Origin of the sequence: Burkholderia aenigmatica, assembly GCF_902499175.1 — a bacterium.
Taxonomy (GTDB): Bacteria; Pseudomonadota; Gammaproteobacteria; order Burkholderiales; family Burkholderiaceae; genus Burkholderia; species Burkholderia aenigmatica.
In genome coordinates this window covers 55,737-112,532 of the sequence record NZ_CABVQC010000007.1, presented here as the reverse complement: position 1 = coordinate 112,532, position 56,796 = coordinate 55,737, and the positions used below count along the sequence as shown (strand labels likewise).

Here is a 56,796-nt window from a genome sequence, read left to right as displayed (position 1 = left end):
GCGTTCTCGGTCGGCGAGGAAGAGCTGCGCGGGATCGACACGAAGCCGCTCGTCGGCCACCTCGCCGCGTGGAATTACTTCATGTCGGTGAAGAACCCGACCAACACGAAGTTCAAGGACCAGTTCGCCGCGTGGGTGAAGGCGAACAACCTGCCGGGCGGCGCGAAGCGCGTGACCAACGATCCGATGGAAGCGACCTACGTCGGCATCCACATGTGGAAGCAGGCCGTCGAAAAGGCGAAGAGCACCGACGTCGACAAGGTGCGCGTCGCGATGATCGGCCAGACCGTCGCCGCGCCGTCGGGCTTCACGCTCGCGATGGACGGCAATCATCACCTGCACAAGCCGGTGATGATCGGCGAGATCCGTGGCGACGGGCAGTTCAACGTCGTGTGGAAGACCAAGACCGCGGTGCGCGCGCAACCGTGGAGCCCGTTCATCGCGGGCAACCAGGGCAAGCCGGACATCGTCACGTCGATCCCGGCCTTCCTGCGCCGGCAGCGCGCGGCGCTTGCCTGATGCAGGGTGGCGCGTCGCGCTTCATGCGCGACGTGCCGCTCGCACACCGACGCCGATATCGATGCGCCGGCCACGCTTGCCTTCATGAACAGCAAGCGACCGCGCGTCGCCGCCCGCATTCGCTTCCCCACGCCCGACAGGATTTCCCGATGCCTACACGCTTTCGCCGAGCCGCCGTCGCGATCGTCGCGTGCGCCGCCCTCGCGGGCGGGCTGCCGCGCGCCGCGTTCGCGCTGACGGCTACCGATACCGCCGCGCTCGCCGGCGACGACTTCGACGCGAAGACGGCCGCGATCGAACGGCTCGCCGCCGATCCCGATCCGCGCGCCGTCGCGCTGCTCAACGCGCTGTCGACCGGCGACGCGCTCGCGACCGGTGACGGCCGCCTGCTGATCCAGACCGGCGACACCGCGCACGACGCGCTCACGCAGGCCGCGACGCCGGCCGGCGACGCGCAGCCCGTGATGCTGAACAACCTGCTGCGCACGAAGATCGCGGGCGCGCTGTCGGGGCTCGCGCTCGCATCGCCCGACGTCACCGCGCGCCGCGACGCGATCGATGCGTTGCTGAAAGCGCCCGACCCGGCACTCAAGCCGATGATCGACCGCGCGCGTGCGAAGGAAACCGATCCCGCATTGAAGCGCCGCCTCGACGCGTTGTGGGCGATCGCCGCGCTGCACGACGCCGATCCGGCAAAGCGCCTCGAAGCCGTGCAGGTGGTGGCCGCGCGCCGCGATCTCGACATGATCGAGCAGTTGCGCCCGCTCGTCGCGAAGAACGCCGACGGCAGCTACGCGGAGCCGGACGCGCGCGTGCGCGACGCCGCGCAGCAGGGGCTCGAAGCGCTGCACGCGTTGCAGCGCCGCGGCGAGATCGTCGGCACGCTGTTCGCCGGCCTGTCGCTCGGCAGCGTGCTGCTGCTCGCCGCGCTCGGCCTCGCGATCACGTACGGGCTGATCGGTGTGATCAACATGGCGCACGGCGAATTCCTGATGATCGGTGCGTACGCAACCTATGTGGTGCAGACGCTGATCCAGCGCTATGCACCCGGCGCGTTCGACTGGTATCCGCTCGTCGCAGTGCCGGTGTCGTTCGTGACGGCCGCGCTCGTCGGCATCGTGCTCGAACGGCTCGTGCTGCGGCACCTGTACGGCCGCCCGCTCGAGACGCTGCTGGCGACGTTCGGCGTGAGCCTGATCCTGATCCAGGCGACGCGGATGCTGTTCGGCGCGCAGAACGTGCAGGTCGTGAATCCGTCGTGGATGAGCGGCGGCGTGACCGTGATGCAGAACCTGATCCTGCCGTACAACCGGCTCGCGATCCTCGCATTCGCGCTGGCGGTGGTGTTCGTCGCGTGGGCCGTGCTGACGAAGACGCGGCTCGGCCTGTTCGTGCGCGCCGTCACGCAGAACCGCCGGATGGCCGCGTGCGTCGGCGTGAAGACCGCGCGCGTCGACGCGTATGCGTTCGCGTTCGGCGCGGGCATCGCGGGCCTCGGCGGCTGCGCGCTGTCGCAGATCGGCAACGTGGGGCCCGACCTCGGCCAGAACTACATCATCGATTCATTCATGGCCGTCGTGCTCGGCGGGGTCGGGCAGATCGCCGGCACCGTGCTCGGCGGCTTCGGGCTCGGCCTCGCGAGCAAGGCGATCGAGCCGTTCTGGGGCGCCGTGCTCGCGAAGATCGCGGTGCTCGTGATGATCGTGCTGTTCATCCAGAAACGTCCGCAGGGCATGTTTGCCCCGAAGGGCCGCAGTGCGGAGGCTTGACGTGACTTCATTCACCCACTCGTTGTCCAATCCGGCCGCCGATTCGCCGAAGCCGACTGCCGCCGCCCGCGCGGAAGAACGCTTCGCGCTCGGCCTGCCGCCCCGCCCCGCGCTGCTGTCGCGGCGCGCGTGGCTCGCGCTGATCGCGCTGTGCATCGCGATCGGCATCGGCGTGCCGCTCGCCGCGCTCGTCGCGCCCGAGTCGAGCGTGTTCCATCTGTCCGCGTACGCGATGACGCTCACCGGCAAGCTGATGTGCTACGCGATCGCCGCGCTCGCACTCGATCTCGTGTGGGGCTACTGCGGGATCCTGAGCCTCGGCCACGGGCTGTTCTTCGCGCTCGGCGGCTATGCGATCGGCATGTATCTGATGCGCGAGATCGGCCGAGACGGCAAGTACGGCAGCGACCTGCCCGACTTCATGGTGTTCCTCGACTGGCACCAGCTGCCGTGGTACTGGAGCGGCACGCAGCATCTCGCATGGGCGCTCGCGCTCGTCGTGCTCGTGCCGGCCGTGCTCGCGTGGGTGTTCGGCTTCTTCACGTTCCGCTCGCGGGTGAAAGGCGTGTACCTGTCGATCATCACGCAGGCCATGACGTTCGCCGCGATGCTGCTGTTCTATCGCAACGAGACCGGCTTCGGCGGCAACAACGGCTTCACCGACTTCAAGCGCATCGCGGGCTTCGCGGTCACGTCGCCCGGCACGCGCACGGTGCTGTTGCTGCTGACGTTCGCGACGCTGGTGCTCGCGTTCATCGCGGCGCGCGCGATCGTCACGAGCAAGCTCGGGCGCGTCGTCACCGCGGTGCGCGACGGCGAGACGCGGCTGATGTTCCTCGGCTACAGCCCGCTCGCGTACAAGCTGTTCGTGTGGACCGAGTCGGCCGTGCTGTGCGGCATCGCGGGCGCGCTGTACGTGCCGCAGGTCGGCATCATCAACCCCGGCGAGATGTCGCCCGGCAACTCGATCGAGATGGCGATCTGGGTCGCGGTGGGCGGGCGCGGCACGCTGATCGGGCCGATCGTCGGCGCGTTCGCGGTGAACGGCGCGAAGAGCCTGTTTACCGCGTACTTCGCCGAATACTGGCTGTTCTTCCTCGGCCTGATCTTCGTGCTCGTGCCGCTGCTGCTGCCGCGCGGGATCATGGGCCTCGTCGAAACCGTGCTCGCGAAGGGGAAACGCGCATGAACGGAACGGCCCTCTACCAATTCACGCCGCCGCCCGAGGACGAACTGCTGGCCGTCAGCGGCACCGCATCGATGGGGCGCGTGGTGCAGCCCGGCATCGATACGTCGCATGGCACGATCCTCTACCTCGAGGATATCGAGGTGAGCTTCGACGGCTTCCGCGCGCTCAAGAAGCTGTCGCTCGCGATCGACGCGGGCGAGCTGCGCTGCGTGATCGGCCCGAACGGCGCCGGCAAGACGACGATGATGGACGTGATCACCGGCAAGACGCGCCCCGACGCAGGCAAGGTGTTTCTCGGCCAGACGCTCGATCTCGCGCGGATGAACGAGCCCGAGATCGCACGCGCGGGCATCGGCCGCAAGTTCCAGAAGCCAACCGTGTTCGAACAGCACCCGGTGTGGGAGAACCTCGAGCTCGCGATGCAGACTGACAAGGGCTGGCTCGCGTCGCTACGTGCCCGGCTCGACCGTGCCGCGCAGGCGAAGATCGAGGAGACGCTCGCGCTGATCGGCCTGGAAAGCCACGCATTCCGCGCGGCCGGCGAGCTGTCGCACGGGCAGAAGCAGCGGCTCGAGATCGGCATGCTGCTGATGCAGCGCCCCGCCCTGTTGCTGCTCGACGAGCCGGCGGCCGGGATGACCGATCACGAGACGATGGAACTCGCCGAGCTGCTGAACACGCTGCGCGGCACCTGCTCGATGATGGTCGTCGAGCACGACATGGAATTCGTCGCGGCACTCGCGGGCGACACGGGCCGCGTGACGGTGATGGCCGAAGGCGCCGTGCTCGCGCAGGGCACGCTCGACCAGGTCAAGCGCGACGACGCGGTGATCGAGTCTTACCTTGGACGATGATGCGATGCTGAAGATCGATGCACTGAACCAGTACTACGGCGGCAGCCACATCCTGCGCAACGTGAGCCTCGCCGCCGACGACGGCAAGCTCACCGTGCTGCTCGGCCGCAACGGCGTCGGCAAGAGCACGCTGCTGCGCTGCCTGATGGGCGTCGTCGCCGCGAAGAGCGGCAGCGTATCGTGGCGCGGCACGGCGCTCGGCGCGATGCCGCCGTACGCGCGCGTCGCGGCCGGGCTCGCGTACGTGCCGCAGGGACGCGACATTTTTCCGCGGCTGACCGTCGAGGAAAACCTGCTCGTCGGCGCGGCGAGCCGCAAGACGCCGTCGAAAGTGCCCGACCGCATCTACGACCTGTTCCCGGTGCTGAAGGACATGCGCGCGCGACGCGGCGGCGACCTGTCGGGTGGCCAGCAGCAGCAACTCGCGATCGGCCGCGCGCTGATGAGCGAGCCGCAGTTGCTGATCCTCGACGAGCCGACCGAAGGCATCCAGCCGTCGATCATCCAGGACATCGGCCGCACGCTGCGCCAGCTGGTCGACGAATCGAAGATGACCGTGCTGCTCGTCGAGCAATACTACGACTTCGCCCAGTCGATCGCCGACCGCTACTGGGTCATGAGCCGTGGCGAGATCGTCGCGGGCGGCGACGCGCGCGACATGGAGACGAACGGCGTGCGGGAACTGATCGCGGTATAGCGGGAAAGGCGACCCGGGGCGGCGTTGCGTCCGACGATCGGCCCGCAACACCGATCCGGTGCCTCGCCGAGCGGCGCCTGTCGGGCACGCGCCGGCGAAGCAGTACGGCCCGGGAACGGCGTTGCCACGCCCCGCAACGCGGGTACCTCAGCGTATATTGTTGCGGTAGCATCCTCGTTCACCGCGCCCGCCCCCCTGCTTCCCGCCGATGTCCGCCCCCGATTCCCATGCCCCGCTGTCCCGCCCCGCCGTCGCCAAGTCGTGGCACGGCCGCCTCGAACTCGGCTTCGGACGGCACGGCGCGCGCACGACGCTCGCGCACCGGCTGCACGAAGGCCCGCTGCGCGTGCAGCGGCCGCTGTACCCGGAAGGCGACGCGATCTGCCACGCGGTGATCGTCCACCCGCCCGGCGGCGTCGCGGGCGGCGACCGGCTCGACATCGACATCGCGCTCGGCAACGGCACGCACGCGGTGCTGACGACACCCGGCGCGACCAAGTGGTACAAGTCGAACGGGCTGGACGCGACGCAGCGCATCGGCATCGCGGTCGGCGAGCACGCGAAACTCGACTGGCTGCCGCAGAACAACCTGTTCTTCGACGCGGCGCACGCGTCGCTCGATTTCACGGTCAAGCTCGGCGCGGGCGCCAGTGCAATCGGCTGGGACGCGTCGCAGCTCGGCCGACAAGCGGCCGGCGAAACCTGGTCGGCGGGCCGCATCGCGTCGACGTCGGCGCTCGTCGATGCCGACGGCCGGCCACTATGGACCGAACGCGCGCTGCTCGATGCGCACGACCCGCTGCGCGGTGCTTTGCAGGGTCTCGCCGGCTTTCCCGCGTACGGCACGCTGTGGGCGGCCGGCGCCGCGTGCGACGCCGCGCTCGCCGAATCGCTCGCCGCGCGGATGCCGTTCGATGCCACGCTGCGCGCGGGCGCGACCTGCGTGACACCGGGCGTCGTGCTGGTCCGCGCGCTGTCGACGTCGATGGAAGCGCTGCAACGCCACTTCACCGACTGCTGGCTGCATCTGCGGCCGATCGTGCACGGCGTCGACGCACGGCCGCTGCGCCTCTGGCAGACCTGAGCGCGATCGCACCACGCACCGTTTCGGCGCAGCGTCGCGAGCGGCGCTGCACGTTGCGCATGCATCGCGCACCACGAGCGCGCATCGCGCTGCGTACAACGCACATGGCACACGCCTTGCTCCTTACATAACCGATACGCGACGCACGCAAAACAGCGCGGTGCTACGATGACCCGCGCGTTCGCCCCGTTGCGCACGCACCGATAAAAATTACGTTTTCCTGAACGTTTGCCTTCATGAAACTGACTCCCCGAGAGAAAGACAAGCTGCTGATCTTCACGGCGGCGCTGCTGGCCGAGCGCCGTCGCGCACGCGGCCTGAAGCTCAACTATCCGGAGGCGGTCGCCTTCATCACCGCCGCGCTGATGGAAGCCGCGCGCGACGGCAAGACGGTCGCCGAGGTCATGCATTACGGCACGACGCTGCTCACGCGCGACGACGTGATGGACGGCGTGCCGGAGATGATTCCCGACATCCAGGTCGAGGCGACCTTCCCCGACGGCACGAAGCTCGTGACCGTCCATCACCCGATTCCGTGAGGTCCCGCATGATCCCCGGCGAAATCCTCACCGACGACGGCGAACACGAACTGAATGCAGGCCGCGCCACGCTGACGCTCGTCGTCGCGAACACCGGCGACCGCCCGGTGCAGGTCGGCTCGCACTACCACTTCTTCGAAGTCAACGACGCACTGTCGTTCGATCGCGCGGCCGCGCGCGGCTTTCGCCTGAACATCGCGGCCGGCACCGCCGTGCGCTTCGAGCCGGGCCAGACGCGCACCGTCGAACTCGTCGCACTCGCGGGCGAGCGCGCCGTCTACGGTTTTCAGGGCAAGGTGATGGGGCCGCTGTAAGCCGCGCCCCGCTCTTCAGGAACAGCAACATGACACTACGCTTGAGCCGCCGCGCGTACGCGGAAATGTTCGGGCCGACGACGGGCGACCGCGTCCGGCTCGCCGATACCGAACTGCTGATCGAGATCGAACGCGACTTCACGACCTACGGCGAGGAAGTGAAATTCGGCGGCGGGAAAGTGATCCGCGACGGGATGGGCCAGTCGCAGCGCGTCGCGGCCGAGGTGCCCGACACGATCATCACGAACGCGGTGATCCTCGATCACTGGGGCATCGTGAAGGCCGACATCGCGATCAAGCACGGCCGCATCGCCGCGATCGGCAAGGCCGGCAACCCCGACATCCAGCCGGGCGTGACGATTCCGATCGGCGCGGCGACCGAAGTGATCGCCGGTGAAGGGCTGATCGTGACGGCGGGCGGCATCGACACGCACATCCACTTCATCAGCCCGCAGCAGATCGACGAGGCGCTCGCATCGGGCGTCACAACGATGCTCGGCGGCGGCACGGGGCCGGCCACCGGCACCAACGCAACGACCTGCACGCCGGGCCCGTGGCACATGGAGCGGATGCTGCAGGCCGCCGACGGCTGGCCGATCAACCTCGGCTTCCTCGGCAAGGGCAATGCGAGCCTGCCGCAGCCGCTCGTCGAGCAGATCGCGGCCGGCGCGATCGGGCTAAAGCTGCATGAAGACTGGGGCACGACGCCCGCCGCGATCGACAACTGCCTGTCGGTCGCCGACGACACCGACACGCAGGTCGCGATCCACACCGACACGCTGAACGAAGGCGGCTTCGTCGAATCGACGGTCGCCGCGTTCAAGGGCCGCACGATCCACACCTACCACACCGAAGGCGCCGGCGGCGGCCATGCGCCCGACATCCTGAAGGTGTGCGGCGAGTCGAACGTGCTGCCGTCGTCGACCAACCCGACGCGCCCGTACACGATCAACACGCTCGACGAGCATCTCGACATGCTGATGGTGTGCCATCACCTCGATCCGTCGATCGCCGAGGATCTCGCGTTCGCCGAATCGCGGATCCGCCGCGAGACGATCGCGGCCGAGGACATCCTGCACGATCTCGGCGCGCTGTCGATGCTGTCGTCCGATTCGCAGGCAATGGGCCGCGTCGGCGAAGTGATCATCCGCACGTGGCAGACCGCGCACAAGATGAAGGTGCAGCGCGGCGCGCTGCCCGAGGACGGTGCGCGCAACGACAACTTCCGCGCGAAGCGCTACGTCGCGAAGTACACGATCAACCCGGCGCTCACGCACGGGATCGCGCACGAAGTCGGCTCGATCGAGCCCGGCAAGTGGGCCGACCTCGTGCTGTGGGAACCGGCGTTCTTCGGGATCAAGCCGACCATGATCCTGAAGGGCGGGATGATCGCGATGGCGCAGATGGGCGACCCGAACGCGTCGATCCCGACGCCGCAGCCGGTCCACTATCGCGAGATGTTTGCCACCCGCGGCGGCGCACTCGCGCGCACGTCGCTGACCTTCGTGTCGCAGATGGCCGCCGATGCGGGCATCGCGGAACGCTACGGCCTCGCGAAGCGGATCGTGCCCGTGCGCAACTGCCGCAACGTGACGAAGGCCGACATGATCCACAACGCGTGGCGCCCGTCGATCAGCGTCGACCCCGAAACCTACGACGTGATCGCCGACGGCCAGTTGCTCACCTGCGAGCCGGCCACGGTGCTGCCAATGGCGCAGCGTTATTTCCTGTTCTGACCTGATTGCCGGTTTTCGATTCATGCGCACCCTCGACAAACGCATTGCCCCGAACGTGAAACTCGCCGCGTCGCTCGTCGCGCGCGCGCCGACGCTCACGCTCGCCTACTACGCCCGCTGCAAGAGCCGCCTCGCGGCGACGCTCGACACCGGCGAAGACGTCGCGGTCCTGCTGCCGCGCGGCACGATCCTGCGCGACGGCGACGTGCTGGTTGCCGACGACGGTGCACTCGTGCGCATTGCCGCCGCGCCCGAAACCGTGCTGCTCGTGCGCGCCGCCGATCCGCTCACGCTGATGCGCGCCGCATACCATCTCGGCAACCGCCACACGCCGGTCGAGATCGGCGACGGCTACCTGAAGCTCGAAGCCGACCCGGTGCTCGCGGACATGCTGCGCCGGCTCGGCACGCAGGTAGAGGAAGCGAGCGCGCCGTTCCAGCCGGAAGCCGGTGCATACGGCGGCGGCCACAAGCACGGGCACGACGCGACGTTCGCCGAGGACTACGCGCTCGCGCAGCAAGTGTTCGGCGAGCATCACGGCCACTCGCACGATCACGATCACGATCACGATCACCAGCATGGTCCGGGTTGTTCTCACGGCCACGGCCATGACCACCACTGAACTCGTCGCGCTGCTGCATCTCGCGTCACCCGCACTGCCGATCGGCGCGTTCAGCTATTCGCAGGGTCTCGAAGCGGCGCTCGACGCGAACCTGATCCGCGACGCCGACACCGCGCGCGACTGGATCGCGAGCGGCCTGACCGACGTGCTCGCGCACGGCGAGCTGCCGTTCCTCGCGCACCAGCTCGCGCGCTGGCACGCGCACGACGCATCGGCACTCGCCACCGAAAACGCGTGGTTCATCGCGAGCCGCGAATCGGCGGAACTGCGCCGCGAGACCGAACAGATGGGCTGGTCGCTTGCGCAGCTGTGCGCATCGCTCGAATGGGGCGACGCCGCGCGCCGCGCGACGCTCGCGTCGATTTCGCCGGTCGCGCTGCCCACCGCATTCGCCTATGCCACCGCCGCGCACGACGCGAGCGCCGACGCCGTGCTCGCCGCGTATGCATTCGGCTGGGTCGAGAACCAGACGTCCGCCGCGCTGAAGGCGGTACCGCTCGGCCAGCTCGCCGGGCAACGCATCATCGTCGCGCTGCGCGGCGCGATCGACGCGGCCGTGCGCCGCGCGCTCGCGACGCCGCCCGACGCCGTCAACACGTTCGCGCCACAGCTCGGCATCCTGTCCGCGCGGCACGAAACCCAGTATTCGCGGTTGTTCCGCTCCTGAACCCGACACTATCCGCCATGAACGCACCTGCCCCTTCCTCCGCCCGCCGCACGAAGAAACTGCCGCCGCTGCGCGTCGGCATCGGCGGCCCCGTCGGCTCCGGCAAGACCACGCTGCTCGAGATGCTGTGCAAGGCGATGCGCGACCAGTACGACCTCATCGCGATCACCAACGACATCTATACGAAGGAAGACCAGCGGCTGCTGACGGTCGCGGGCGCGCTGCCCGAGGAGCGCATCATGGGCGTCGAGACGGGCGGCTGCCCGCACACGGCGATCCGCGAGGATGCGTCGATCAACCTCGAAGCGGTCGACCGGATGCTGTCGCGCTTCCCCGACGCCGACATCGTGTTCATCGAATCGGGCGGCGACAATCTCGCGGCGACGTTCAGCCCCGAACTGTCGGACCTGACGATCTACGTGATCGACGTCGCGGGCGGCGAGAAGATTCCGCGCAAGGGCGGCCCCGGCATCACGAAGTCCGACCTGCTCGTGATCAACAAGACGGATCTCGCGCCGCTGGTCGGTGCGAACCTCGACGTGATGGCGTCCGACACGAAGAAGATGCGCGGCGAGCGGCCTTACGTGATGACGAACCTGAAGGCGCTCGACGGCGTCGCGGACGTGATCGCGTTCATCGAGAAGAAGGGTTTGCTGACGGTCTGAGCGGCGCGGCGGTGCCACACGGTGCCGCCACGCATGCTCCCGGCGGCATTGCGCCGCCTTCGTCTAGTCGTCGGACGTATCCTGCTCGTCCTGCAGCGCGCGCCCGCCGCGTTCGGCGGGCGGCAGCAGTGCCGCGAGCACGTCGACCGTGCGCGCGGTCGCGCCGCGGTGACGCGACGCGAATGCGGCACCAGCCGAACCCATCGCGATGCGCCGCGCCTTGTCGGCGAACAGCGCGTCGAGCACGTGCGCGAGATCGAGCGGATCCTCGACCTGCAGCGCCGCGCCGGCCGCGACCGCGTCGGCGGTCGCCTGCGTGAAGTTGAATACGTGCTTCCCGATCAGCACCGGCACGCCGACCGCGCACGCTTCGATCAGGTTCTGGCCGCCGAGCGGCAACAGGCTGCCGCCGATGAACGCTACGTCGGCCGCCGCGTAATACGCGCCGAGCTCACCCATCGAATCGCCAAGCAGCACCGACACGTCGTCCGGCAGCGGCTCGGCAGCCGGCCGGCCGGCCGCGAGCGCGGCCTTGTCGGCCGCCCACACCGAGCGTCGCACGCACTTGAGCCCGCTGCGCTCGACGAGCGCCTCGACCTCGGCGAAACGCTGCGGATGACGCGGCACGAGCACCAGCAGCGCGCCGGGCGTGCGCATCGACGCGAATGCCTGCAACACCAGCGCCTCCTCGTTCTCGCGCGTGCTCGCGGCCACCCACACGGGCCGCGCGCCGATCGCGTCGCGCCACGCATGGCCGCGCGCCGCGAGTTCCGGCGGCGTCGTCATGTCGAACTTCAGGTTGCCGAGTACGGTCACGTTGCGCGCGCCGAGCGACGTCAGCCGCTCCGCGTCGGCCGGGCTCTGCGCGAGCACGCGCGAGAAGCCGCCGAACACGTCGTGCGTCGCCGCGCCGAACTTCGAGGCACGCCGGAACGAACGCGCGGACATGCGCGCATTGGTCAGCACCAGCGGCACGTCCGCACGGCGGCACTCGTCGATCAGCGTGGGCCACACCTCGGTTTCCATCACGAGGCCGAGCGTCGGCCGCCACGCGCGCAGGAAGCGCCGCACCGCGCCGGGCATGTCGTACGGCAGGTAGCAGCGCAGCACGCGATCGCCGAAGATCTGTTCGCCGGTCGCACGGCCGCTCGGCGTCATGTGCGTGAGCAGGATGCGTGCATCGGGGCGCGCATGCATCAGCGCGTCGATCAGCGGCTGCGCCGCGCGCGTCTCGCCGACCGATACCGCATGCACCCAGATCAGCGGCGCACGGTCGTCACGCGAGCGGCCCGCCACGTGGCCGAAGCGTTCGCCGATATGCTCGCGATAGCCGCGCTCCTTGCGCGAGCGCACGACAAGCCGGATGACGGCGATCGGTGCGACGAGCCACCACAGCGCGCGATAGATCACCCTCAGCATGCCGCGTCCCTTGTCTTGCTTCGAAGAAAATGCGCGCTCAAACCAGCGCCCTGCCCTTCAGGCGTTCGAGAATGCCGAGCGGCGCGCATTCGCGGCGGACCATCGCGTCGACCGGCAGGAAGAAGGTCTGCTCGAGCATGAACTGGCCGGACATCACAGCGTGCGAAGTCTGATCCGAGAAACATATCCACACGCAGCCCGGCGGAAACGGCATCGTCTCCTGCGGGCTCGTCTTCTGGTAGTCGAGATCGGCCTTCATGCTGTCGTGCAGGTTCAGCATCAGGTGGTCGTACGCGCTGCGCGGCGACTTCGTCACGTGCAGCAGGTTCAGCAGCCACGCGGCGCCCGGCAACTGCGGCTTGATGTGCGGCAGGAAGCGCTTCGCGACGTCCTCGAACGGCTCGCCGACGCGCCACACGCGCGGCACGCCGGCCGGGTTCACGTTCGTGAACACGCGCAGGATGCGCTCGCCGTAGTTGGGCCGCGACGGGAACGCGTCGACGTGCAGCCGGCTGTCGTCCTTGCGCCACGACGTCTGGCGCGTCTCGACCTGCATCAGCCGCAGGCTGGTCGGCGCGACGCGCAGCTTGCCGCGGTATTCGGGAAAGAGGCCGTCGACGAGCGTGCCGGCCTGCTGCTGGAAGCGTGCGACGAGCGCGCGCACCGCCGACTGCGTGACGCTGTCGCCGAGCACGCCGGCAAGCGCGCCGCCGTTCGGCGCGAGGCTGATGTTCTTGCGTTTCGGGTCGGCAAGCGCCGGATCGAGCAGTGCTTCCTCGCCGCCTTCGATCGCGAAGCGCAGGTGCGGGAAATACAGCACCTTGCCTTCCTCGACGGCGGCCAGCAGCTGCTCGCGCGGCGCCGACAGGTTGTGTCCGCTCCAGTCGGCGGACGAGACTTCGATGATCTGGGATTCGCTCATGTTCGGTTCGCGTGGGTTCGCGCGTGTGACAGCGTTACAGGAGACCGAAGCCCGCGAGCGCCGACTTCACCTGCGCGATCGACGGGGGTTGCCCCGCCGTGCCGAGATTGACGACGTTCGGCGACCAGTAGCCGCCGGTCCGCCAGGCCGTCGCGAAATTGTACAGTTCGACCGTCGGACGCTTCAGCGCGGCCGCGATGTGAACCAGACCTGTATCAACCCCGACGGTGGCGGCCGCGCCGTCGATCAGCCCGACCACGGCCGGCAGCGACAGCCGCGGCGGCACGATCGCCGCCGCGCCGAATTCCTTCGCGAGCCGCTCGCTGGTCGCGCGCTCCGCGTCGTTGCCCCACGGCAGCACGAGCGACGCGCCGCGCCGCACGAGCGCCTGGCCGAGCTCGACCCACGCGGCGTCCGGCCATTGCTTGTCGGCACGCGACGTCGCATGGACGAACACCACGTACGGCACCGGCAGGTTCAGGCCGAGCGCCGCCACGGCGAGCGCCGCCGCACGCGTATCGAGGCCGAAGTCGACCGGATCAGCCGGCGTCGGCGCCGGGTCGCCCAGCGCGGCCGCGACGAGTTGCCGCGAGCGCTCGACGACGTGCGTGCGCGGCGCGATCGGCACGCGCTTGCGATAGAAGAAGCGCACCGGCCACTCGTAGCCGGCGCCATCGGTGCGGTTGCCGAGCCCGACGAGCGGGCCGCGCGCCCAGCTCGCGACCCAGGCCGTCTTGATGAGGCCCTGGCAGTCGATCACGAGGTCGTACTGCTCGGCCGCGAGGCGCTGGCGGAAGGCCCGGATCTCGCGCCACGTGGCGCCCGAGAACGGCTTCTTGCGCCAACGGCGCAGCGAGAACGGCAGCACGTTGCGCACGCCGTCGACGAGCTTGACCAGGTCGACGAAGCTTTCCTCGACGAGCCAGTCGATCTGCGCATCGGGGTGGCGGCGCCGGATATCGGCGATCACCGGCATGTTGTGCACGACGTCGCCCAGCGACGACACGCGCACGATCAGGATCTTTTGCACGCTGAAAAAACGCCGGCTGGCAGCCGGCGACAAGCAGAAAGGAGCGATTTTATCGCGCCCGGGGAGCCTAGGGCCTGTTCCCGCTAATAACGGGCTTGCGAACGTGCCTTGCCGGCTGCAGTGCAAGAAGCAAGAAGCGCCGTTTGGCTCGTACCAAACAAGCGACGCGCGACGCCGCAATGCGGCCGGCAAGGCGCGTTCCCGTGATTAAAAATTCCTTTGTGGGGCTGGCCGCCAGAAGGGCCGATCGCGGCGTCATGCTCCTCGCGAATACGTCGAGTATTCGCTTCGTCGCATTCCTTGTGCTCGGCCCTTCTGGCGGCCAGCGCAAGCCCGTTATTAGCGGGAACAGGCCCTAGAGACAAAAAGCGGCCGCACGCGTGTCGCGTGCGCCGCTTTTCGGGGGAGGCGCGACGATCGGACTCACCATCGCGCCGTTGGCGGCTCATAGGCCGCCGAGGCTCAGAACGGCAGCTTGACGTCCGGCTTCGCGGCCGTCAGCACGCGGCGGAAGTCCTCCTGGATGCGCTTGAGCCCTTCCTGCGTCTCGGACTCGAAACGCATCACGACGACCGGCGTCGTGTTCGACGAACGCGCCAGGCCGAAGCCGTCCGCGTACTCGACACGCAGGCCGTCGATCGTCACGACTTCCTCGGCGCCGTCGAACTTCGCCTCTTTCTGCAGCTTGTCGATCAGGCGGAAGTTCTCGCCTTCGTCAAGCCACAGCTGCAGTTCAGGCGTGCTCATCGCGTCCGGCAGCCCGTTCAGCAGCGCGCTCGGATCGGCCGTCTTCGTGAGGATCTCGAGCAGGCGCGCGCCCGTGTAGAGACCGTCGTCGAAGCCGTACCAGCGATCCTTGAAGAACACGTGGCCGCTCATTTCGCCGGCGAGCGGCGCACCCGTCTCGCGCAGCTTCGCCTTCACGAGCGAGTGGCCCGTCTTCCACATCAGCGGCTCGCCGCCCTTCGACTTCACCCATTGCGCGAGGTGGCGCGTGCACTTCACGTCATAGATGATCTGCGCGCCCGGGTTGCGCGACAGCACTTCTTCCGCGAACAGCATCAGCTGGCGGTCCGGATAGATGATCTGGCCGTCCTTCGTGACGACGCCGAGGCGGTCGCCGTCGCCGTCGAACGCGAAGCCGATCTCGGCGTCGGTGTCCTTCAGCGCCTGGATCACGTCCTGCAGGTTTTCCGGGTGCGCGGGATCGGGGTGGTGGTTCGGGAACGTGCCGTCGATGTCGGTGAAGCGCTCGACGAGCTCGCAGCCGAGCGCCTTGAACAGGCGCGTCGCGAGCGGGCCGGCCACGCCGTTGCCGGCGTCGACGACGAGCTTCATCGGGCGGGCCGGCTTGATGTCGCCGACGATGCGCGCGATGTATTGATCGGCCACGTCGAACTGCTCGTACGAGCCGCTGCCCGTCTCGAAGCGCTCGTCGACGATGCGGCGGTACAGCGCCTGGATCTGCTCGCCGTAGATCGCCGCGCCGCGCAGCACCATCTTGAAGCCGTTGTAGTCGGGCGGGTTGTGGCTGCCCGTGACGACGATGCACGAATCGACGCGGCGCTCGCCGTCCTTCAGCGCGAGCGGGACGTTCGCCGCAAAATAGCCGACCGGCGTGGGCACCATGCCGACGTCGACGACGTCGACGCCCGCGGCACGCAGGCCGTCGGCCAGCGCGCCGACGAGGTCCGGCCCGGACAGGCGGCCGTCGCGCGCGACGACGACTGCATCGCCGCCCTGCGCGCGCACTTCGCTGCCGAATGCCCGGCCGATCCCGCGCGCCGTGTCGGTGTCGAGCGTCTTGCCGACCACGCCACGAATGTCATATGCCTTGAAGATGGATTGGGAGATCATCGATTCTCTTCTCTCAGTTGCGTGCATGGAAATTTGTCTGGCTCGCCTGGCCGCCGCTCGCCGGTGCCGCGCATGATACATGCTGGCCCGGCATCGAGCGAAACCGCTGGCGCGGAACGGCGGGAGCGCCCCCGATCCCACTTATAATCGCGGGTTTTGATGACGCGCATACCGCCCATTTTAATGCCTAGCCGTCCCGCCGCCGCCAATCTGCTGCCCCCGGGCGCCCTGCCGGCCGCCCTGCGCGCACGCCGCCGCCGCGCATGCTGAAGCGCTTCGGCAACCCGGATGTCGCGAAGGCCGTCGCGAACCTCGTCTGGCTGGGGCTCGAACGGCTCACGCAGATCGGCGTCGCGATCGCGATCAGCGGCCTGCTGGCCCGTTATTTCGGGCCAGATGTGTTCGGCAAATGGCAGTATGCGAATACGCTTCTCCTGGTACTGGCGCCGCTCACCTGGGTGTGCGGCGCGGAAATCCTCGTCCCGACCATCGTCCAGCGCCCGCCCGCCCAGCTCGGCGCGGTGCTCGGCAGCGCGTTCGTGCTGCGTATCGCCGTGTCGGTCGCCGCGCTCGCCGCGACCTGGATCGCGATCGCCGCGGGCGCCTTCGACCCGCTGGTCGGCGCGATGCTCGCGGGCCTCGCGGTCACGATGGTGTTCCGCGAGCCGTTCGTCGGCGTCGTCAACGCGTGGCTGCAGAGCATGACCTACAGCAAGCCACAGCTCGTCACCAGCATGGTCACCGCGCTGGCGAAGGCGCTGCTCGTCTGGCTGCTGGTCCGCGCGGCCGCGGGCCCCGCCCGCTTCGCGTGGCTGTGGGCGCTCGAAGCCGCCGCCATCGGCTTCGCGCTGCTGCTGTACTACCGGCATCGCAACGGCGGCGCGCTCGGCTGGACCTTCGACAAGCCGTTGTTCCGGCACTTTGCGACCGCCGGCACGGTGTTCTGGCTCGGCCTCATCTGCATGTACCTGTTCCTGAAGCTCGACCGCCTGATGCTCGAGCGTCATGTCTCGTTCGCCGATCTCGGCCGTTACTCGGCCGCGCAGCAGCTCAACGAGAACTGGATCACGCTCGCGCTGATGCTTGCGCAGACGATCGCGCCCGCCTTCGTCTACCGCGTGCAGGACGTCGCACGGCTGCGCCGCAACATCGTCCGGCTGATCGCGATGACGGCCGGCCTGATGACAGCCGGCGCGCTCGTACTCGACGCCGCTGCCCCGCTGATCGTCGGCAAGGTGTTCGGCCACGGCTACGAGGCGTCGGTCGACATCTTCCGCTGGGCGGTCTGGCTGTCGGTGCCGGCCGGCATCGAGGCGATAGGCAATCTTATCGTTCTCAAATATCAAGCAAAATTCGTGTTGCTGTCGAAATGGCTGCTCGCGCTCGCGATCGCCGCGCTCGTCAACCTGTTCGCGATCCCGCGGCTCGGCCTGTACGGCGCGCTCGTCGGGCTGGCAGCCGGCTACCTGGCCGCCGCCGCCGTCAATTTTTATTACATCCGTTTCAAGCTGCGACCATGACGTCCCCTGATTGCCCGCCCTCGCTCGACGATGTGGCCGTGCTGATGCCGGCCTACAACGGGCACGACGACGTCGTCCGGACCCTCGCGTCGTTTCGCGAGGACACGCCCGTGCACGTGCTGATCGTCGACGACGGCAGCACGCCGCCGATCGTCGTGCCCGACCTGCCCGGCCTCGCGATCGAGGTGCTGCGCATGCCGCAGAACGGCGGCATCGAGCGCGCGCTCGCGGCCGGCATCGACGCGCTGGCCGCCCGCGGCTTCCGCTATGCGGCACGCATCGACGCGGGCGATCTCGCCGCACCGCAGCGCCTCGCGAAGGAGCGCGCGTATCTCGGCGCCCACCCGCGGGTGGCCTGCGTCGGCATGTGGACGCAGGTCGTGTCGCGCGCCGGCGAGCCGCGCTTCATGCTGACGCCGGCCACCGACCCGCGCACACTGCGCCGCACGCGCTTCCTGCGCTCGCCGCTCGTGCACCCGTCGGTCATGCTGCGCATCGACGCCGTGCGCGAAGTGGGCAACTATCGCGTGAAATACCACGCAGCCGAGGATCTCGATCTTTTTTTACGGTTAATGCAACGCTACGATTGCGCGAACCTGCCCGAGCTCGGCCTCTATTACGAGCTCAACGAGGGCGGGATCAGCGCGACCAAGCGCCGGCGCCAGCTGGTGTCGACGCTCACGCTGCTGCTGATCCACTTCAACGCGCTGAACCCGTACGACTGGGCCGGCCTCGCCAAGAACCTGCTGCATTTCGTGACGCCGTACCGCACGCTGCAGCGGATCAAGCAGACGCTGTTCGCCGCGCGGCCGTCCGCGTGACGCGGATCCGGCGCTTTCGGTCATTTCGACGCTTTATTTTTTCTTTTTTTCATGTCCGCCACCTCCCCGCTGCGCATCGCGCTCGTCTGCAACACGGCCTGGGCGATCTACACGTATCGCCACGGGCTGATCCGTGCGCTCGTCGCGCGCGGCGCCGAGGTCATCGTGATCGCGCCGCACGACCGCACGGTGCCGCTGCTCGAGCAGATGGGCTGCCGCTGCGTGGCGCTCGCGGTCGCGTCGAAAGGTACGAGCCCGCGCGAGGATCTCGGCACGCTCGCCGCGCTGACGCGTCACTACCGCGCGCTGCGGCCCGATCTCGTGTTCCATTACACGATCAAGCCGAACATCTACGGCTCGGTCGCCGCGTGGCTCGCGCGCGTTCCGTCGATCGCGGTGACGACCGGGCTCGGCTACGTCTTCATCCAGAAAAGCCGCGCGGCAAGCGTCGCAAAGCGCCTGTACCGGTTCGCGTTCCGCTTCCCGCGTGAAGTGTGGTTCCTGAACCGCGACGATCTCGCGACCTTCACCGACGAGCGGTTGCTCGCGCATCCCGATCGCGCGCGGCTGCTGCACGGCGAAGGCGTCGATCTCGAACAGTTCGCACCGGCGCCGCTGCCCGCCGGCGATGCCCCCGTCTTCATCCTGATCGGCCGGCTGCTGTGGGACAAGGGCGTGCGCGAATACGTGGAGGCCGCGCGCATCGTGCACACCCGCTTCCCGAACGCACGCTTCCAGCTGCTCGGGCCGCTCGGCGTCGACAATCCGAGCGCGATCGGCCGCGCCGATGTCCACGCATGGACGAGCGAAGGCGTCGTCGAGTATCTCGGCGAAGCGCACGACGTGCGCCCCCATATCGCGGCGGCCGACTGCGTCGTGCTACCGTCGTACCGCGAAGGCGTGCCGCGCACGCTGATGGAAGCGTCGGCGATGGGCCGCCCGATCGTCGCGACCGACGTGCCGGGCTGCCGCGACGTCGTCGCCGACGGCGAAACGGGCTTCCTGTGCCGCGTGCGCGACAGCGCAAGCCTCGCGGAGCAATTGCTCCGCATGATCGAACTCGGCACGGCCGGACGCGACGCGATGGGTGCGCGCGGCCGGCACAAGGTCGCGGTGGAATTCGACGAGCAGCAGGTCGTCGAGCGCTACCGGCAGACCATTCATTCATTGACAGGCATTACCCTCTGAAGGAGCACCTCTGCAATGACCGCTAAAGGCACCATCCTCGTTACCGGCGGTGCGGGCTACATCGGCTCGCACACGGCCGTCGAGCTGCTCGACAACGGCTACGACGTCGTGATCGTCGACAACCTCGTCAACAGCAAGGCCGAATCCGTGCGCCGCATCGAGCGGATCACGGGCAAGACGCCCTCGTTCCATCAGGTCGACGTGTGCGACGAAGCCGCGCTCGCCAAGGTGTTCGACGCGCACCCGATCACCGGCACGATCCATTTCGCGGCGCTCAAGGCCGTTGGCGAATCGGTCGCGAAGCCGCTCGAGTACTACCAGAACAACCTCGGCGGCCTGCTCGCCGTGCTGAAGGTGATGCGCGAGCGCAACGTCAAGCAGTTCGTGTTCAGCTCGTCCGCGACCGTGTACGGCGTGCCCGAACGCTCGCCGATCGACGAATCGTTCCCGCTGTCGGCGACCAACCCGTACGGCCAGTCGAAGCTGATCGCCGAGCAGATCCTGCGCGACCTCGAGGTGTCGGACCCGTCGTGGCGGATCGCGACGCTGCGCTACTTCAACCCGGTCGGCGCGCACGCGAGCGGGCTGATCGGCGAGGATCCGGCCGGCATCCCGAACAACCTGATGCCGTATGTCGCCCAGGTCGCGGTCGGCAAGCTCGAAAAGCTGCGCGTGTTCGGCGCCGACTACCCGACGCCGGACGGCACGGGCGTGCGCGACTACATCCACGTCGTCGATCTCGCGAAGGGCCACATCGCCGCGCTCGACGCGCTCGCGAAGCGCGATGCGAGCTTCGTCGTGAACCTCGGCACGGGCCAGGGCTACAGCGTGCTGGAAGTCGTGCGGGCGTTTGAAAAGGCGTCGGGCCGGCCGGTGCCGTACGAGCTCGTGGCGCGCCGCCCGGGCGACATCGCCGAGTGCTACGCGAACCCGCAGGCCGCGGCCGACATCATCGGCTGGCGCGCGACGCTCGGCATCGAAGAAATGTGTGCCGATCACTGGCGATGGCAGGAGGGGAACCCCCGCGGTTTTGTATAATCCGCTGTCCATTTTTCGAGCGGTCCCATGCTCAGCTTCGCGTCCGGCTTCATTGTCTCCCTGCTCGTCACGCTGTTCATCGTGCGCTACGCGCACCTTCACGAGAAATTCTCGATCGACAGCGACCTGGCCGGCGTGCAGAAATTCCACGTGCGGCCCGTGCCGCGGGTCGGGGGCATCGGGATCCTCGCGGGCGTCATCACCGGGGCGCTGCTGCTCATGCAGCGCTACCCGACGATCGCCGGCAGCATTCTCGGCATCGTTGCCTGCGGCATGCCGGCGTTCCTGTCCGGCCTGGTCGAGGACCTGACCAAGCGCGTGTCGCCGCGCGCGCGGCTGCTCTGCACGATGGGGGCGGCCGCGCTCGCGTTCTGGCTGCTGCACATCGCGGTCACGCGCATCAGCGTGCCGCCGCTCGATTTCCTGCTTAGCTATGGCGCCATTTCGGCGTTCGTCACCGTGCTCGCCGTCGCGGCGCTCGCGAATGCGGTCAACATCATCGACGGCTTCAACGGGCTCGCGTCGATGGTCAGCTTCATGATGTTCGCGTCGCTCGCGTACGTGGCGTTCCAGGTCGGCGACCCGGTCGTCATGTCCGCGTCGATCATCATGATGGGCGCCGTGCTCGGCTTCTTCCTGTGGAATTTCCCGGCCGGCCTGATCTTCCTCGGCGACGGCGGCGCGTACTTCATCGGCTTCATGCTCGCGGAACTCGCGATCCTGCTCGTGATGCGCAACCGCGAGGTGTCCGCGTGGTACCCCGTGCTGCTGTTCATGTACCCGATCTTCGAGACCTGCTTCTCGATCTACCGGAAGAAATTCATCCGCGGGATGTCGCCCGGCATTCCGGACGGCGTGCACCTGCACATGCTCGTGTACAAGCGGCTGATGCGCTGGGCGGTCGGCACGAAGCACGCGCACGACCTGACGCGACGCAATTCGCTGACGTCGCCGTATCTGTGGCTGCTGTGCCTCGTCGCGGTGATTCCCGCGACGCTGTTCTGGCGGCACACGGTGCACCTGTTCGTGTTCGTCGTGCTGTTCGCGCTGACCTACGTGTGGCTGTACCTCAGCATCGTGCGGTTCAAGGCGCCGCGGTGGATGGTGGTGAGAAAGCATCGACGCAGCCACTGAGCCGCATACCGACTTCCGGACAAAAAAAGCGCCCCGCAGGGCGCTTTTTTTGTCTTGCCGTCCGGTTCACGGCCCGGGGCCGCGTCACCCGTTCGATGCGGCGCGCACCGACGGGACGCTCTGCAACACGGGGGCAATGGCCGTCTGATATTCCGGCACCCAGCGCCGCAGGTCGCGCCGCACTTCGTCGTCAGGCAGTACACGATGCTGCATCAGCCACGGCAGCAGCTCGTCGAGGAAATTGTCCGGCACTTCCCGTGCACGCGCGATCCGCAGCTTCGGGTGCGGTGTGCGCGTCGTCGCCTCGTCATCCGCGAGCAGCTCCTCGTAGAGCTTCTCGCCAGGCCGCAGCCCGGTGAACTCGATGCGGATCTGCTCTTCCGCGAAACCATACAGGCGGATCAGGTCGCACGCGAGATCGACGATCCTCACCGGTTCGCCCATGTCGAGGATGAAGATCTCGCCGCCATGCCCCATGCTCGACGCCTGCAGCACGAGCTGCGACGCTTCCGGGATCGTCATGAAGAAACGCGTGATCTCCGGATGCGTGACCGTCACCGGGCCGCCCTTCGCGATCTGCTGCTGGAATTTCGGGATCACGCTGCCCGCGCTGCCCAGCACGTTGCCGAAGCGCACGGTCTCGAACTGCGTGCGCTCGCTCGTCTGCTGCAACGCCTGGCAGGCCATTTCGGCCAGGCGCTTGCTCGCGCCCATCACGTTGGTCGGATTGACCGCCTTGTCGGTCGAGATCAGCACGAAATGACGGACATCGTGGCGAATCGCCGCGCGAGCCACGCGATAGGTGCCGAGCACGTTGTTGCGCAAGGCCTGCCACGCGTTGTGCTCTTCCATCAGCGGCACATGCTTGTAGGCGGCCGCATGGAACACGATGTGCGGCGCATGACGCGACATCACCTGGTCGAGCAGCAGCGAATCCTTCGCGTCGCCGATGATCGGCAGAACAGGCAAATCGGGGAAGCGCTCGTGCAGTTCCTCGGTCAGCCGGTACATCGCATACTCGGACAGGTCGAACGCGACGAGTTGCGCCGGCGCGAAACGCAGGATCTGCCGGCACAGCTCGGAGCCGATCGACCCGCCCGCGCCCGTCACCATCACGACGCGGCCACGCAGCAACGCCTCGACGTGCGGCGTGTCGATCGTCACGGCCTCGCGGCCAAGCAGATCCTCGAGATCGATGTTCCGCACCTGCGACAGGAAGCCCTGCCCCGGCATCAGCGCGGTCAGCGACGGCAGCACCATCGCCTTCACGCCGGCCCGCACGCACAACGTCGCGACGCGGCGCTGCACCTCGACCGACGCCGACGGAATCGCGATGATCGCGTATTCGACCTTCATCGCGTCGGTCCAGTGCTTGAGGTCGTTGAACGAGCCCAGCACCTTGTGACCGTATATCTCGCGGCCCTGCTTGGCGACGTCATCGTCAAGCAGGCCGACGAGGCGCCACTCGCCGGAGCGCGACAGCTCGCGCGCGAGGCTCGCGCCGGCCGTGCCGGCGCCGAGCACCAGCACCGGCTTGCCCTTCCCGACGAGCCCGCCGTACAGGTAGTACTCCTTGGTCGCGCGATACAGCGCGCGTGCGCCGCCCATCACCAGGAACAGCATCAGCGGCGACACGAGCAGCACCGAGCGGGGAATGATCGGCGTCGGCTGGAACATCACGGCGCCGATCATCACGATCACGCCGCCGCCGGCCACCGCCTTCGAGATACGCATCAGGTCGGGCAGGCTCGCGAATACCCAGAGCCCGCGATACAGGCCGAACCCGCGGAACATCAGCGCGTACACGGGCAGCACCCATGTCAGCGCCTTCAGCGCGCCGCGCAGGAACTCATGCGGGACGCTACCGTTGAAACGAACGAGATAAGCGAACAACCACGCGGCAAGTACCGCGGTCAGGTCGAACAGGAAAGCACTCAGCGACAGCCACGATGCTTTGGATCGCAACATCGGCGGGAAACCTCATGATTTGTTTTCGGCGGCCTGCCGAATCCGGCGCCAGCGCATGTCAATGACGAGCCCGAGACATACGAGAACGCCGTACCAGGCGGCAAACAGCAACCACTGCTGCGGTTCCGGGCGACCCAATGCCCACAGGGCAACGATTATGCCCGCGAGCATGATGAGGTACCAATATACGGCGGTGCGTCCATGACCGATGCCGGATCGCACCATCCTTTGATAATAATGCTCCCGGTGCGCCTGCCAGAACTTTTCTCCGCGTAACAAACGTCTCAGGAGTGTTACAGATGCATCGGCAATAAAGGGCGCGAAGACCATCGCCGGGAACCAGATCGGCCAGACCCCGCGTCGCCAGCCCCAGTAGCCGAGCGCGCCCGCCATGAACCCGAGTGGAATGGAGCCCGCATCGCCGAGGAACAGCTTCGCCGGATGGAAATTCAGAAACAGGAAACCCAGCGCGGCACCCGCGACTGCGGCGGCACCGGCGACAAGATCAGGGGACGGATGCACACCGGCCAGCGCCGCCACCGCATAGGCCCCGAAACCGAACAGCGCCATCCCGCCTGCAAGGCCGTCCGCACCGTCCATGAAGTTGTAGAGGTTGGTCAGCCAGACCATCGCGAAACCGACACCCGCCAGCAGCCACCATGGGGCCGCGGCCGGATAGCAGGCGATCAGCGCGACGACTGCGGCCAGATGCGCGGTGAACCTGACCCGGGCAGGCAACCCGTGCCGGTCGTCGAATTGCGACAGGGCTGCCAGCGCCGCCCCCGCGACGGCGATCAGCCAGAGCTGCGGCGCGAACCCCAGCATCGCGAGCACGGAAACCGGCACGATGCCCCAGCCGCCGACGCGCGGCGTCGGACGCACGTGCAACGAACGATCGTTTGGAATGTCGGTGGCAAGCCGCCACGCCAGCCCGGTGACGAGCAGCGTGCGCAGGATCGCTGCCGTCACGATGGCGCAAGCCAGCGCCATCGCGGCGGCGGTCGGCCACGTGGAAATCGCGAAATGCATGTCGGTTATTGTTCCGTGTCGCGCGAACGATACCATGCCGCCGTCGCTTCGAGCCCCTGCCGGGTCGAATGGGGGGGCCGCCAGTCGAGCACCCGTGCGATGCAGCCGGTATCGAGCTGCAGGCCGCCCGTCAGGCGGTCGATCGCGGCAGTCCGGCCGGTCAACTTGCCCACCGCGCGCAACACCCCGACCGGAACCGGGAACAACCGCGCCGGCTTGCCAAGCGCCTCGCCGACCATCTGCAGCAGCTCCGTCACGGACGGTGCGTCGTCGTCGGCAACGTGAAAGCAGCCCTGCGCCGCACGCGGGTCGGTCGCACAGTGCAGCAGCGCATCCGCGAGATTGTCGACGTAGACCAGACTGCGGCGGGCGGCGATCGCGCCGAGCGGCAGCGGCACGCCGCGCGCGATCGCATCCATCATCCGCAGGAAGTTGGCGCGCACACCGGGGCCATAGACGAGCGGCGGGCGAACGATCACGACGTCGAGGCCGGTTTGCGACGCAAACTCGAGCAGCGCCTGCTCGGCCTCGAGTTTCGACCGCCCGTACGCATCTTCCGGATGCGGCGGCGCACGCTCGTCCAGCGGCACGCCGCCGTCGGACTCCGCCACCGCCTTCACGCTGCTGACGAACACCATTCGCCGGACCTGGTGGCGATGTGCGGCCTGCGCAACCCGCAACGCGCCTTCGACGTTTGCCGCGCGAAATGCGGCAACCGGATCGACGGCGTCGTCACGCATCACGTGGACGCGCGCCGCGAGGTGCACCACGCAATCCGGCGCGAACGCAGCCGGCCACGCCTCGGCGAGGCCCGCGAAGTCATCGGCGGGATGAACCCACTCTCGAACGCCGGCAACACACGCGCCCGAGCGGCGCACCAGCCCGCTCGCGGTATGCCCGTGACGCTGCAGCGCCAGGCAAAGCGCACGGCCGACGAACCCGTTCGCTCCGGTCACGAGCACATCGCTCATAGACACTTCCAGCCGAAGCGGTTGAAGAACTTGAATGCCGACGCCGAGAACATCCGGATGTGCGCGAATCCCTTGCGCGAAGCGCCACCGCCATAGTGCGACACCCGCACGGTCGGCACGTACGCAACCCGCGCAACATCGAGCGTGCGCAAGCTCAGGTCGTAGTCTTCGAAATACAGGAAATAGCGCGGATCGAAGCCGCCGAGCTTCTTGAGGAGGCCGGTCCGGAACAGCATGAAGCAGCCGCTGACGATCGGGGGATCCCACACGATGTCGCGATCGTTGATCACGTCCCGCATTTCATATCGGGACAGTCGCGACGAGAAAAACCGCCTGAACCGCGCCGGCATGAAACCCCGCACGGCCAGGTCCAGCACCGTCGGATAGCGGCGGCACAGATACTGAATATGGCCGTCGCCGTCATCGATCCTCGGCGTCAGCAGGCCGACATCCGGATGGGCATCGAAAAATTTCAGCGCGTGCGTGAGCGCATCGGGCTCGACGTCGATGTCCGGATTCAGAATCAGATGGTAGCCGCCATCCGCGCGCTCGATCGCGAGATTGTGCCCTCGCCCGTATCCGACGTTACCCTGGCCGCTCACGGTCACATGACGGATCCCGGCGGCATCGAGCACGCCCGGGTTCCATCCGGCGTCCGCAAGGCCGCCGTTGTCGATCATGTACAGGTCGACGGCAAATCCGGGGCGGGACTTGCGCGTCGCGTCGACGGCAACACACAAGCTCTCGAGCGTGCGCGCCAGCACCGTCGCGTCAGGCCGATAGACGACGACGGATACCGACAGCCGGTTATCTGAACCGCCCGTCACGCCAGCCGCCCGAGTGGGTCGGCGCCACGCATGCCGGCGCACCGCGCCGCTTCGGCGCCACGTCGAACGCGCACCGGGGTCATGCCGGACAGGCTGACCGCTACGCGTGCGTCAACGCGCCGCCAGGTACTGCGTGATGATTTCATCGGGATTTCCGTCCGCCTTTACCTGCCCGTGATCGAGCCACACGACGCGATTGCACAGCGTCTTCAACAGGTCCATGTCGTGCGACACGCAGACCATGATGCTGGCCTTGTCGATGAACTCCGTCATCCGCTGCTTGGCCTTGGCGATGAAAGACGCGTCGCCGCCGGCAAACACTTCGTCGAGAATCAGGATTTCCGGATGAACGGCCGTCGCAATTGCAAACGCCAGCTTCATGTACATGCCGGTCGAATAGTATTTCACCGGCGTGTCGATGAATTCTTCCAGCTCCGTGAATTCAATGATTTCGCCTTCCAGGCGGCGCAACTCGTCTTTCGAATAGCCGAGAATGCTGCCGCTGAAATAAATATTGTCACGACCGCTGAATTCGGGATTGAAGCCGGCGCCGATCTCGATGAGCGGCGCGACGCGCCCGGTGATCTTGACGTCGCCGGACTGCGCGGAATAAATGCGGCAGATGGTCTTCAGCAGCGTACTTTTACCGGCGCCGTTATGCCCGACGATACCCACACGATCGCCGCGCCGAATCGTCAGACTGACATTCTTCAACGCCCAGAAATCCGTGAATTTCGAATGGGATTTCGAGCGAAAAAACTGCGCAAGGTAGTCTTTCAGACTCGGCGTCTTGTCATGGTAAAGTCGAAATTTGAGCGACACATTTACCACTTCAATCGAAGACATAATCAAAGCCTAAAGATAAGTTTGTTCTCGTACGACCGAAACAGCTTGAGTCCGATCGAGAAGCTTGCGATCGCAGCGCCCAACGCGATGCCGATCACCGTCAACGACGGCAATTCCGAGCGATAAATCGGTGCGCGGAACAGATCCACGAAATAGAGCAGCGGATTGAAACGCAGGATGTCTTGCAGTCGCGGCGAAATGGCGCTCGGCTGGTACATGATCGGCGTCAGGAAGTACAACGCCTGCATCAGCACGCCGATCAGATGCTGCAGATCCCGGAAATACACCATCGCAACCGACAGCATCAGCGCGAGACCGAGCGCGAAGAAATACAGGATCGCGAAAGAAATCGGAAGAAAGAACAAGGCCGGACTGATGCGCGCGCCCACGACAAACGCGATGACGAACAGCGCAACCAGGCCGAACAGCGAATCCAGCAGGCACCCGATCGCGGTCGAGATCGGGAAGATCAGCTTCGGGACATAGACTTTCTTGATCAGCCCTTCGTTCGAGACGATCGAGCTACCCGCCTGCACCACGCATCCGCTGAAGAAGTTCCACGGCACCGTGGCGGCGAACAGGAAAATGGCGTAGTCGCGCAGGCCGAGGCGGAAGATATGCGAGAAAACGACGGCGGACACCGTCATCATCATCAGCGGATTGAGAATCGTCCACAAATATCCGAAGATGGTCCGGCGGTAACGGGCCAGCAGTTGCTGCGTCACCAGTTGGTACAGCACGTGCCGATAGGCAAACAGCTCTTTGGTAAACATTATCGAGTTCAATTGAAACCGGCAATTTGGCAAAATCGGCATGCAAACCAGCCCCGGCGACCGCTCGGCGGCCGCGGACCCGATACGGCGAACGGCTTTCCACGTCTCGCGCCACGCATCGGACTCCGGCCCGGATCGGAGGGGGCGCAAATTATAGCGCACCGGTCGCGCAATCAGCGACCGATCCGGCGCAGGATTACCCTTGCCGCTTCGCCGCCGCCGCGAACTTCCGCTTGACCCGCCCCATTACGCCACGAGAAATCAGATAGAAGCGGCGCAATACCCAGATTCCGGGAATCCGCAGCGCGATCGCGCGAAGCCGGCTCCTCGACACCGCGATCGGGTACATGATCTTCGCCAGTTCCTCGGCGTACTTCATCACCTCGTTCGGCGTCATCTGCAGCACCATGCCGTCCCGGGCCTCCACCGCTTTCTGATAGTAGTCGTCCAGTTCCTGCTGACGAACCGATGCAACCGAGTCTTGAGCCGGCACCCGATACTCGGATGTCACCTTCTCGACGAGCTCGAAATCGTTGCGCTGGCAATAACGCACCCACAAGTCCCAGTCCTCGAGGCGATCCAGTTGCACGTTGAACCCGCCGTACTGCTCGAACAGCGCGCGCCGGAACAGAATCGCCTGAATCGGAATGAAGTTGTGATGCCAGATCGCCGCCCGCGAGAAACCCTCGCGGTACGCTACGTAGCGGCTGGCAACCCGGTACACCCACGGATCATGGCTGACGATTTCCGTATCCACCTGGAACGCGAGCGCATACGCGCCGGCCAGGTCCGGACGGCTGTCGAGCTTGCGCGCCAGCACTTCGACGTGGTCGGCAAACAGCAGGTCGTCGTCATCGAGGAAACACGCGTACTTGCCGGTCGACGCCTCGAGCCCGACGTTGCCGGCGACACAGCGCCCTGCTTTCGGAATCGGGTGGTACTGCACCCGTGCAAGCGCGCCCGATGCCCGAACGGCTTCGACGAACGACTGCGCGGTATCCGAGCCGTCCTCCACCACCACGAGTTCGACGTTCGGGTAAGTCTGATGCACGACCGACTGCACGGCCTCTTTCAACTTGCCCAGGCGCCCCGCACACGTACGCACCACGATGCTCACGAGCGGCGCGTCCGCCGGCACGTGCTCGAACGTTTGAAACGCACCTTCGCGAGATTGCTCGTAGTCCCAACCGCGGAACGAGAACGTGATGTCCGACTGCTTGCGCGTCCGCAGGAAATAGAATCCGTCGCGCAGGATCGTCATCAGGTTCGCAAACAGGCCCTTGATGCGCCCCTGGATCGGCAGCGGGATCATGAACAACCCGAGATACATCGCGATCCCGCCGACGATCTGGCGCAGCGTGCCGTACCGCATGCGCAACAGGACGTTCGCCCGCGTGCTGCCGAAAAACTGCACCGGCTTCAGCTCGTTCGCGGTTTCATAGGTGTAGTGCCAGCACACGGCGTCGACGCAGTACTTGATGAGATGGCCTCGATCGCGAAGGCGATACGAAAGCTCGACGTCTTCGCCGTACATGAACAAGCGTGACTCGTAACCCCCGACCTGCTCCAGCGCGCTGCGCCGGAACAGCATGCAAGCGCTTGACGCCCAGCTCACCTCGAGCGTGACGGGATCGTAGTACTTCGGATGCTCGTACGGCTTTTGCCTGAACTCCCAGCCCGCGACCCGCGCGTCGTCGGCGACGGCGCGGCGCACCGCGCGCTCGATGGCATCCGCCTCGTACGTCAGGTCGACGTTGGTGACCAGAAAGAAATCCGACCGGCCCGCCGCAAGGTTGGCGTTGTGCCCTGCGCCGAAGCCGACGTTTGCGCCCACGTCCAGCGACACCGACCGGAACCGCTCGCCGAATCGCGCGATCAGGTCGCGCAGCACCTCGACCGTGCGGTCCTTCGAACCATTGTCACGAATCAACACTGTGATCTTGTCGAGCGGATACTGCTGCGCGACGAGACTCTCCCAGAAACCCGCAAGCCAGCGCTCGGAATTGTATGTAACGATGGAAATATCGATACAAGGTAGGTCGGTTGTGCTCAGACTGGACATTGATTCCAAAGGGTGACCGGGGGGAAAGAGTGGTTCTGTCATGTCTACTCGCCTGAACGAGGGACGGGGATACAAGGCGGCAGCGTCCCGGGACAGCCGCTCGCGTTGCAGCTGTCTGGCCGGCGCTGGAGCCGGCACTGGAACTACCTGGGCAGCCCCGGACGACAGGGTGCCTCCCGCTCCCGCCACGGATGCCTCTCGTACTCCACGAGACCCCCGTGCGAATGGACGACTCTCGAGTCGAGGAGAGACGCAAACGCGTTGCGATCAGGCCGTTACCGCCGGCACCCGGCCCGTTGAACCATTTGGACTATTTGGACCGGTTCGGCCGCCTGACGACAGGCCCGACAAAGGCGGCATTGTCGCATGAATGACTCCGCGGATAATGTTAAAAGGTGTTTCAAGGCCTGTCGAGTTGCGTCCCGGCGGCGTTCCCGCGACGTCCGTGGCTGCCGCGGTACGCCCACGCCAGCCGCCCGCCCCTGACCGCACGCACCGGACAGGTGCATTCGCGGAAAGGGCACAACAGCGGTCATGTACAATCTCGGCCGTTGTCACTTGCCGCCTCCGCCGATCGAGGCCGACATTCCGTGTATCCGGTGTGTTAACGTGTTCTCGTTCGAGGCTGCGCATTCATCACATGAAACTGACGATTCAAGGTACTGCCCGCCTCTCCAAGCGTGTTCTGTCGCGGCTGCGACATCGCATGACGGCGGGCCGCGGGCCCGCCCGTAGCAACACGGCCGCCAGCCCCAACGGCACGGCTCCGTCGCAAGGCGACCGCGAGCCGGGAAGCGACGCACGATTTCGAGCGTTCGTCGAAGAAAAATTCGATCGCGACGCCTATCTGTTCAACAACCCGGACGTCAAGGCCGCCGGCGTCGACCCCGTCGAACACTGGCTGAAGTGGGGCATCGACGAAGGTCGCTCGATGGCACCGCGCACGGACGTCGTGATCGGCGACATGGATCACATCGAAGGCGCGTCGTGGCAGTACTTTCGCTGGAACGGGCGCCCCGTCGCGGTCCGCGTGCGTCGCCCGATCGGACGCATCCTCGATCAGATCGCCGAACAGGCCGAATTCGATCTCGGGATCGTGGCGGCCGGCGCGAAAGCGATCAGCAATCTTCGCGAATTCGACGCGACCGACCTGCTGGCTCGCGACGGCGTTCACGTGTCGAGAATCTTCGAATCGCTGTCGGTGGTGCCGCGCACGGTCGTCGCGACGCCGTTCCTGTGTACCGGCGGTGCCGAGAAATACGTGGCCGACCTCGTGCAGACGCTTGGCGATTCGGTCGCCGAACCGATCCTCGTGGTGGTGACCGAGGCAACCGAAAAGGAATCCGCCGGCTGGGAAGCGCTGAACATCCTCGCGCCCCTCAAGCGGCACGAGGTGCTGTTCTGGCGTGACGCGTGCGGCCCGGGCCACGCCAGTGCGGCCGTCTTCGCCCGCTTTCTCAACGCCCTTCGGCCCAATACGATCATCATCAACAACAGCCGGGTCGGCCTTGACGCGGTCGCCCAGTTCGGCCGCGGCTTGTCGCAGTACGCAAAGATCTTCTGCACGTTCTTCAGCCTCGGCGTCAACGGCATCGGCGCCCCTTACGGCGCACGCTTCCCGCGCCGCACGCTTTCCTATGCCGCGGCACTGACCGACAACGCGCGCATGGCCGATACCCTCGAGCGCATGTGGGGCGGCATTCGCGGCCCCGGCGTCGTGGAGTTGCCGGCCAAGGCCATGCTGATCGACGAGACGACGTTCGCAGCCCGCCTGGCGCGCCGCGCGCCACGCTGGGCCAACCCCGACCGGCATCGGCGCTGGCTGTGGGTTTCCCGCGTCGAACCGTTCAAGGGCACCGAGATCCTGGCCGCGCTCGCGCAACTGCGCCGCTCGGACGAATTCGACGTGTACGGCCCCGTTCACGGCAGCATTGCGCAACTGGGCCTCTCCGCGCCGAACATTCATCACAAGGGCGTGCTCGAAAACGTGCCGGCCGCGGATTTCGTCGACTATGACGGCTTCATCTTCACCAGCCTGTTCGAAGGCATGCCCAACATCGTGCTGGAAATGAGCCAGCATGCGCTGCCGATGATCCTGGCGGACGTTGGCGGGCTGCGCGGTACGTTCGACGACTCGGCCGTCAAGTTCGTCGGCCACCAGCACCACGCCGTCGAAACGGCCGCCGCATTCAGCACGGCGATGGACGCGGTGTGCGGATCGACCGGCGCGGAAGTCGAACGCATGATTGCCGCCGCGTACCAGCAGGTGGTCGCCCGCCACTCCCCTGCCGCCTACTCGCAGAACGTCAAGACCATCTTCGGACTAGAAAGTGACTGACATTTCCGTCTTCATCGTTTTCCACAAAGAGGCGGCATTTGCGATTCCGGCTCTGGCGAGCATGCATCGACTGGTGAGCGTCGCGCGCGAATCGGGCTTGCGTATCGAAGCACGAGCGTTGCTCGACAACCCCGACCCCCAGACGCTCGACATCGTGAAACAGCGCGGCGCGTGGCTGGATGCACTCGACGTCGTCTCGTGCGGCGACCTGGGCCTGACGAGAAACAAGGGCGTCGAAGCGGCAAGCGGCGAATATCTCGCCTTTCTCGATGGCGACGACCTGTGGGGCAGCCAATGGCTGACGCGCGCATTTGCGTGCTCGCGCGACGAGCCGGCCGAAGCCCGCTCCATCTGGCACCCCGAAAGTCTGTTCTATTTCCACGAGAGCGATTACGACCGGCACTCGATGAACCATCTGCCGCACCCGTTGGCCCAATCGTTCCACTTCCGCCACCGGGCAAGCGACGAGGAAGGCTTCGATCGCAATTCGCTGTTCCTGAACAACGTCTGGTCAGCCAACATTTTCGCGCACCGCAGCATTTACCAGCGGTTCCCGTACAAGCCTGTCGTGAAGTCGATGGGGCTCGGGATCGAGGACTGGACCTGGAACATCGAAACGCTTTGGTCCGACGTCGCACACCGGATCGTGCAGGATACCGTCCACATCATCCGCGTGAAGGAAATGGGCTCCCTGGGACAGAGCAATGCGAGCGAAGGGCTGCTCCCGCACATGCCGGAGCAGATTTTCCCCATCGTCGGGAAGCACGAGGATCACCCTCTCCAGGCCGACGGCACAGCCTGACCGACCCGGAATGCCCGTGAGCGGACCGCGATGACGCGCGGTCCGGCAAGCGCTCAGTCCCGCCGGATTTCGGCGAGGCAAAGCGCCAGTGCATCGCGCCAGTCCGGTGCGGCAAGCCCGAACGTCCGCAAGAGCTTTTCGTTCGACAAGCGCGAGTTCGCCGGGCGCACGGCGGGTGTCGGATATTCCGACGACGGAATCGGCAGTACCAACGGACGCGCCTCAAGCGCGGCGAGCTCGACGATCGCGCTCGCAAAACCATGCCACGAGGTTTCGCCGCCAGCCGTCAGATGATAGACGCCCGAACGGGACGCCCACCACGCGGGCGTATCGTCGGCGGCAAGCGCCTGCGCGACGACGTGCGCGGTCATCGTGGCGATCGTGTTCGCCCAGGTCGGCGCACCGACCTGATCGGCGACGATCTTCAACTCCCGGCGTTCCGCCGCGAGCCGCAGCATCGTCAGCAGGAAGTTGCGTCCACGCGCGCCGTACACCCAGCTGGTACGAAATACGATCGCGGCCGCGCCGACGGCTTCGATCGCACGCTCGCCCGCGAGCTTCGAGCTTCCGTAGACATTCTGCGGCGCGGGCGTATCGGTCTCGACATACGGCGAGGCCTTCGCACCGTCGAACACATAGTCGGTCGAGTAATGGATCAACGCAGCGCCCAGCGCCTTCGCCTCCTCGGCCAGCACGCCCGGCGCGGTCGCGTTGATACGCATTGCCGCGTCTTCGTCGCGCTCCGCCTGGTCGACCGCCGTGTAGGCCGCGGGATTGACGATCAGCGTGGGCCGCACGTCGCGCACCACCGCCCGAATCCGGTCCGGATCGGCCAGGTCGAGTGCGGCACGGTCTACCGCGACGACACGGCCGAGCCCCTGCAGCGAACGGGCGAGCGCGAACCCGACCTGCCCGTCCACGCCCGTCACGAGAATCCGTCGTGCGTCACTCATACACGTCGGCCTCCGCGAGCGGCTTGCCGGCGGCATCCTTCGCCGCAAGCACCGGTTCGCCATCGAGCTGCCAGTCGATACCCAGCGCGGGATCGTTCCACAGCAGGCTGCGCTCGTGTTCGGGATACCAGTAGTCGGTCGTCTTGTACAGGAACTGCGCGGAGTCGGACAACACCACGAAGCCGTGCGCAAAGCCGGGCGGCACCCACAGCTGCCGATGATTGGCTTCCGACAGCAGTACGCCGACCCACTTGCCGAAATTCGGCGAGCTGCGCCGGATATCGACCGCGATGTCGAGCACTTCGCCCTCCACGACCCGTACGAGCTTCCCCTGCGCATGCTGGATCTGATAATGCAGCCCGCGCAGAACACCCTTCGCCGATCGCGAATGATTGTCCTGCACAAACGTCACGTCCGGCGCGACCTGTTCGGCAAACTCGCGCGCATTGAAGCTCTCGTAAAAGAACCCGCGCGCATCGCCGAACACCTTCGGCTCGATGATCTTGATTTCCGGCAATGCCGTTTCGGTTACTTGGATGGCCATGCCAATTGGTCGTCGAGAATGTGTTGCAGGTATTTACCGTAAGCGTTCTTCGCAAGCGGTCGTGCCAGCGCCAGCACTTGCTCCGCGTCGATCCAGCGCATCCGATAGGCGATTTCCTCAGGGCATGCCACGACCAGCCCTTGCCGCTTTTGCAGCGTCGCGATGAAGGTCGCCGCCTCGATCAGCGAATCGTGCGTGCCCGTATCGAGCCACGCGTAGCCGCGCCCCATGATCTCGACGTCGAGCTCACCGGCCGCCAGATAGCGCGAGTTGACGTCCGTGATCTCGAGTTCGCCGCGCGCCGACGGCTTGATGTCGGCGGCAATATCGCACACCTGCCGGTCGTAGAAATAGAGCCCCGTCACCGCGTAGCTCGAGCGCGGCACGGCCGGCTTCTCTTCGATCGATACCGCCCGGAACGCGCGGTCGAATTCGACCACGCCGTAGCGCTCGGGATCCTGCACGTGATAGGCAAACACGGTCGCGCCGGCCTCCTTCGTGCTGGCCCGCTCGAGCTGCTTCGCGAGGTCGTGCCCGTAGAAGATGTTGTCGCCGAGAATCAGCGCGGACGGATCGTTGCCGACGAAGTCCCTGCCGATGATGAACGCCTGTGCCAGCCCGTCGGGCGACGGCTGCACCGCATACTGGATGTTCATCCCCCACTGGCTGCCGTCGCCGAGCATCGCCTCGAAGCGCGGGGTGTCCTGCGGCGTCGAGATGATCAGCACGTCGCGAATGCCCGCGATCATCAGCGTCGACAGCGGGTAATAAATCATCGGCTTGTCGTACACCGGCAGCAATTGCTTCGATACGACGTGCGTAATCGGATACAGCCGCGTGCCCGAGCCGCCGGCGAGAATAATGCCCTTACGTGCCATCGATCAGACCCTCACGTGCGTTGCGCGTAATTGGTTTCGACCCACTTGCGGTAATCGCCGGACGCGACCTCGTCCACCCATGCCTGGTTGTCGAGATACCAGCGGACGGTCTTCGCGAGCCCCGTCTCGAACGTCTCGGCGGGCGTCCAGCCGAGTTCGCGCTCGAGCTTGCGCGCATCGATCGCATAGCGGCGGTCGTGGCCCGGGCGGTCCTTCACATAGGTGATCTGGTCGCGGTACGAACCAGCTGCCTTCGGCTGCGCGGCGTCGAGCAGGTCGCACAGCGAGTGCACGACGTCGAGGTTCTTCTTCTCGTTCCAGCCGCCGATGTTGTACGTCTCGCCCGGCACGCCGCGCGCGAGCACTTCGCGGATCGCGCTGCAGTGGTCGCCGACGTACAGCCAGTCGCGCACGTTCTGGCCATCGCCGTAGACCGGCAACGGCTTGCCCGCGAGCGCGTTCGCGATCATCAGCGGAATCAGCTTCTCCGGGAACTGGTACGGGCCGTAGTTGTTCGAGCAATTCGTCGTGAGCGTCGGCAGCCCGTACGTGTGGTGGTACGCACGCACGAGGTGGTCGGAGCCGGCCTTCGTCGCCGAATAGGGGCTGTTCGGCGCGTAAGGCGTCGTTTCCGAGAACTGCGGATCGGTCGCGGACAACGACCCGAACACCTCGTCGGTCGACACGTGCAGGAAGCGGAACGCCGCCTTGTCGGTATCGTCCAGGCCGTTCCAGTGCATGCGCGCCGCTTCGAGCAGCGTGAACGTGCCGACGACGTTGGTCTGCACGAAATCGGCCGGCCCGTGGATCGAGCGGTCGACGTGGCTTTCGGCGGCAAAGTGGATCACGGCACGCGGCTTGTGCTCGACAAACAGTGCATCGAGTGCCGCGCGATCGCAGATGTCGACACGGGCAAACACATGATCCGGATTCTCGTTCAGCGGGGCCAGCGTACGCAGGTTACCCGCATAGGTCAGCTTGTCGACATTGAGCACGGCCTCGCCGGAAGCTGCCATCCAGTCGAGTACGAAATTGGCACCGATAAAACCCGCGCCGCCGGTAACCAGGATCATGAAACGTCCTCTAGTAATAATCATGTGCGGCGCGCCTGACAGGCGCACTTCGCACTTCTTGTCATGTCACAGTGGCCAAGTCTCGGCCGATCAGGCCCGGCATTTTAACCGGTCGCCATGACCGGCCAAGTCACGAGATGTTAATTTCGGAGCGAAAATGCCAATTATAGGAATCCAGCCGGCGCCAACTCCATGCCGCTAACAACTTGATACAGCGCCCCGGCCCTTTGCGCCACAAGAATCCTGTGCCACGCAAGCGGCCCGATGCGGAACGTCCTTTGCGCCACACGCGTATTTGAATGATGCTTTCTCAGCTCACCCAGACTCGTCACGATCCGACCCTCATGCTTTCACCCCCCATCGCCATCGGCGACATCCAGGGCTGCCATTCGGCTTTCCAGTCTTTGCTCGACAAGCTTTCAGCCCCCGCCGACACGCCGCTGTGGATCGCCGGCGACGTCGTCAACCGCGGCCCGGACTCCCTCGCCTCGCTGCGAGCACTCGTCGACCTCGGCCCGCGCGCGACCGTCGTGCTCGGCAATCACGACCTCCACCTGCTTGCGGTCTCCGCCGGCCTGCGCACCGAACGCCCGGGCGACACCATCGGCGAGATTCTCGACGCGCCCGACGCCGACGCGCTGCTCGATTGGGTCCGCCACCGCCCGTTCGTGCATGCGGAACACGGGATGCTGCTCGTGCATGCGGGCATGCTGCCGCAGTGGGATGCCACGCTCGTGCTGGAACTCGCCGACGAACTCCAGCGCGCGTTGCGCGCGCCCGACTGGCGCGACACGCTGCAGAAGCTGTATGGCAACGAGCCGTATCAATGGAGCCCGGATCTGAAGAAACGCGACCGGATGCGCGTCGCGTTCAACGCATTCACGCGCCTACGCTTCTGCACCCCCGACGGCACGATGGAATTCAAGGCGAACGGCGGCCCCGACAACGCACCGCCCGGCTACCTGCCGTGGTTCGACGTACCGGGGCGCCGCACGGAGAACGTGACGGTCGTGTTCGGGCACTGGGCCGCGCTCGGCCTGATGCTGCGCGACAACGTCGTCGCGCTCGATTCGGGGTGCGTGTGGGGTAACCAGCTGTCGGCCGTGCGGCTGACGGCCGATCCGGCGCAGCGCACGGTCACGCAGGTGCAGTGCGACGCGTGCCGCGCGCCGGGCGGAGAGTGATTACAGGCTGATTCGCGGGGCCGGGAGGCGCGTCAACCCTCGCGCCCCGGCACGGGTGCGTCGGCCGCCTCGTCGGCTGCCGCGCCGGCGCCGATCTCGGTCGCCGGATACGCATGCCTGGCCAGTTCCGCGAGCGACTCGGCCGTCGGCTTGCCGACATTTGCCTGCAGCGTCGCGAGCGCGGCCGCGATCGCGTCGCGTGCCGCCGCAGACGTCGCCCGCCGGTCGCCACCCGGCGCGATCGGTTCGCACACGTACAGGTGCACGACGAGCGGACCGCCGCGCAACACCATGTCGAGCGACTTGCCGAGCGCCAGCTCGCCCGTGTAGGCCGGCGCGACCGACTGCCGCCGCTGCGCATCCTCGTACATCAGGCAGATCGGCTGCACCGCGCAGCCGGCCGATACCGCAGACTGGAACAGGTTCGCATGGAACGGCAGCAGTTCCTGCCCGTCGGTCGTCGTCCCTTCCGGAAACACGCACATCAGCCCGCCGTTGCGCAGGCGCTCGGCCATTTCGTGCATGACCCGCATCGCCTCCGTGCGCTTCTCGCGCTGCAGGAACACGGTGTCGAGCTTCTCCGCGAGCCAGCCGACGACCGGCCACTGCCGCACCTCGGCCTTCGACACGAACGGCGTCGGCCGCCACGCGTTGACCGCGTAGATATCGAGCCACGACACGTGATTGCCGACCACGAGCGCGCTCGCGTCGAGCCGCGCGCTGTCGTTGTGCACGACGAGTCGCATCCCGCAGATCCGCAGCATCTTGAGCGTCCAGCGGCGCGTCATCTCGGCGCGCCGCGCGGGCGTGACATGCGAAAAACGCAGCGCGACGATCGCCATGCCGCGCAACAGGTGAAAAACGAGACGCAGCTTGCGAAGGGCAATCATGGCGAAGGTCCGGCGTGGTTCAGGGGCGCTCGAACGCGATCTGCCCGGCGACGAGCGTCGTGCGCACGCAGGCGGGCAGTTCGTAGCCGAGGAACGGCGAGTTGTGGCCCTGGCTCTTCAGCGCACGCGGCTCGACACGCCAGTGCGCGCGCGGGTCGAACACGCACAGGTCGGCCGCACTGCCTTCGGCCAGGCGGCCGGCCGGCAGCTGCAGCACGTCGGCCGGTGCGGACGTGATGCGGCGCAGCGCCTGCGCGAGCGGCGTGCGCGTCTCGTCCGCCCACTTCAGCGTCAGCGACAACAGCAGTTCGAGCCCCGTCGCGCCCGGCGTCGCTTCGCCGAACGGCAGCAGCTTCTCGTCGTCGTCGACCGGCGTATGGTCGGAACAGATCGCGTCGATCGTGCCGTCGGCGAGCGCCACGCGAATCGCTTCGCGATCGCGCTCGCTGCGCAGCGGCGGATCGAGCCGGAACTGCGAATCGAAGTAGCCGATGTCGATGTCGATCAGGTGCACGTGATTCACGCCGACGTCGCAGGTCACGGGCAGCCCCTCGGCCTTCGCCTCGCGCACGAGCGCGAGGCCCGCCGACGACGACAGCCGCGCAAGGTGCACGCGTGCGCCCGTCACGCGCATCAGTTCGAAGATCGTGTGCAGCGCGATCGTCTCGGCCGCGACCGGCACGCCGGACAGCCCGAGCCGCGACGCCAGCGCGCCGCTGGCAGCGACGCCGCCGCGGCCGATGAAGGCGTCTTGCGGGCGCAGCCACGTGGTGTAGCCGTAGGTGCTCGCGTATTGCAGCGCACGCAGCAGCACCTGCGTGTCGCGCACCGGCACGTTGGCATGCGTGAAGCCGACGCAGCCGGACTCGGTCAGCGCGACCATCTCGGTGATCACTTCACCCTTGAGGCCGACCGTCAGCGCGCCGAGCGGATGGACGTTCGCCTGGTGCAGGTTGCGCGCGCGGTACTTGAGCATCTCGACGAGGCCCGGCTCGTCGAGCACGGGGTCGGTGTCCGGCGGGCACACGAGCGTCGTGACGCCGCCCGCGACGGCCGCGGCCATCTCGGACGCGAGCGTCGCCTTGTGCTCGTAGCCGGGCTCGCGCAGCCGCGCGCACAGGTCGACGAGGCCGGGCGCGACGATCAGGCCCGACGCGTCGATCGTCCTGTCCGCGTTGAAACCGGCCGGCGCCGTGCCGAGCGCGGCGATGTTGCCGCCTGCGACGAATACGTCGGCCTGTTGCTCGGTACCGGCGACCGGGTCGATCAGCGTGCCGCCTTTGATATGAATCTTCATGCGCTGTCTGTGAATGCGTTGATTGCGTGAATAGGGATGCGCGAAAGCGGGCTCAGTCGCTGTTGCCGGCGACGATGCCCATCACCGCCATCCGCACGGCGATGCCGAACGTGACCTGGTTGAGGATCACTGACTGCGGGCCGTCGGCGACCTGCGAATCGATCTCGACGCCGCGGTTCATCGGGCCCGGGTGCATCACGATCGCGTCGGGCGCGGCGAGCGCGAGGCGCTCGGGCGTCAGGCCCCAGGTCTTGAAGTATTCCTGTGCGGAAGGCAACAGCGCGCCGCTCATCCGCTCGTTCTGCAGGCGCAGCATGATGATCACGTCGACGCCCTTCAGCCCTTCGTCGAGGTTGTGGAACACCTTCACGCCCATCTGCTCGAGACCGCCCGGCAGCAGCGTGCGCGGGCCGATCGCGCGCACTTCCGGCACGCCGAGCGTGGTGAGCGCATGGATGTCGGAGCGCGCGACGCGCGAATGCAGGATGTCGCCGACGATCGCCACGCGCAGCTTCGTGAAGTCGCGCTTGTAGTGACGGATCGTGTACATGTCGAGCAGGCCCTGCGTCGGGTGCGCATGGCGGCCGTCGCCGGCGTTGATCACGTGCACGTGCGGCGCGCAGTGCTCGGCGATCAGGTACGGCGCGCCGCTCGACGCGTGACGCACGACGAACAGGTCGGCATGCATCGCCGACAGGTTGTTGATCGTGTCGAGCAGCGATTCGCCCTTGCTCGTCGACGACGCGTTGATGTTCAGGTTCAGCACGTCGGCCGACAGGCGCGTCGCGGCGATCTCGAAGGTCGTGCGCGTGCGCGTCGAGTTCTCGAAGAACAGGTTGAACACGGACTTGCCGCGCAGCAGCGGCACCTTCTTCACTTCACGGTCCGTCACGCTGACGAACTGCTCGGCCGTATCGAGGATGTGGTTGACGATCGAGCGCGGCAGGCCCTCGATCGACAGCAGGTGCTTCAGCTCGCCGTTTTTCGTGAGCTGCGGGTTGCCCTTCAGGAAGCCGTAGCGAAACCGGTCGGGGCTCGCGGCCGCAGCGGGATTGCCGGTGCGGCCAGTGGTGTCGGTGGTCATGGTGTGCGTGATTCCAACTATGCAAACGGGCCGCGGTGCAAACCGGCGGCCCGGGATACGGTTCGCGTGTCGTTCAGGCGCCGTGCGCCTCGACGCGCAGCGTGAACTGCGCATCGTCGCGCGCGAGCACGAGCGTCGCATCGGCCGGCACGTCGAGCGCGCCACCCGCGAAGCGTGCGGCGACCGGCAGCTCGCGGCCGCCGCGATCGGCGAGCACCGCGAGCTCGACCGCGGCAGGACGGCCGTAGTCGAACAGCTCGTTGAGTGCCGCGCGCACGGTGCGCCCGGTGTACAGCACGTCGTCGACGAGCACGATGCGCGCGCCGTCGACCTCGAACGGCAGCGACGTCGGGCTGGCCTGGCTGTGCAGCCCCTTCTTCGCGTAGTCGTCGCGGTGCAGCGCGACGTTCACGACGCCGAACGCCGGTGCGCCGAGATCGCGCGCGAGCCGCTCGGCAAGCCACGCGCCGCCGCTGTGAATGCCGGCGAGCCGCGGGCCGCCTGGTTCGGCGAAAGCCATGCCGTACGCGGCGCGGATCTGGTCGAGCAGGACGCGGTAAAGCGCCTCGGCATCAATGGTGCTCATGGTCGGACAATTGATCGAGATACTGTTGAAGGATGACGCGCGCGGCCTCGGCATCGAGCATCTCGGCCCGTGCGCGGCCGCGCACGTTGCGCTCGCGCAGCCCGGCCTCGGCCTCGACCGACGAATAGCGCTCGTCGACCCAGGTGACGGGCAGCCCGAAGCGGCCGTTCAGTTGGTTGCCGAAGCGCTTCGCCTGCTGCGTCATGTCGTGCGGCGTGCCGTCCGGATGCATCGGCAGGCCGACGACGAGCGCGTCCGGCCGCCATTCGGCCAGCAGGTCGCCGACCGCCTTGAAGCGGTGTTCGCGGTTCAGGTTCTGGATCACGACGAGCGCACGGGCCGAGCGCGTCAGCGCATTGCCGATCGCGACGCCGATACGTTTTTCGCCGTAGTCGAACGCGAGGAGCGTCGCATCGCGCGCACTCGCGCCACTCATGCGTGCCCTGCTTCGCCGGACAGCATCGACGAGCTGACGCCGAGCAGGCCGAGTGCGGCTTCGAAGCGCTCTTCGGCCGGCGTGTCGAACACGATGCGCGGATCGGCGGCCACAGTCAGCCAGCCGTTGCGGGAAATTTCTTCCTCGAGCTGCCCGGCCCCCCAGCCCGCATGGCCGAGCGTCAGCAGGAAGCGCTTCGGGCCGGTGCCCGTCGCGACCGCCTCGAGCACGTCCTTCGACGTGGTCATCTCCAGCCCGCCCTCGACGGACATCGACGAGTTGTAGCTCGCGCCCTCCACCGGCTCGTGCAGCACGAAACCGCGCTCGGTCTGGACCGGGCCGCCGAAGTACACCGGGATGTGCAGCAGCGGCTCGATGTCGAGCTTCAGGTCGATGCGGTTGAACAGCGATTCGAGGTCGATGTCGGTAGGACGATTGATGACGAGGCCGAGCGCACCGCGCTCGCTGTGATCGCAAAGATAGACCACCGTTCCCGAGAACGTCGGATCGGCCATGTTAGGCATGGCGATCAGGAACTGGTTGGTGAGATTGATGCGATCGGAAGGCTTTGACATGGTTTGAATTTTAGCAAAGACGCCGCGGCCTGACCGAGCCGCGATCAACAAGCAACGCCGCACCGCGCTGGCAACGGCGCGCACGGATCACACGGCACTCTAACACGCGCGCGGGCGCTGTCGGCAGCGTGTTGCGGGCCCGCGCAGCAAGGGCCGCCGGCGCGTGTTCGTCCCCTTGTTCGTCAGGCTCGGCCGAGCGCCGCGCCGAGCGCGCCGGACGCCGCGGTGAGATCCGGCGGCGCGACGCCGGCCGCGATCTTCAGCAGCGCCGCGCGCAGCATGTCGGACGCGTGGCCGTGCGCGTCGAGGCCGCCGTCGGCGAGCGGCACGCCGTGCGCCGCACGCCGCCAGGCGAGGCCGAGCGTGTCGGCCAGGAGCGCCGCGTGGCCGAGCCCGAGCGCGCAGGCGGCCGTGCCGACCCGGTAGGCGGCACCGGATGCATGCCATGCGGCACTCGCGTCGGCTCTGGCCGGATCGGCTGCGAGGTCGGCCATCGACGCATCGGCCGTCTGCAGGAAATCCTCATAGGCATGCGCATTGACCGTCACGACGCCGAGCGCGCGCGTCGGCGCAGCGGCGACCGCATCGTGCTCGGCCCGCGCGGCATCGGCCTCCCACAGCGCTTCGGACGCGGGCGTGCCAGCCACGTGCCAGTCGACCGTCAGCCCGTAGTCGTGCAGCACGTCGACGAGCGCGACATCCTCGGCCGCAGCGCCGAACAGCGCGAAATCGCGCCATAGCAGCGCGACCGTCTCACGCACGAACTCGGGCGGCGCGTCGCGCCGGCCCTGCGCGTGCTCGCCGAGCAGCAGGTTCGTGCGCGCGAGAAAGCGCTTCAGCTCGGGCGCGCCGCTGGCGCGCAACGCGCGCAAGCACGCGGCCGCGAGCCGCCAGAAATCGTATGGATCGTCGTCGGCGAGCGCGGCCAGCATCGCATCGAGTTCGTCGAGCGCCGCGTCGGGCGCGCCGTGTTCCGCGCGCAGCAGGCCAAGCAGCGCCTGTTCGAAGCGGGCGCGAATTCGGGTCGCGAACGCATCGGGCAGCGCGCGCAGCGTGGCCGGCGGCACCGCGCGACCGACGAGCGCGAGCGCGTCGAGCGGCGCGTTCGCGCGCAGGTCGGCGGCGCTTTGCGCACGCAATGCACGAAAATGCTCGAATAGAACGGGCGAGCAGGCAAGCTCGCGCAGGTTATGGCGTGCAACGGCCGCGCGGAAATCGCGCAGCGCCGCGCGCCAGCCGGCCGAAGTCGGCTCGACGGCGACCAGCGGCACGGCGGCCGACAGTTGCCCCGCGAAACGCGCGGCCGGCAGCCAGCCGGCTTCCGCCAGCACGGCCGCCGCGGCGGACAGCGGCGCGGCCGCATCGTCACGCTGCTCGAAAGCGTCGGCGGCCGCCGCAAGCCATGCGTCGGCCGCACGCACGGCCCCGCCGCGCGGGTTGGGCAGTGCGTCAGGGTGGGGAACGTTCGCCGGTTCTGGCCTCATGGACACGCGCGCCTGTCATCGTCAAGTCGCTCGCGCGACCCTCGGCGCGCAAGCGCCGGGCCGATGCGAGACCTGAGCGGTGTGTCCGTGGGCCAGCGATCCGGTCAGATCTGGACCATCTCGAAGTCTTCCTTGCGGGCGCCGCATTCAGGGCACGTCCAGTTGATCGGGACGTCTTCCCAGCGCGTGCCCGGGGCAATGCCCTCTTCCGGCAGCCCGGCTTCTTCGTCGTAAATCCAGCCACAAATCAGGCACATCCAGCTCTTGTATTCCATCTTAAGCCGCGTCGGGAAAGTCGGTAAATTCGGGAGCCATGATGGTACCGTGTCGGGGCCGGACTGCCTAGCAATCGCGCTGGAGTAACGCGACTACGTTGCGCTGCGCTAAAAAATCCGTCGTGCGGGCCGGATTCCGCCGCATAATGACTGAAAAGTGCGGCCTGCCGGGCAACACAGGGCCGAAAACGCCCATTTCGCCTCGCCGTCCGCATGTCCGTCGCTTGTCCGTTTTTCTCTTGCCCCATTTTTACATGTCCAGCAACGCCCCTCCGATCGTCCTCACCTTCGGCCTGTCCGATCCCACCGGCGGCTCTGGCATTCAAGCCGATCTGTTGACCCTGGCGAGCATGGGCTGTCACGGTGTGTCCGTCCTGACGGGCTACACCGTGCGCGACTCGGCCGCTTGCGACGAAGTGACGGGGCTCGATCCCGACGTCGTCGCCGCCCAGGCGCGCATGCTGCTCGAGGACATGCCGGTCGCCGCGTTCAAGATCGGCGCAACCACGCGCGCGGAAGTCGTCAGCGCGATCGCCGAAGTGGTCGCGGACTACGACGGCGTGCCGCTCGTGCTCGCGCCGGATTTCACGCTCGACGACGAGCACGTGCTCGCCGCCGACGACCTGCGCGAATCGATCGCCGACCTGCTCGCACCGCAAACCACGCTGCTGGTCGCCGACTACGCGACGCTGATCGCGCTCGCGCAGCCGGACGGCGATGCCGAGGCGCCGAATCTCGATGCGGCCCTGTCGCACCTGCTGTCGCAAGGCTGCGAATACATCCTGTCGTCCGAGACGGGCTCGCACCGGCTCGTCAACACGCTGTACGGCGAGGAAGGCCAACTGCGCGAGGACATGTGGGATCGTTCGCCGCACCGGCTGATGGGCATCACCGACACGCTGGGCGCAGCGATCGCGGCGCTGCTCGCGAACGGCCAGGAGCCGCCCGAAGCCGTGCGCGAAGCGCAGGAATACCTGTACCAGGCCGTTCGCGACGCGTTCCGGCCCGGCATGGGCGCGTACCTGCCCGACCGGTTCTTCTGGGCGCGCAGCAACGAAGACTCGGACACCCCGCCCGCCGCGAAGGCCGACCCGGTGCCGAGGACATCGCACCGGCATTGAAGCGGACACGGCGGGGCATGCCCCGCCGTCGCACCTGCCGCGCCGCTTTGGGCGCGACCGCTCCGGTTGCCCCGCGCACGCACCGAAATCTGCACGCATAAAAAAAGACCCGCATCGCTGCGGGTCTTTTCTTTTGGCTGGAACGCGCATCGCTGCGCGTTCCGGACAATCGACCGAAGTCGATTACATGTCCATGCCCATGCCGCCCATGCCGCCCGGCATGCCGCCCGGCATCGGTGCATCTTCCTTCGGCAGTTCTGCGACAGCTGCGTCCGTCGTCAGCAGCAGGCCTGCAACCGAAGCTGCGTTCTGCAGTGCGGTGCGCGTGACCTTGGTCGGGTCGACGACGCCGGCTTCAACCATGTCGACGTACTCGCCCGTTGCTGCGTTGTAGCCGTAGTTGCCCGTACCTGCAGCAACTGCCGCCACCACGACGCTGGCTTCTTCGCCGCCGTTCGTGACGATCTGGCGCAGCGGCTCTTCCATTGCGCGCAGCACGATCTTGATGCCGGCGTTTTGATCGGCGTTAGCGCCGGTCAGGCCTGCGATCGCGGTGCGAGCGCGGATCAGCGCAACGCCGCCACCTGCCACGATGCCTTCTTCCACAGCTGCGCGCGTTGCGTGCAGTGCGTCTTCGACACGTGCCTTCTTTTCCTTCATTTCGACTTCGGTCGCTGCGCCGACCTTGATCACTGCAACACCGCCGGCCAGCTTGGCCACGCGCTCTTGCAGCTTTTCACGGTCGTAGTCCGACGTCGCTTCTTCGATTTGCGCGCGCACTTGCTTCACGCGTGCTTCGATGTTCACGGCTTCGCCTGCGCCGTCGATGATCGTCGTGTTTTCCTTGCCCACTTCGATGCGCTTCGCCTGGCCCAGTTCTGCCAGCGTTGCCTTCTCGAGCGTCAGGCCGGTTTCTTCAGCGATCACCTGGCCGCCGGTCAGGATCGCGATGTCTTCCAGCATCGCCTTGCGACGATCGCCGAAGCCCGGCGCCTTGACCGCAACGGTCTTCAGGATGCCGCGGATGTTGTTCACGACCAGCGTCGCGAGTGCTTCGCCTTCGATGTCTTCAGCGATGATCAGCAGCGGACGGCCAGCCTTCGCGACTTGCTCGAGTACCGGCAGCAGATCACGGATGTTCGACACCTTCTTGTCGTGCAGCAGCACGAACGGGTTGTCGAGAACGGCGACTTGCTTTTCCGGGTTGTTGATGAAGTACGGCGACAGGTAGCCGCGGTCGAATTGCATGCCTTCGACGACGTCGAGTTCGTCAGCCAGCGACTTGCCGTCTTCGACGGTGATCACGCCTTCCTTGCCGACCTTGTCCATCGCTTCAGCGATGCGATCGCCGATCGACGTGTCGCTGTTCGCCGAGATCGAGCCGACCTGTGCGATTTCCTTGTTCGTCGTGCACGGCTTGCTGATCTTCTTCAGCTCTTCGACAGCCGCTGCGACTGCCTTGTCGATGCCGCGCTTCAGGTCCATCGGGTTCATGCCCGATGCGACGTACTTCATGCCTTCGCGAACGATCGATTGCGCGAGGACGGTTGCCGTCGTCGTGCCGTCGCCTGCGTTGTCGCTGGTCTTGGAAGCAACTTCCTTGACCATTTGCGCGCCCATGTTCTGGAGCTTGTCCTTCAGCTCGATTTCCTTCGCGACCGACACACCGTCCTTGGTGACCGTCGGGCCGCCGAAGCTGCGCTCGAGCACGACGTTGCGGCCCTTCGGACCCAGCGTGACCTTGACTGCGTTGGCGAGAATGTTCACGCCTTCGACCATCTTCGAACGGGCGGAATCGCCGAATACGACGTCTTTAGCTGCCATCTTCTAACTCCTTGAATTCTTGGGAATATGTACCGTCGGTGGACGCGCTTACTTGGCGTTGACCACGGCCATGATGTCTTCTTCGCGCATGACCAGCAGTTCGTTGCCGTCGACCTTCACGGTCTGGCCTGCGTACTTGCCGAACAGGACGCGATCGCCGACCTTCACGTCGAGCGCGATCGGGGCGCCCTTGTCGTCGCGCTTGCCCGGGCCGACGGCCAGGACTTCGCCCTGGTCCGGCTTTTCAGCAGCGGCGTCGGGGATCACGATGCCCGAGGCGGTCTTGGTTTCCTGATCCAGGCGCTTGACGATCACGCGATCGTGCAAAGGACGAAGGTTCATATTCACTCCTCTCTTGACTGAGATTGAAGAACGCTTAGGGAATCTGCCCGGCTTGTCGCCCGGCAGAGAATTGTTAGCACTCTCGTGCAGCGAGTGCTAATTATATGGACGGGTTTTGACAAATTCAAGAAGGGAAACCGGAGGAATTTTCAGTGTGGCGATGCGGCGGGAAAGGCACGCAAAAACAACAAAAACCCCTTTTAAAACAATACCCTGACGAACCTTTCCCGGCCCGGCCGGCGGGCCCGCGCGGCCGGCGAATCTCATTCAGCCCCGTTTGGACACCGGGTAAGCACGGAGTTCCTGCGATCGGCGGCATCGCATGAAAAAACCTGTGCGAGCGTCGATTCCGTCCGCCGCGACGCGCCCGTCCCCCTCCACCTCGGCAGTTTCATCCCCCCTCGCGCGGATCCATCGATCCGCATCAAATCATACATTGTCATTACACAGATATTTACGGTTTGCCTCGTCCAAAACACGTGTCAGGCCCCATCCGTAAGGGTTCGGATTACAGACAGTAATTTAGATGCGAATCATTCTCGTTTACATTGACTTTCCCATTTGACACTCCTACGATGCGCCGCGTTGCGTTCATCTTCGTGCCCTGGCCGATCGGTGCCGAGCGTCCGGACAGCGACCGACAAGCAGGATTCCTTACCAAATAGAACCAGGGGTTTGATATGACGTTTGCGTCGTTCCAGGGAGACAGCGTCCGTGCCCGGATGCGCCCCGCCGCCTGTGCGGCCGTCCTCGCGTGCGCCTCGTTCGCGAGCGGCGCGGCTTTCGCCGACACGCCCGTCGACGCGCAGCCCGAAGCGCCCGAGGCCGACCTCGCGATCCACGCGAAGCCGACCAACGCGTTGACCGGCATCTGGACGCGCCAGAACCTGCTCGGCGACATGGGCGGCATCCGCCCGTGGCTCGGCAAGTACGGCGCGACGCTGCAGATCACCGAAACCAGCGAATACCTGGCGAACCTGCGCGGCGGCCTGAACCGTGGCGGCGCGTACGACGGACTGACGACGGCCACCTTGACGGTCGACACGCAGAAGGCGATCGGCCTGCCCGGCGGCACGTTCAACGTCAGCGCGCTGCAGATCCACGGCACCAACCTCAGCACGAGAAACCTCGGCACGCTCAACACCGCGAGCGGCATCGAGGCGCAGGGCACGACGCGCCTGTGGGAGCTCTGGTACCAGCAGTCGTTCCTCGACAAGCGCGTCGACGTGAAGATCGGCCAGCAGAGCCTGGACCAGGAATTCATGGTCAGCACGTATGCGAACACGTTCGTCAACACGATGTTCGGCTGGCCCGCGCTGCCGTCGTACGACTTGCCGAACGGCGGCCCCGCGTATCCGCTCGCCGGCCTCGGCGTGCGCGTGCGTGCGCAGATCACGCCGAAGGTCACCGCGCTCGCGGGCGTGTTCGACGGCGATCCGCTCGGCAACAATCCGAGCAACCTGAGCGGCACCAACTTCAACCTGCACAACGGTGCGCTCTACATCGGCGAACTGCAGTACGCGCTGAACCAGCCGTCCGACGGCGAAATGGACACCGGCCACTCGAACGGGCTGCCGGGCACCTACAAGATCGGCGTCTGGTATCACAACGGCCGCTTCGCGGACCAGAACGTCGGCACCGACGGGCTGTCGCTCGCGGACCCCGCATCGAACGGCAACGCGCAGCAGCGTCACGGCAACTACAGCTTCTACGCGGTGGCCGACCAGATGGTCTGGCGCCCCGACCCGACCGGCCCGCGAAGCCTCGGCGTGTTCGCACGCGTGATGGGCGCGCCGGGCGACCGCAACCTGGTGAGCTTCTCGGCCAACGCGGGGATCGTGCTGAAGGCGCCGTTCGAAGGCCGCGACAACGACAGCGTCGGCCTCGGCGTCACGTACATCCAGGTCGGCAACCACGTGACCGACCTCGACCAGACCGCGCGGACGTTCGCAGCCAGCCCGTACGGCGTGCGCACCCGCGAGACGACGCTCGAAGCGACCTACCAGTACCAGGTCAACCCGTGGTGGATCGTCCAGGCCGACGCGCAGTACACGTTCAATGCCGGCGCCGGCCAGAACCCGAGCGACGCGACCCAGCCGCTGCGCAATACGTTCGTGCTCGGCGCGCGTACGACGATCACGTTCTGAGCGACGCGCACGCTGCCCAATTTCGCGCGCCACCCGGACGGCGCGCTCCCCAGGAGAGTCACATGAATCCATCCGCCCCGCTTCGCCGCCTCGCGACGGGCGCACTGGCTGTCGCCGCACTAACGGCCGCCGCCGGCGCACTCGCCGAGCCGCAAGGTTTCCTCGAGACGCTGCATCGCCACACCACGCTCGTCAACACGGTGCCGGACAACGGCGACCAGAACCCGTACGCGATCGCGGTCGCGCCGGTGTCGGCCGGCACGATCCAGGCGGGCGACGTGCTCGTCGACAACTTCAACAACTCGGCGAACCTGCAAGGTACCGGCAGCACGATCGTCAACTACCGCCCGTCGACGAAGCAGCTGAGCCTGTTCGCATCGATCCCGCGCGACCTGAAGGCGTGCCCGGGCGGCGTCGGCCTGTCGACGGCGATGACGATGCTGAAATCCGGCTGGGTGATCGTCGGCAGCACGCCGAGCAACGACGGCACGACCAACACCAAGGGCGCCGGCTGCCTGATCGTGCTCGATTCGCAAGGCAAGATCGCGTCGACGTGGTCGACCCCGAACATCAACGACCCGTGGGGCAACATGGCCGTGGTCGACCGCGGCGACAGCGCGACGCTGTTCGTCAGCATGGCCGGCTTCGGCGTCGGCGGCGCGGACGGCAATCCGCCCGTCTACAAGCAGGCGACCGTGCTGCGTCTCGACCTCGACGTGCCGGCCGGCAAGCCGCCCGTGATCAAGCAGGAAACGGTCGTCGCGAGCGGCCTCGGCGCGCAGGCCGACAAGGGCGTATTCCTGGTCGGCCCGACCGGCCTCGCGCTGTCCGGCGACCAGAAGAAGCTGTACGTGTCGGACGCGATCGGCAACCGCATCGTCGAGATCGACGACCCGCTCACGCGCGACACCAGCGCGGGCGTCGGCCGCCAGATCACCGCCGACGGCTTCCTGCGCCGCCCGCTCGCGCTCGCGACCGCGCCGAACGGCCACCTGCTCGCGACCAACGCGCAGAACGGCCAGGTCGTCGAGATCGACCCGGTCGCCGGCAAGCAGCTCTACGCGCGCTGGATCAATACCGACAAGGCGCAGACGCCCCCCGGCAACGGCAACCTGTTCGGCATCGCGATGACGCCTGAAGGCGACGGCTTCTACTACGTCGCGGACGACGTCAACACGCTGTTGCTCGCGAAGTAATGGAGCCAACCATGGCAGACGATTCCAACCAGCCACCCCGCCCCGCGCGGCGTGGCTTCCTGAAGGCGGGCGGCGCCGCGGTGGCCGCCGGCCTCGCGGCGGCGTCGATCCCGGCCGCGAAGGCCGCGGATGCGCCCGCCACCGCTTCCGTGCATGACGGCGTCGAGCCGTTCTATGGCAAGCACCAGAGCGGCATCGCGACGCCGCAGCAGCGCCACGCGTATTTCGCGGCGCTCGACCTGACGACCGCGCAGCGCGCGGACGTCATCGCGCTGCTGAAAACCTGGACCGACGCTGCCGCACGCATGACGCGCGGTGATACCGCACTGCCGCTCGCCGCGACGGGCAGCGACGAAGTCGCGCCGGCCGACGGGGGCGACGCGCTCGGCCTCGGCCCTGCGCGGCTGACGATCACGTTCGGCTTCGGCCCCGGCATGTTCGCGCTCGCCGGCAAGGACCGCTACGGCCTCGCGAAGCATCGCCCCGCCGCGCTCGTCGACCTGCCGCGCTTCAATGGCGACCAGTTGCTGCCCGAAAAGACCGGTGGCGACCTGTTCATCCAGGCGTGCGCGGACGACGCGCAGGTCGCGTTCCACGCGGTACGCCAGCTCGTGCGCCTCGGCGCGAAGGCGACGCAGATGCGCTGGGGCCAGGCCGGCTTCACGTCGGGCAAGCCCGGCGAGACGCCGCGCAACCTGATGGGCTTCAAGGACGGCACGATGAATCCGCCGATGTCCGATCCGGCCGCGATGGATGAATTCGTTTGGGCCGGCAGCGAAGGCCCGGCATGGATGAACGGCGGCACCTACACGGTCGTGCGCCGGATCCGCATCACGCTCGAGCACTGGGACAACACGGAGCTCGGGTTCCAGGAGCAGGTGGTCGGCCGTCACAAGTACAGCGGCGCGCCGCTCGGCCAGAAGCACGAGTTCGAGGCACTCGATCTCGACGCGGCCGACAAGGACGGCAACCCGGTGATCCCCGACAACGCGCACGCGCGCCTCGCATCGCCGCAGTTGAACAACGGCGCGCAGATCCTGCGCCGCGCGTACTCGTACAACGACAGCACGAATTTCTACATCGAGCGCTGGCCGCCGTGGCGCCAGCAGACCGAGTACGACGCGGGGCTGATGTTCGTCGCGCACCAGCGCGACCCGCGCAAGGGCTTCATTCCGATCAACGAGAAGCTCGCGAAGCTGGACATCATGAACCAGTTCACCACGCACGTCGGCAGCGCGATCTTCGCGTGCCCGCCGGGCGCGCAACCTGGTTCGTACATCGGCGCCGCGCTGTTCGACGCATGACGACACGCAACGCAAGCCAAGGCACTCCTTCCCGGCCCGGCCGGGAGCAACCTGCTAAACACGACATGAACACTTCACCCGTTAGCCGCCCGCTGCGGCACCTGATTTCCGCGGCCGCCGCCGCGCTGATGCTGACCGGCGCGCTGCACGCCGCACGCGCGCATGCCGCGACGCTCACGCTGTACAACGCGCAGCACGAGCAGGTCGTCAACCAGCTCGTCAAGGACTTCGAAGCGCAGAGCGGCATCACCGTGAAGGTGCGCTCGGGCGAAGGCCCGGCACTCGCCGCGCAGCTCGCCACGGAAGGCGACCGCACGCCGGCCGACGTGTACTTCACCGAAAACTCGCCGGAGCTCGTGCTGCTCGACCGCAAGGGCCTGCTCGCGAAGACCGACGCCGCCGCGCTGCAGTCGGTGCCCGCGCGCTTCAACCCGGCCGACGGCAACTGGGTCGGCGTGCTCGCGCGCGAGAACGTGCTCGTCTACAACACCGCGAAGATCCAGTCTCAGCAGCTGCCCGCTTCGCTGCTCGATCTCGCGAAGCCCGAGTGGAAGGGCAAGGTCGGCGTCGCGCCGAGCGATGCGGACTTCCTGCCGCTCGTAAGCGCGGTGCTCGCGCTGCACGGCGAAGCCGCGACGCTGCAATGGCTGAAGGGCCTGAAGGCCAACGCGCAGATCTTCGACGACGACGAAGGCGTGACGGCGGCCGTCAACCGTGGCGGCGTGCTGACCGGCATCATCAACAACTACTACTGGGACCGCCTGCACGCCGAGCTTGGCGACAAGTCGACCCGCAGCGCGATCTACCACTTCGGCAAAGGCGACGTCGGCGGTGCCGTCAACGTATCGGGCGCCGCGGTGCTGAAGGCCTCGAAGCACCAGCCGGAAGCGCAGAAGTTCGTCGCGTATCTCGTCAGCGAGCGCGCGCAGAAGCTGATGGCGGGCGGCCATATCAGTTTCGAGTATCCGCTGCATCCGGGCGTCGCGCCCGATCCGATCCTGAAGCCGTTCAACGAACTGAGCCCGCCGGCGCTGACGTTCGAACAGCTCGGCGACGACAGCCAGGCCGGCAAGCTGCTGCGCCAGGCCGGCCTGCTCTGACCATGAGCGACGCCGTGTCCCGCACGGCGCGCACCGCGCGCGACGGCGAGCGCACCGCGACGCGGCGGCGCCCGTCGCGCGCGCTCGTCGCCGCGGCCGCGTGCGGGCCGCTCGCGATCCTGCTGCCGCTCGGCTTCACGCTGTACCGCGCGGCCACCTTCGGTCTCGACGATGCGATCGAGTTGATATGGCGCCCGCTCGTCGGCGAACTGCTGGTCAACACGCTGTCGATCACGCTCGCCGCGACGCTCGCGTGCACGCTGCTCGGCACAGCGGTCGCGTGGTTCATCGAGCGCACCGACCTGCCGGCCCGGCCGCTGTGGACCGCACTCGCGGCGGCGCCACTCGCGGTGCCCCCGTTCATCACGAGCTACGCGTGGGTGTCGCTGAGCCTCGACCTGCAGGATTTTCTCGGCGCGCTGATCGTGCTGACCTCCGCCTACTTCCCGCTGGTCTACCTGCCGGTGGCCGCCGCGCTGCGCGAGCTCGATCCCGCGCTGGAGGAAAGCGCGCGCACGCTCGGCTGCTCGCCGTGGCGCACCTTCTTCCGCGTCGTGCTGCCGCAGTTGCGCCCCGCGCTGTGCGGCGGGATGCTGCTGGTCGCGCTCGGCGTGCTGTCCGAGTTCGGCGCGTTCCAGCTGCTGCGCTTTCGCACCTTCACCACCGAGATCTACGCCGAATACCGCACCGCGTTCGACGGTGGCGGCGCATCGCTGCTCGGCTGCGTGCTGATCGCGCTGTGCCTGCTGTGCCTCGCGATCGAGGCACGCGCACGCGGCCATGCGCGCTACGGTCATACGCACCGCGCCGCGCGCCGCGTCGCGATGCGTTATCCGCTCGGCCATCTGCGCGGCCCCGTCACCGTCGCGTTCGCCGCGCTCGCCGCCGCGACGCTCGGCGTGCCGCTCGCGATGATCGGCTACTGGCTCACGCAACAGGGCGCGGCCGCCGTCACGCCGGCCGACGTGTCGCCCGAGCTGCTGTGGCAGGCCACGCTCGCGTCGTCCGGCTACGGCCTGATGGCGGCAGCCGTCACGACGCTGCTCGCGCTGCCGCTCGCGTTCCTGATGGTCCGCTATCCGGGACGCGTCGCGACGCTCCTCGAGCGCACGGCGATGACCGTGCAGGGCGTGCCGGGCATCGTCGTCGCGCTGGCGATCGTGTCGATCACGGTACGGCTGCTGCAGCCGCTCTACCAGAGCGCACCGGCACTCGTCGCCGCGTACGCGATCCTGTTCCTGCCGCTCGCGGTCGTCAGCGTGCGCGCCGCGCTGTCGCACGTGCCGGCCCGGCTCGAGGAAACCGCGCGTGCGCTCGGTCTCGGCTGGCGCGCCACGCTCACGCGCGTGGTGCTGCCGCTCGCGGCACCCGGCCTCGGCGCAGCCGCGACGATGGTGTTCATCTCGGTCATGACGGAACTCAACGCGACGCTGTTGCTGTCGCCGATCGGCACCCGCACGCTCGCGACCCAGGTCTGGAGCGATACGGCAACGCTTGCATTCGCCGCCGCGGCGCCCTACGCGGCGCTGCTCGTCGCGCTGTCGCTCGGCGCGTCGGGACTGCTGTTCGTGCTGCTCGGCCGCGCGTCGGTGCGCGACTGAACACCGCCCTTTTTCCCCGGAACCGCCCATGAGCGAACTACGCATCCACGGCCTGTCCAAATCGTTCGGATCGCATACCGTCCTGCACGACATCGATCTCACGGTGCGGCGCGGCTCGCGCCTCGCGCTGCTCGGCCCGTCCGGCAGCGGCAAGACCACCCTGCTGCGCGTGCTGTGCGGCTTCGAACGCGCCGAGCGCGGCACCGTCGAAATCGACGGACGCCGCGTGGCCGCGCCCGACGTGCACCTGCCGCCCGAACAGCGCCGGATCGGTTACGTGCCGCAGGAAGGCGCGCTGTTTCCGCACCTGTCGGTGGCCGACAACATCGCATTCGGGCTGCCGCGCGCGGCGCGGCGGCGCCATCACCGCGTCGATGAACTGCTCGAGATGGTCGGGCTGCCCGCGTCGTATGCGAGCCGTGCGCCGCAGCAACTGTCCGGCGGACAGCAGCAACGCGTCGCGCTCGCACGCGCGCTCGCACCCGAGCCGTCGCTCGTGATCCTCGACGAACCGTTCTCCGCGCTCGATACGTCGCTGCGCCACGAAACGCGCAGCGCGGTCGCCGATGCGCTCGCCGCGGCGGGCGCGACATCGGTGCTCGTCACGCACGACCAGCCCGAGGCGATGACGCTCGGCGACGAAGTGGCGGTGATGTGGCACGGCCGGCTGGTACAGACGGCCGTGCCGCAGACGCTGTACCGGCAGCCGGTCACGCGCGACATCGCGTCGTTCGTCGGGCAGGCCGTGCTGCTCGCCGGCCGTGTGCGCAACGGGCACATCGCGTGCGCGCTCGGCGAACTGCCGCTCGTCGCGTCGCTGCCCGACGGGCCGGCCGATGCGATGCTGCGTCCCGAGCAGATCGGAATCGTGCCGGTTGCGCAGGCCGATGCGGCGCGCGGCCATACGGCGCGCGTCGAAGCCGCGCAGTTCGCGGGCCAGGACGCCGACGTGCTCGTGCGCCTCGAGGCCGATCTCGACGTGCTCGTGCGCGTACGCGTGCCGGGACACCGGTGTCCGGCCGTCGGCGAACGTGTCGCGCTCGCGGTGGATGGTGCGGTGATGGCGTACGCGCGCTGAGCGGCGCGGTCCGTCGCTCAGCGCTTTCACTCGCATTCACACGCCATCAGGCGTCCGCGCAGTCCGCATCCGGCAACGGCCGGAAGGTCCGGCCATCCGTCTCGACCGCCGCACCCAGCAGCCGCGCGAGCCCCTTCGCGCCTTCGCGCATCACGACGTCGTGATTCCATCGGAACAGCGGGCGGGCAAGCGGCTCCAGCCGGTTCATCCAGCGCACGTGCGTACGGATATGCCAGTCGTAGCGCACGATCGTGCGGGCGCCGTCGGCGGCGAACGTCCAGCATCCGTCGCCTTCGATCGCGCCGCTCGCGCGGCCTTCGAGCCGATGCGGCGGCTCGACGCGTCGCACGCGCATGTCGAAGGCCAGCCGGTACGGCAGCGCCCCCTTCCACGTGTACCGGTGCAGCGCGCCGACGCCGCGCGCATCACCCGGCTCGATCTCGACGGTGCTCACGGCGCCCTTCCACCAGCCGGGCCAGCGGTCGACCTGATAGATCGCGTCCCACACCACCGCGAGCGGCGCGTCCACGCGCCAGGTCGTCGAGAACCGGTATTCCGCCATGCAGCCTCCGGCCTGCCCGTCAGGGGCATGAGTCAGCGCACCGCTCAGGGTGCGAAGAAGCG

The 56,796-nt window shown here is 67.2% G+C and carries 54 protein-coding genes (2 of these 54 running past the window's edge); 27 read left to right on the top strand and 27 right to left on the bottom strand.

The annotated features are described in order from the left end of the window. The 12 genes from urtA to ureG all read left to right on the top strand — a co-directional run. On the top strand, nt 1-519 hold the 3' end of the coding sequence (gene urtA, locus BDO18943_RS07470) for an urea ABC transporter substrate-binding protein (protein ID WP_039367747.1). Its footprint begins 789 nt before the window's first position; the window shows 519 of its 1,308 coding nt (coding positions 790-1,308); its start codon lies off the left edge, out of view; its stop codon occupies nt 517-519. Nucleotides 520-668: 149 nt separating this feature from the next. Further along, entirely contained in the window at nt 669-2,288 is a 1,620-nt protein-coding gene (gene urtB, locus BDO18943_RS07465; RefSeq protein WP_175021847.1) for an urea ABC transporter permease subunit UrtB, read from the top strand. Between the two features lies 1 nt (nt 2,289). Beyond that, nucleotides 2,290-3,477 carry an urea ABC transporter permease subunit UrtC gene (gene urtC / locus BDO18943_RS07460; protein WP_175021846.1) on the top strand — a complete coding sequence of 396 codons (1,188 nt, stop codon included), beginning with the start codon at nt 2,290-2,292 and terminating at the stop codon, nt 3,475-3,477. Further along, nucleotides 3,474-4,331 (top strand): urea ABC transporter ATP-binding protein UrtD, encoded by an 858-nt coding sequence (gene urtD / locus BDO18943_RS07455; protein WP_175021845.1) that lies wholly within the window; start codon nt 3,474-3,476, stop codon nt 4,329-4,331. Before urtC ends, urtD begins: the two co-directional genes overlap by 4 nt. Before the next feature lie 4 nt (nt 4,332-4,335). Further along, nucleotides 4,336-5,028, top strand: a complete 693-nt coding sequence (gene urtE, locus BDO18943_RS07450; protein ID WP_175021844.1) for an urea ABC transporter ATP-binding subunit UrtE — start codon at nt 4,336-4,338, stop codon at nt 5,026-5,028. Nucleotides 5,029-5,236: 208 nt separating this feature from the next. Next, the gene (locus tag BDO18943_RS07445; protein ID WP_175021843.1) at nt 5,237-6,112 is read left to right on the top strand and encodes an urease accessory protein UreD; all 876 of its coding nucleotides are present in this window, start codon (nt 5,237-5,239) and stop codon (nt 6,110-6,112) included. Nucleotides 6,113-6,348: 236 nt separating this feature from the next. After that, nucleotides 6,349-6,651 carry an urease subunit gamma gene (ureA, locus tag BDO18943_RS07440; protein WP_006406310.1) on the top strand — a complete coding sequence of 101 codons (303 nt, stop codon included), beginning with the start codon at nt 6,349-6,351 and terminating at the stop codon, nt 6,649-6,651. Between the two features lie 8 nt (nt 6,652-6,659). Then, on the top strand, nt 6,660-6,965 hold the full coding sequence (locus BDO18943_RS07435) for an urease subunit beta (protein ID WP_043181642.1): 306 nt from the start codon (nt 6,660-6,662) through the stop codon (nt 6,963-6,965). A 29-nt stretch (nt 6,966-6,994) separates the two neighbouring features. Further along, on the top strand, nt 6,995-8,701 hold the full coding sequence (gene ureC / locus BDO18943_RS07430) for an urease subunit alpha (protein ID WP_175021842.1): 1,707 nt from the start codon (nt 6,995-6,997) through the stop codon (nt 8,699-8,701). Between the two features lie 22 nt (nt 8,702-8,723). Continuing rightward, the gene (ureE, locus tag BDO18943_RS07425) at nt 8,724-9,323 is read left to right on the top strand and encodes an urease accessory protein UreE (protein ID WP_175021841.1); all 600 of its coding nucleotides are present in this window, start codon (nt 8,724-8,726) and stop codon (nt 9,321-9,323) included. After that, nucleotides 9,310-9,990: an urease accessory protein UreF gene (locus BDO18943_RS07420; protein WP_175021840.1), complete on the top strand. Its 681-nt coding sequence runs from the start codon at nt 9,310-9,312 to the stop codon at nt 9,988-9,990. The genes ureE and BDO18943_RS07420 overlap by 14 nt, the downstream gene beginning before the upstream one ends. Before the next feature lie 17 nt (nt 9,991-10,007). Beyond that, complete coding sequence (gene ureG, locus BDO18943_RS07415) at nt 10,008-10,655, top strand: urease accessory protein UreG (RefSeq protein ID WP_175021839.1); 648 nt, start codon at nt 10,008-10,010, stop codon at nt 10,653-10,655. Nucleotides 10,656-10,718: 63 nt separating this feature from the next. Here ureG and waaA read toward each other — a convergent pair whose 3' ends face one another. The 4 genes from waaA to BDO18943_RS07395 all read right to left on the bottom strand — a co-directional run bounded on the left by waaA (nt 10,719) and on the right by BDO18943_RS07395 (nt 15,883). Beyond that, complete coding sequence (gene waaA / locus BDO18943_RS07410) at nt 10,719-12,074, bottom strand: lipid IV(A) 3-deoxy-D-manno-octulosonic acid transferase (RefSeq protein ID WP_175021838.1); 1,356 nt, start codon at nt 12,072-12,074, stop codon at nt 10,719-10,721. A 37-nt stretch (nt 12,075-12,111) separates the two neighbouring features. Continuing rightward, a complete protein-coding gene (locus BDO18943_RS07405) occupies nt 12,112-12,996 on the bottom strand; it encodes a Kdo hydroxylase family protein (RefSeq protein WP_175021837.1) in 885 nt (294 codons plus the stop codon). A gap of 34 nt (nt 12,997-13,030) precedes the next feature. Then, nucleotides 13,031-14,026, bottom strand: a complete 996-nt coding sequence (gene waaC / locus BDO18943_RS07400) for a lipopolysaccharide heptosyltransferase I (protein WP_175021836.1) — start codon at nt 14,024-14,026, stop codon at nt 13,031-13,033. Nucleotides 14,027-14,488: 462 nt separating this feature from the next. Beyond that, the gene (locus BDO18943_RS07395) at nt 14,489-15,883 is read right to left on the bottom strand and encodes a phosphomannomutase/phosphoglucomutase (protein ID WP_175021835.1); all 1,395 of its coding nucleotides are present in this window, start codon (nt 15,881-15,883) and stop codon (nt 14,489-14,491) included. 263 nt (nt 15,884-16,146) lie between these two features. On the opposite strand from BDO18943_RS07395, the gene BDO18943_RS07390 reads away from it, so the two are divergent. The 5 genes from BDO18943_RS07390 to BDO18943_RS07370 are packed head-to-tail and all read left to right on the top strand — an operon-like array spanning nt 16,147 to nt 21,584. After that, complete coding sequence (locus BDO18943_RS07390; protein WP_089450049.1) at nt 16,147-17,403, top strand: lipopolysaccharide biosynthesis protein; 1,257 nt, start codon at nt 16,147-16,149, stop codon at nt 17,401-17,403. Next, on the top strand, nt 17,400-18,224 hold the full coding sequence (locus BDO18943_RS07385) for a glycosyltransferase (protein ID WP_175021834.1): 825 nt from the start codon (nt 17,400-17,402) through the stop codon (nt 18,222-18,224). Before BDO18943_RS07390 ends, BDO18943_RS07385 begins: the two co-directional genes overlap by 4 nt. Before the next feature lie 51 nt (nt 18,225-18,275). After that, nucleotides 18,276-19,412 (top strand): glycosyltransferase family 4 protein, encoded by a 1,137-nt coding sequence (locus BDO18943_RS07380; RefSeq protein ID WP_175021833.1) that lies wholly within the window; start codon nt 18,276-18,278, stop codon nt 19,410-19,412. 15 nt (nt 19,413-19,427) lie between these two features. Beyond that, nucleotides 19,428-20,450, top strand: a complete 1,023-nt coding sequence (gene galE / locus BDO18943_RS07375) for a UDP-glucose 4-epimerase GalE (protein ID WP_175021832.1) — start codon at nt 19,428-19,430, stop codon at nt 20,448-20,450. A gap of 27 nt (nt 20,451-20,477) precedes the next feature. Next, nucleotides 20,478-21,584: an MraY family glycosyltransferase gene (locus tag BDO18943_RS07370; protein WP_089450045.1), complete on the top strand. Its 1,107-nt coding sequence runs from the start codon at nt 20,478-20,480 to the stop codon at nt 21,582-21,584. Between the two features lie 84 nt (nt 21,585-21,668). On the opposite strand, the gene BDO18943_RS07365 is transcribed toward BDO18943_RS07370, so the two are convergent. The 7 genes from BDO18943_RS07365 to BDO18943_RS07335 form a co-directional block, all read right to left on the bottom strand. Next, on the bottom strand, nt 21,669-23,552 hold the full coding sequence (locus BDO18943_RS07365) for a polysaccharide biosynthesis protein (protein ID WP_175021831.1): 1,884 nt from the start codon (nt 23,550-23,552) through the stop codon (nt 21,669-21,671). Nucleotides 23,553-23,564: 12 nt separating this feature from the next. Next, entirely contained in the window at nt 23,565-24,581 is a 1,017-nt protein-coding gene (locus BDO18943_RS07360) for an MraY family glycosyltransferase (protein ID WP_175021830.1), read from the bottom strand. A gap of 5 nt (nt 24,582-24,586) precedes the next feature. Continuing rightward, the gene (locus BDO18943_RS07355) at nt 24,587-25,552 is read right to left on the bottom strand and encodes a UDP-glucose 4-epimerase family protein (RefSeq protein ID WP_175021829.1); all 966 of its coding nucleotides are present in this window, start codon (nt 25,550-25,552) and stop codon (nt 24,587-24,589) included. Continuing rightward, nucleotides 25,549-26,379: a glycosyltransferase family 2 protein gene (locus BDO18943_RS07350; protein WP_175021828.1), complete on the bottom strand. Its 831-nt coding sequence runs from the start codon at nt 26,377-26,379 to the stop codon at nt 25,549-25,551. The genes BDO18943_RS07355 and BDO18943_RS07350 overlap by 4 nt, the downstream gene beginning before the upstream one ends. A 111-nt stretch (nt 26,380-26,490) precedes the next feature. Then, a complete protein-coding gene (locus BDO18943_RS07345) occupies nt 26,491-27,225 on the bottom strand; it encodes an ABC transporter ATP-binding protein (RefSeq protein WP_089450040.1) in 735 nt (244 codons plus the stop codon). A gap of 2 nt (nt 27,226-27,227) precedes the next feature. Next, nucleotides 27,228-28,160 (bottom strand): ABC transporter permease, encoded by a 933-nt coding sequence (locus BDO18943_RS07340; RefSeq protein ID WP_175021827.1) that lies wholly within the window; start codon nt 28,158-28,160, stop codon nt 27,228-27,230. A 34-nt stretch (nt 28,161-28,194) separates the two neighbouring features. After that, nucleotides 28,195-30,249 (bottom strand): glycosyltransferase family 2 protein, encoded by a 2,055-nt coding sequence (locus tag BDO18943_RS07335; protein WP_175021826.1) that lies wholly within the window; start codon nt 30,247-30,249, stop codon nt 28,195-28,197. A 256-nt stretch (nt 30,250-30,505) separates the two neighbouring features. On the opposite strand from BDO18943_RS07335, the gene BDO18943_RS07330 reads away from it, so the two are divergent. Beyond that, entirely contained in the window at nt 30,506-32,398 is a 1,893-nt protein-coding gene (locus BDO18943_RS07330; RefSeq protein WP_175021825.1) for a glycosyltransferase family 4 protein, read from the top strand. After that, a complete protein-coding gene (locus tag BDO18943_RS07325) occupies nt 32,391-33,200 on the top strand; it encodes a glycosyltransferase family 2 protein (RefSeq protein WP_175021824.1) in 810 nt (269 codons plus the stop codon). The genes BDO18943_RS07330 and BDO18943_RS07325 overlap by 8 nt, the downstream gene beginning before the upstream one ends. Nucleotides 33,201-33,253: 53 nt before the next feature. Here the strand turns inward: BDO18943_RS07325 and rfbD are convergent, their stop codons facing one another. The 4 genes from rfbD to rfbB are packed head-to-tail and all read right to left on the bottom strand — an operon-like array spanning nt 33,254 to nt 36,648. Then, entirely contained in the window at nt 33,254-34,153 is a 900-nt protein-coding gene (gene rfbD / locus BDO18943_RS07320; protein ID WP_175021823.1) for a dTDP-4-dehydrorhamnose reductase, read from the bottom strand. After that, a complete protein-coding gene (gene rfbC / locus BDO18943_RS07315; RefSeq protein ID WP_089450034.1) occupies nt 34,146-34,697 on the bottom strand; it encodes a dTDP-4-dehydrorhamnose 3,5-epimerase in 552 nt (183 codons plus the stop codon). The genes rfbD and rfbC overlap by 8 nt, the downstream gene beginning before the upstream one ends. Further along, complete coding sequence (gene rfbA / locus BDO18943_RS07310) at nt 34,682-35,575, bottom strand: glucose-1-phosphate thymidylyltransferase RfbA (protein ID WP_089450033.1); 894 nt, start codon at nt 35,573-35,575, stop codon at nt 34,682-34,684. The genes rfbC and rfbA overlap by 16 nt, the downstream gene beginning before the upstream one ends. Before the next feature lie 11 nt (nt 35,576-35,586). Then, a complete protein-coding gene (rfbB, locus tag BDO18943_RS07305; RefSeq protein WP_175021822.1) occupies nt 35,587-36,648 on the bottom strand; it encodes a dTDP-glucose 4,6-dehydratase in 1,062 nt (353 codons plus the stop codon). Between the two features lie 344 nt (nt 36,649-36,992). Between rfbB and BDO18943_RS07300 the strand changes: the two genes are divergently transcribed. Further along, the gene (locus tag BDO18943_RS07300) at nt 36,993-37,832 is read left to right on the top strand and encodes a symmetrical bis(5'-nucleosyl)-tetraphosphatase (protein ID WP_043181592.1); all 840 of its coding nucleotides are present in this window, start codon (nt 36,993-36,995) and stop codon (nt 37,830-37,832) included. Between the two features lie 32 nt (nt 37,833-37,864). On the opposite strand, the gene BDO18943_RS07295 is transcribed toward BDO18943_RS07300, so the two are convergent. The 8 genes from BDO18943_RS07295 to BDO18943_RS07260 form a co-directional block, all read right to left on the bottom strand. Beyond that, nucleotides 37,865-38,722 (bottom strand): lysophospholipid acyltransferase family protein, encoded by an 858-nt coding sequence (locus tag BDO18943_RS07295; RefSeq protein ID WP_175021821.1) that lies wholly within the window; start codon nt 38,720-38,722, stop codon nt 37,865-37,867. A gap of 19 nt (nt 38,723-38,741) precedes the next feature. After that, the gene (locus tag BDO18943_RS07290) at nt 38,742-40,019 is read right to left on the bottom strand and encodes a dihydroorotase (protein ID WP_175021820.1); all 1,278 of its coding nucleotides are present in this window, start codon (nt 40,017-40,019) and stop codon (nt 38,742-38,744) included. Between the two features lie 52 nt (nt 40,020-40,071). Next, nucleotides 40,072-41,103 (bottom strand): aspartate carbamoyltransferase catalytic subunit, encoded by a 1,032-nt coding sequence (locus BDO18943_RS07285; protein WP_006476735.1) that lies wholly within the window; start codon nt 41,101-41,103, stop codon nt 40,072-40,074. A gap of 73 nt (nt 41,104-41,176) precedes the next feature. Further along, nucleotides 41,177-41,689 (bottom strand): bifunctional pyr operon transcriptional regulator/uracil phosphoribosyltransferase PyrR, encoded by a 513-nt coding sequence (gene pyrR / locus BDO18943_RS07280; protein ID WP_175021819.1) that lies wholly within the window; start codon nt 41,687-41,689, stop codon nt 41,177-41,179. Then, entirely contained in the window at nt 41,676-42,125 is a 450-nt protein-coding gene (gene ruvX / locus BDO18943_RS07275; RefSeq protein ID WP_027788201.1) for a Holliday junction resolvase RuvX, read from the bottom strand. Before ruvX ends, pyrR begins: the two co-directional genes overlap by 14 nt. After that, nucleotides 42,122-42,700 carry a YqgE/AlgH family protein gene (locus BDO18943_RS07270; protein WP_011351143.1) on the bottom strand — a complete coding sequence of 193 codons (579 nt, stop codon included), beginning with the start codon at nt 42,698-42,700 and terminating at the stop codon, nt 42,122-42,124. The genes ruvX and BDO18943_RS07270 overlap by 4 nt, the downstream gene beginning before the upstream one ends. 182 nt (nt 42,701-42,882) lie before the next feature. Continuing rightward, nucleotides 42,883-44,184, bottom strand: a complete 1,302-nt coding sequence (locus BDO18943_RS07265) for a hypothetical protein (protein ID WP_175021818.1) — start codon at nt 44,182-44,184, stop codon at nt 42,883-42,885. 104 nt (nt 44,185-44,288) lie between these two features. After that, entirely contained in the window at nt 44,289-44,459 is a 171-nt protein-coding gene (locus tag BDO18943_RS07260; RefSeq protein WP_004186709.1) for a rubredoxin, read from the bottom strand. Between the two features lie 254 nt (nt 44,460-44,713). Between BDO18943_RS07260 and BDO18943_RS07255 the strand changes: the two genes are divergently transcribed. Beyond that, the gene (locus BDO18943_RS07255) at nt 44,714-45,580 is read left to right on the top strand and encodes a hydroxymethylpyrimidine/phosphomethylpyrimidine kinase (RefSeq protein WP_043181580.1); all 867 of its coding nucleotides are present in this window, start codon (nt 44,714-44,716) and stop codon (nt 45,578-45,580) included. Nucleotides 45,581-45,763: 183 nt separating this feature from the next. On the opposite strand, the gene groL is transcribed toward BDO18943_RS07255, so the two are convergent. Together groL and groES are read right to left on the bottom strand one after the other, a co-directional pair. Then, nucleotides 45,764-47,404 (bottom strand): chaperonin GroEL, encoded by a 1,641-nt coding sequence (groL, locus tag BDO18943_RS07250; RefSeq protein ID WP_043181578.1) that lies wholly within the window; start codon nt 47,402-47,404, stop codon nt 45,764-45,766. 48 nt (nt 47,405-47,452) lie between these two features. After that, nucleotides 47,453-47,746 (bottom strand): co-chaperone GroES, encoded by a 294-nt coding sequence (gene groES / locus BDO18943_RS07245; RefSeq protein ID WP_011351136.1) that lies wholly within the window; start codon nt 47,744-47,746, stop codon nt 47,453-47,455. 680 nt (nt 47,747-48,426) lie between these two features. Between groES and BDO18943_RS07240 the strand changes: the two genes are divergently transcribed. From BDO18943_RS07240 to BDO18943_RS07215, 6 genes are all read left to right on the top strand, one after another. Next, the gene (locus tag BDO18943_RS07240) at nt 48,427-49,893 is read left to right on the top strand and encodes a carbohydrate porin (protein ID WP_175021817.1); all 1,467 of its coding nucleotides are present in this window, start codon (nt 48,427-48,429) and stop codon (nt 49,891-49,893) included. 62 nt (nt 49,894-49,955) lie between these two features. Then, nucleotides 49,956-51,089 (top strand): hypothetical protein, encoded by a 1,134-nt coding sequence (locus BDO18943_RS07235; RefSeq protein ID WP_175021816.1) that lies wholly within the window; start codon nt 49,956-49,958, stop codon nt 51,087-51,089. A gap of 11 nt (nt 51,090-51,100) precedes the next feature. After that, nucleotides 51,101-52,393, top strand: coding sequence for an iron uptake transporter deferrochelatase/peroxidase subunit (efeB, locus tag BDO18943_RS07230; protein ID WP_175021815.1), 1,293 nt, complete (start codon nt 51,101-51,103; stop codon nt 52,391-52,393). A 65-nt stretch (nt 52,394-52,458) separates the two neighbouring features. After that, nucleotides 52,459-53,493: an iron ABC transporter substrate-binding protein gene (locus tag BDO18943_RS07225; protein WP_175021814.1), complete on the top strand. Its 1,035-nt coding sequence runs from the start codon at nt 52,459-52,461 to the stop codon at nt 53,491-53,493. Between the two features lie 2 nt (nt 53,494-53,495). Continuing rightward, nucleotides 53,496-55,094, top strand: a complete 1,599-nt coding sequence (locus BDO18943_RS07220) for an ABC transporter permease (RefSeq protein ID WP_043181568.1) — start codon at nt 53,496-53,498, stop codon at nt 55,092-55,094. Nucleotides 55,095-55,122: 28 nt separating this feature from the next. Then, nucleotides 55,123-56,172, top strand: coding sequence for an ABC transporter ATP-binding protein (locus tag BDO18943_RS07215; RefSeq protein WP_175021813.1), 1,050 nt, complete (start codon nt 55,123-55,125; stop codon nt 56,170-56,172). A gap of 46 nt (nt 56,173-56,218) precedes the next feature. On the opposite strand, the gene BDO18943_RS07210 is transcribed toward BDO18943_RS07215, so the two are convergent. Beyond that, a complete protein-coding gene (locus BDO18943_RS07210; RefSeq protein WP_043181566.1) occupies nt 56,219-56,734 on the bottom strand; it encodes an SRPBCC family protein in 516 nt (171 codons plus the stop codon). Between the two features lie 44 nt (nt 56,735-56,778). Next, nucleotides 56,779-56,796 carry the end of a LolA family protein gene (locus BDO18943_RS07205; RefSeq protein ID WP_089450014.1) on the bottom strand. Its footprint extends 615 nt past the window's final position, so only the last 18 of its 633 coding nucleotides appear in the window; its start codon lies beyond the right edge, outside the window — the gene reads right to left on this strand; it ends in the stop codon at nt 56,779-56,781.

Coding starts and splice junctions, on each gene's coding strand:
- BDO18943_RS07385 (WP_175021834.1), top strand. CDS start 17,400: ATGACGTCCCCTGATTGCCCGCCCTCGCTCGACGATGTGGCCGTGCTG.
- BDO18943_RS07420 (WP_175021840.1), top strand. CDS start 9,310: ATGACCACCACTGAACTCGTCGCGCTGCTGCATCTCGCGTCACCCGCA.
- ruvX (WP_027788201.1), bottom strand. CDS start 42,125: ATGAGTGGCGCGAGTGCGCGCGATGCGACGCTCCTCGCGTTCGACTAC.
- BDO18943_RS07395 (WP_175021835.1), bottom strand. CDS start 15,883: ATGATCTCCCAATCCATCTTCAAGGCATATGACATTCGTGGCGTGGTC.
- BDO18943_RS07285 (WP_006476735.1), bottom strand. CDS start 41,103: ATGACCACCGACACCACTGGCCGCACCGGCAATCCCGCTGCGGCCGCG.
- ureA (WP_006406310.1), top strand. CDS start 6,349: ATGAAACTGACTCCCCGAGAGAAAGACAAGCTGCTGATCTTCACGGCG.
- BDO18943_RS07370 (WP_089450045.1), top strand. CDS start 20,478: ATGCTCAGCTTCGCGTCCGGCTTCATTGTCTCCCTGCTCGTCACGCTG.
- BDO18943_RS07240 (WP_175021817.1), top strand. CDS start 48,427: ATGACGTTTGCGTCGTTCCAGGGAGACAGCGTCCGTGCCCGGATGCGC.
- BDO18943_RS07235 (WP_175021816.1), top strand. CDS start 49,956: ATGAATCCATCCGCCCCGCTTCGCCGCCTCGCGACGGGCGCACTGGCT.
- BDO18943_RS07225 (WP_175021814.1), top strand. CDS start 52,459: ATGAACACTTCACCCGTTAGCCGCCCGCTGCGGCACCTGATTTCCGCG.
- BDO18943_RS07260 (WP_004186709.1), bottom strand. CDS start 44,459: ATGGAATACAAGAGCTGGATGTGCCTGATTTGTGGCTGGATTTACGAC.
- BDO18943_RS07435 (WP_043181642.1), top strand. CDS start 6,660: ATGATCCCCGGCGAAATCCTCACCGACGACGGCGAACACGAACTGAAT.
- BDO18943_RS07215 (WP_175021813.1), top strand. CDS start 55,123: ATGAGCGAACTACGCATCCACGGCCTGTCCAAATCGTTCGGATCGCAT.
- BDO18943_RS07380 (WP_175021833.1), top strand. CDS start 18,276: ATGTCCGCCACCTCCCCGCTGCGCATCGCGCTCGTCTGCAACACGGCC.
- BDO18943_RS07355 (WP_175021829.1), bottom strand. CDS start 25,552: ATGAGCGATGTGCTCGTGACCGGAGCGAACGGGTTCGTCGGCCGTGCG.
- urtB (WP_175021847.1), top strand. CDS start 669: ATGCCTACACGCTTTCGCCGAGCCGCCGTCGCGATCGTCGCGTGCGCC.
- BDO18943_RS07270 (WP_011351143.1), bottom strand. CDS start 42,700: ATGTCAAAGCCTTCCGATCGCATCAATCTCACCAACCAGTTCCTGATC.
- BDO18943_RS07300 (WP_043181592.1), top strand. CDS start 36,993: ATGCTTTCACCCCCCATCGCCATCGGCGACATCCAGGGCTGCCATTCG.
- BDO18943_RS07360 (WP_175021830.1), bottom strand. CDS start 24,581: ATGCATTTCGCGATTTCCACGTGGCCGACCGCCGCCGCGATGGCGCTG.
- galE (WP_175021832.1), top strand. CDS start 19,428: ATGACCGCTAAAGGCACCATCCTCGTTACCGGCGGTGCGGGCTACATC.
- rfbD (WP_175021823.1), bottom strand. CDS start 34,153: ATGAGTGACGCACGACGGATTCTCGTGACGGGCGTGGACGGGCAGGTC.
- groES (WP_011351136.1), bottom strand. CDS start 47,746: ATGAACCTTCGTCCTTTGCACGATCGCGTGATCGTCAAGCGCCTGGAT.
- BDO18943_RS07210 (WP_043181566.1), bottom strand. CDS start 56,734: ATGGCGGAATACCGGTTCTCGACGACCTGGCGCGTGGACGCGCCGCTC.
- rfbB (WP_175021822.1), bottom strand. CDS start 36,648: ATGATCCTGGTTACCGGCGGCGCGGGTTTTATCGGTGCCAATTTCGTA.
- BDO18943_RS07290 (WP_175021820.1), bottom strand. CDS start 40,019: ATGAAGATTCATATCAAAGGCGGCACGCTGATCGACCCGGTCGCCGGT.
- ureE (WP_175021841.1), top strand. CDS start 8,724: ATGCGCACCCTCGACAAACGCATTGCCCCGAACGTGAAACTCGCCGCG.
- BDO18943_RS07405 (WP_175021837.1), bottom strand. CDS start 12,996: ATGAGCGAATCCCAGATCATCGAAGTCTCGTCCGCCGACTGGAGCGGA.
- rfbA (WP_089450033.1), bottom strand. CDS start 35,575: ATGGCACGTAAGGGCATTATTCTCGCCGGCGGCTCGGGCACGCGGCTG.
- BDO18943_RS07390 (WP_089450049.1), top strand. CDS start 16,147: ATGCTGAAGCGCTTCGGCAACCCGGATGTCGCGAAGGCCGTCGCGAAC.
- pyrR (WP_175021819.1), bottom strand. CDS start 41,689: ATGAGCACCATTGATGCCGAGGCGCTTTACCGCGTCCTGCTCGACCAG.
- ureC (WP_175021842.1), top strand. CDS start 6,995: ATGACACTACGCTTGAGCCGCCGCGCGTACGCGGAAATGTTCGGGCCG.
- BDO18943_RS07345 (WP_089450040.1), bottom strand. CDS start 27,225: ATGTCTTCGATTGAAGTGGTAAATGTGTCGCTCAAATTTCGACTTTAC.
- BDO18943_RS07445 (WP_175021843.1), top strand. CDS start 5,237: ATGTCCGCCCCCGATTCCCATGCCCCGCTGTCCCGCCCCGCCGTCGCC.
- BDO18943_RS07255 (WP_043181580.1), top strand. CDS start 44,714: ATGTCCAGCAACGCCCCTCCGATCGTCCTCACCTTCGGCCTGTCCGAT.
- BDO18943_RS07265 (WP_175021818.1), bottom strand. CDS start 44,184: ATGAGGCCAGAACCGGCGAACGTTCCCCACCCTGACGCACTGCCCAAC.
- urtE (WP_175021844.1), top strand. CDS start 4,336: ATGCTGAAGATCGATGCACTGAACCAGTACTACGGCGGCAGCCACATC.
- groL (WP_043181578.1), bottom strand. CDS start 47,404: ATGGCAGCTAAAGACGTCGTATTCGGCGATTCCGCCCGTTCGAAGATG.
- efeB (WP_175021815.1), top strand. CDS start 51,101: ATGGCAGACGATTCCAACCAGCCACCCCGCCCCGCGCGGCGTGGCTTC.
- BDO18943_RS07365 (WP_175021831.1), bottom strand. CDS start 23,552: ATGTTGCGATCCAAAGCATCGTGGCTGTCGCTGAGTGCTTTCCTGTTC.
- ureG (WP_175021839.1), top strand. CDS start 10,008: ATGAACGCACCTGCCCCTTCCTCCGCCCGCCGCACGAAGAAACTGCCG.
- BDO18943_RS07220 (WP_043181568.1), top strand. CDS start 53,496: ATGAGCGACGCCGTGTCCCGCACGGCGCGCACCGCGCGCGACGGCGAG.
- rfbC (WP_089450034.1), bottom strand. CDS start 34,697: ATGGCCATCCAAGTAACCGAAACGGCATTGCCGGAAATCAAGATCATC.
- waaA (WP_175021838.1), bottom strand. CDS start 12,074: ATGCTGAGGGTGATCTATCGCGCGCTGTGGTGGCTCGTCGCACCGATC.
- urtD (WP_175021845.1), top strand. CDS start 3,474: ATGAACGGAACGGCCCTCTACCAATTCACGCCGCCGCCCGAGGACGAA.
- BDO18943_RS07295 (WP_175021821.1), bottom strand. CDS start 38,722: ATGATTGCCCTTCGCAAGCTGCGTCTCGTTTTTCACCTGTTGCGCGGC.